54 protein-coding genes and 2 pseudogenes (2 of these 56 cut by a window edge) are annotated in these 54790 nt (G+C 65.9%); 31 read left to right on the top strand and 25 right to left on the bottom strand.

Annotated features, from left to right (window positions below; translation table 11 throughout):
• A protein-coding gene (locus ACIGHN_RS18540; RefSeq protein ID WP_396505499.1) for an ATP-binding protein crosses the window boundary here: on the top strand, positions 1-760 show its 3' portion. 434 nt of this gene lie to the left of the window's left edge; only the last 760 of its 1194 coding nucleotides appear in the window; the start codon falls outside the window, past its left edge; its stop codon occupies positions 758-760.
• Between the two features lie 15 nt (positions 761-775).
• On the opposite strand, the gene ACIGHN_RS18535 is transcribed toward ACIGHN_RS18540, so the two are convergent.
• Complete coding sequence (locus tag ACIGHN_RS18535; RefSeq protein ID WP_396505498.1) at positions 776-1237, bottom strand: nuclear transport factor 2 family protein; 462 nt, start codon at positions 1235-1237, stop codon at positions 776-778.
• Positions 1238-1349: 112 nt separating this feature from the next.
• Here ACIGHN_RS18535 and ACIGHN_RS18530 point away from each other — a divergent pair, with 112 nt between their 5' ends.
• The gene (locus ACIGHN_RS18530; RefSeq protein ID WP_396505497.1) at positions 1350-2171 is read left to right on the top strand and encodes a helix-turn-helix domain-containing protein; all 822 of its coding nucleotides are present in this window, start codon (positions 1350-1352) and stop codon (positions 2169-2171) included.
• Positions 2172-2422: 251 nt separating this feature from the next.
• On the opposite strand, the gene ACIGHN_RS18525 is transcribed toward ACIGHN_RS18530, so the two are convergent.
• Positions 2423-3025, bottom strand: a complete 603-nt coding sequence (locus tag ACIGHN_RS18525) for an isochorismatase family protein (RefSeq protein WP_396505496.1) — start codon at positions 3023-3025, stop codon at positions 2423-2425.
• A gap of 89 nt (positions 3026-3114) precedes the next feature.
• Positions 3115-4266 (bottom strand): PQQ-dependent sugar dehydrogenase, encoded by a 1152-nt coding sequence (locus ACIGHN_RS18520; protein WP_396505495.1) that lies wholly within the window; start codon positions 4264-4266, stop codon positions 3115-3117.
• Between the two features lie 227 nt (positions 4267-4493).
• On the opposite strand from ACIGHN_RS18520, the gene ACIGHN_RS18515 reads away from it, so the two are divergent.
• On the top strand, positions 4494-5063 hold the full coding sequence (locus ACIGHN_RS18515; protein WP_396505494.1) for a C40 family peptidase: 570 nt from the start codon (positions 4494-4496) through the stop codon (positions 5061-5063).
• Between the two features lie 56 nt (positions 5064-5119).
• Here the strand turns inward: ACIGHN_RS18515 and ACIGHN_RS18510 are convergent, their stop codons facing one another.
• Positions 5120-5509, bottom strand: a complete 390-nt coding sequence (locus ACIGHN_RS18510; protein WP_396505493.1) for a hypothetical protein — start codon at positions 5507-5509, stop codon at positions 5120-5122.
• A 104-nt stretch (positions 5510-5613) separates the two neighbouring features.
• On the opposite strand from ACIGHN_RS18510, the gene ACIGHN_RS18505 reads away from it, so the two are divergent.
• The 3 genes from ACIGHN_RS18505 to ACIGHN_RS18495 all read left to right on the top strand — a co-directional run bounded on the left by ACIGHN_RS18505 (position 5614) and on the right by ACIGHN_RS18495 (position 7297).
• A complete protein-coding gene (locus ACIGHN_RS18505) occupies positions 5614-6282 on the top strand; it encodes an adenylate/guanylate cyclase domain-containing protein (RefSeq protein WP_396505492.1) in 669 nt (222 codons plus the stop codon).
• A 152-nt stretch (positions 6283-6434) separates the two neighbouring features.
• Positions 6435-6686 (top strand): GlsB/YeaQ/YmgE family stress response membrane protein, encoded by a 252-nt coding sequence (locus ACIGHN_RS18500; RefSeq protein WP_396505491.1) that lies wholly within the window; start codon positions 6435-6437, stop codon positions 6684-6686.
• A 98-nt stretch (positions 6687-6784) separates the two neighbouring features.
• Positions 6785-7297 carry a hypothetical protein gene (locus ACIGHN_RS18495; RefSeq protein WP_056421344.1) on the top strand — a complete coding sequence of 171 codons (513 nt, stop codon included), beginning with the start codon at positions 6785-6787 and terminating at the stop codon, positions 7295-7297.
• 18 nt (positions 7298-7315) lie between these two features.
• Here ACIGHN_RS18495 and ACIGHN_RS18490 read toward each other — a convergent pair whose 3' ends face one another.
• The 3 genes from ACIGHN_RS18490 to ACIGHN_RS18480 all read right to left on the bottom strand — a co-directional run bounded on the left by ACIGHN_RS18490 (position 7316) and on the right by ACIGHN_RS18480 (position 10824).
• Positions 7316-9028, bottom strand: coding sequence for a DUF6351 family protein (locus ACIGHN_RS18490; protein WP_396505490.1), 1713 nt, complete (start codon positions 9026-9028; stop codon positions 7316-7318).
• 209 nt (positions 9029-9237) lie between these two features.
• Positions 9238-10260 carry a Bug family tripartite tricarboxylate transporter substrate binding protein gene (locus tag ACIGHN_RS18485; RefSeq protein WP_396505489.1) on the bottom strand — a complete coding sequence of 341 codons (1023 nt, stop codon included), beginning with the start codon at positions 10258-10260 and terminating at the stop codon, positions 9238-9240.
• Between the two features lie 87 nt (positions 10261-10347).
• Positions 10348-10824, bottom strand: coding sequence for a DUF3237 domain-containing protein (locus ACIGHN_RS18480; protein ID WP_056169004.1), 477 nt, complete (start codon positions 10822-10824; stop codon positions 10348-10350).
• A gap of 148 nt (positions 10825-10972) precedes the next feature.
• Between ACIGHN_RS18480 and ACIGHN_RS18475 the strand changes: the two genes are divergently transcribed.
• On the top strand, positions 10973-11911 hold the full coding sequence (locus ACIGHN_RS18475) for a helix-turn-helix transcriptional regulator (RefSeq protein WP_396505488.1): 939 nt from the start codon (positions 10973-10975) through the stop codon (positions 11909-11911).
• Between the two features lie 147 nt (positions 11912-12058).
• Positions 12059-14980 (top strand): DEAD/DEAH box helicase, encoded by a 2922-nt coding sequence (locus ACIGHN_RS18470; protein WP_396505487.1) that lies wholly within the window; start codon positions 12059-12061, stop codon positions 14978-14980.
• Positions 14981-15075: 95 nt separating this feature from the next.
• On the opposite strand, the gene ACIGHN_RS18465 is transcribed toward ACIGHN_RS18470, so the two are convergent.
• Positions 15076-15588: a DUF3592 domain-containing protein gene (locus ACIGHN_RS18465; RefSeq protein ID WP_396505486.1), complete on the bottom strand. Its 513-nt coding sequence runs from the start codon at positions 15586-15588 to the stop codon at positions 15076-15078.
• Between the two features lie 474 nt (positions 15589-16062).
• On the opposite strand from ACIGHN_RS18465, the gene ada reads away from it, so the two are divergent.
• The 6 genes from ada (at position 16063) to ACIGHN_RS18435 (ending at position 21609) form a co-directional block, all read left to right on the top strand.
• Entirely contained in the window at positions 16063-17199 is a 1137-nt protein-coding gene (gene ada / locus ACIGHN_RS18460; protein WP_396505507.1) for a bifunctional DNA-binding transcriptional regulator/O6-methylguanine-DNA methyltransferase Ada, read from the top strand.
• The gene (locus tag ACIGHN_RS18455; RefSeq protein ID WP_396505485.1) at positions 17196-17951 is read left to right on the top strand and encodes a 2OG-Fe(II) oxygenase; all 756 of its coding nucleotides are present in this window, start codon (positions 17196-17198) and stop codon (positions 17949-17951) included. The genes ada and ACIGHN_RS18455 overlap by 4 nt, the downstream gene beginning before the upstream one ends.
• A gap of 162 nt (positions 17952-18113) precedes the next feature.
• A complete protein-coding gene (gene alkB, locus ACIGHN_RS18450; protein ID WP_396505484.1) occupies positions 18114-18764 on the top strand; it encodes a DNA oxidative demethylase AlkB in 651 nt (216 codons plus the stop codon).
• 367 nt (positions 18765-19131) lie between these two features.
• Positions 19132-20028, top strand: a complete 897-nt coding sequence (locus tag ACIGHN_RS18445; RefSeq protein WP_396505483.1) for a hypothetical protein — start codon at positions 19132-19134, stop codon at positions 20026-20028.
• The gene (locus ACIGHN_RS18440; protein WP_396505482.1) at positions 20025-20819 is read left to right on the top strand and encodes an ankyrin repeat domain-containing protein; all 795 of its coding nucleotides are present in this window, start codon (positions 20025-20027) and stop codon (positions 20817-20819) included. The genes ACIGHN_RS18445 and ACIGHN_RS18440 overlap by 4 nt, the downstream gene beginning before the upstream one ends.
• Positions 20820-21111: 292 nt before the next feature.
• Positions 21112-21609, top strand: a complete 498-nt coding sequence (locus ACIGHN_RS18435; protein ID WP_396505481.1) for an EVE domain-containing protein — start codon at positions 21112-21114, stop codon at positions 21607-21609.
• Positions 21610-21718: 109 nt separating this feature from the next.
• Here ACIGHN_RS18435 and ACIGHN_RS18430 read toward each other — a convergent pair whose 3' ends face one another.
• Positions 21719-22144 carry a helix-turn-helix domain-containing protein gene (locus tag ACIGHN_RS18430; protein WP_396505480.1) on the bottom strand — a complete coding sequence of 142 codons (426 nt, stop codon included), beginning with the start codon at positions 22142-22144 and terminating at the stop codon, positions 21719-21721.
• Between the two features lie 86 nt (positions 22145-22230).
• Here ACIGHN_RS18430 and ACIGHN_RS18425 point away from each other — a divergent pair, with 86 nt between their 5' ends.
• Genes ACIGHN_RS18425 through ACIGHN_RS18415 form a run of 3 tightly spaced genes read left to right on the top strand, consistent with a single transcriptional unit; the run spans position 22231 to position 23611 of the window.
• Positions 22231-22731 carry a DUF2938 domain-containing protein gene (locus ACIGHN_RS18425; RefSeq protein WP_396505479.1) on the top strand — a complete coding sequence of 167 codons (501 nt, stop codon included), beginning with the start codon at positions 22231-22233 and terminating at the stop codon, positions 22729-22731.
• Between the two features lie 41 nt (positions 22732-22772).
• Positions 22773-23390, top strand: coding sequence for a flavodoxin family protein (locus ACIGHN_RS18420; protein ID WP_396505478.1), 618 nt, complete (start codon positions 22773-22775; stop codon positions 23388-23390).
• The gene (locus ACIGHN_RS18415; RefSeq protein WP_396505477.1) at positions 23387-23611 is read left to right on the top strand and encodes a DUF2798 domain-containing protein; all 225 of its coding nucleotides are present in this window, start codon (positions 23387-23389) and stop codon (positions 23609-23611) included. The genes ACIGHN_RS18420 and ACIGHN_RS18415 overlap by 4 nt, the downstream gene beginning before the upstream one ends.
• On the opposite strand, the gene ACIGHN_RS18410 is transcribed toward ACIGHN_RS18415, so the two are convergent.
• Entirely contained in the window at positions 23598-24584 is a 987-nt protein-coding gene (locus ACIGHN_RS18410) for a class I SAM-dependent methyltransferase (RefSeq protein ID WP_396505476.1), read from the bottom strand. The genes ACIGHN_RS18415 and ACIGHN_RS18410 overlap by 14 nt on opposite strands.
• Before the next feature lie 336 nt (positions 24585-24920).
• On the opposite strand from ACIGHN_RS18410, the gene ACIGHN_RS18405 reads away from it, so the two are divergent.
• Complete coding sequence (locus ACIGHN_RS18405) at positions 24921-25172, top strand: GlsB/YeaQ/YmgE family stress response membrane protein (RefSeq protein ID WP_396505475.1); 252 nt, start codon at positions 24921-24923, stop codon at positions 25170-25172.
• A gap of 100 nt (positions 25173-25272) precedes the next feature.
• On the opposite strand, the gene ACIGHN_RS18400 is transcribed toward ACIGHN_RS18405, so the two are convergent.
• Complete coding sequence (locus ACIGHN_RS18400) at positions 25273-25869, bottom strand: NUDIX domain-containing protein (protein WP_396505506.1); 597 nt, start codon at positions 25867-25869, stop codon at positions 25273-25275.
• A 194-nt stretch (positions 25870-26063) separates the two neighbouring features.
• Between ACIGHN_RS18400 and ACIGHN_RS18395 the strand changes: the two genes are divergently transcribed.
• Entirely contained in the window at positions 26064-26825 is a 762-nt protein-coding gene (locus ACIGHN_RS18395; protein WP_396505474.1) for a DeoR/GlpR family DNA-binding transcription regulator, read from the top strand.
• 45 nt (positions 26826-26870) lie between these two features.
• Here the strand turns inward: ACIGHN_RS18395 and ACIGHN_RS18390 are convergent, their stop codons facing one another.
• Positions 26871-27809 (bottom strand): LysR substrate-binding domain-containing protein, encoded by a 939-nt coding sequence (locus tag ACIGHN_RS18390; protein WP_396505473.1) that lies wholly within the window; start codon positions 27807-27809, stop codon positions 26871-26873.
• 154 nt (positions 27810-27963) lie between these two features.
• Here ACIGHN_RS18390 and ACIGHN_RS18385 point away from each other — a divergent pair, with 154 nt between their 5' ends.
• Positions 27964-28389, top strand: coding sequence for a RidA family protein (locus tag ACIGHN_RS18385; protein WP_396505472.1), 426 nt, complete (start codon positions 27964-27966; stop codon positions 28387-28389).
• 66 nt (positions 28390-28455) lie between these two features.
• On the opposite strand, the gene ACIGHN_RS18380 is transcribed toward ACIGHN_RS18385, so the two are convergent.
• A complete protein-coding gene (locus tag ACIGHN_RS18380) occupies positions 28456-29346 on the bottom strand; it encodes a LysR family transcriptional regulator (RefSeq protein ID WP_396505471.1) in 891 nt (296 codons plus the stop codon).
• Positions 29347-29522: 176 nt separating this feature from the next.
• Between ACIGHN_RS18380 and ACIGHN_RS18375 the strand changes: the two genes are divergently transcribed.
• Positions 29523-30506 (top strand): DMT family transporter, encoded by a 984-nt coding sequence (locus ACIGHN_RS18375; protein WP_396505470.1) that lies wholly within the window; start codon positions 29523-29525, stop codon positions 30504-30506.
• Positions 30507-30597: 91 nt separating this feature from the next.
• On the opposite strand, the gene ACIGHN_RS18370 is transcribed toward ACIGHN_RS18375, so the two are convergent.
• Positions 30598-32049, bottom strand: coding sequence for a sigma-54-dependent transcriptional regulator (locus tag ACIGHN_RS18370; protein WP_396505469.1), 1452 nt, complete (start codon positions 32047-32049; stop codon positions 30598-30600).
• Positions 32046-33929, bottom strand: coding sequence for a sensor histidine kinase (locus ACIGHN_RS18365; RefSeq protein ID WP_396505468.1), 1884 nt, complete (start codon positions 33927-33929; stop codon positions 32046-32048). Before ACIGHN_RS18365 ends, ACIGHN_RS18370 begins: the two co-directional genes overlap by 4 nt.
• Before the next feature lie 187 nt (positions 33930-34116).
• Here ACIGHN_RS18365 and ACIGHN_RS18360 point away from each other — a divergent pair, with 187 nt between their 5' ends.
• Complete coding sequence (locus ACIGHN_RS18360; RefSeq protein ID WP_396505467.1) at positions 34117-34851, top strand: DUF4166 domain-containing protein; 735 nt, start codon at positions 34117-34119, stop codon at positions 34849-34851.
• Positions 34852-34862: 11 nt separating this feature from the next.
• Complete coding sequence (locus ACIGHN_RS18355; protein WP_396505466.1) at positions 34863-36341, top strand: TIGR01777 family oxidoreductase; 1479 nt, start codon at positions 34863-34865, stop codon at positions 36339-36341.
• Between the two features lie 424 nt (positions 36342-36765).
• Here the strand turns inward: ACIGHN_RS18355 and ACIGHN_RS18350 are convergent, their stop codons facing one another.
• The 7 genes and pseudogenes from ACIGHN_RS18350 to ACIGHN_RS18320 all read right to left on the bottom strand — a co-directional run bounded on the left by ACIGHN_RS18350 (position 36766) and on the right by ACIGHN_RS18320 (position 43152).
• On the bottom strand, positions 36766-38367 hold the full coding sequence (locus ACIGHN_RS18350; protein ID WP_396505465.1) for a hypothetical protein: 1602 nt from the start codon (positions 38365-38367) through the stop codon (positions 36766-36768).
• 63 nt (positions 38368-38430) lie between these two features.
• Positions 38431-39576, bottom strand: coding sequence for an RDD family protein (locus ACIGHN_RS18345; protein WP_396505464.1), 1146 nt, complete (start codon positions 39574-39576; stop codon positions 38431-38433).
• Positions 39577-40232: 656 nt separating this feature from the next.
• Positions 40233-40778, bottom strand: coding sequence for a hypothetical protein (locus ACIGHN_RS18340; protein WP_396505463.1), 546 nt, complete (start codon positions 40776-40778; stop codon positions 40233-40235).
• A gap of 32 nt (positions 40779-40810) precedes the next feature.
• A complete protein-coding gene (locus ACIGHN_RS18335; RefSeq protein WP_396505462.1) occupies positions 40811-41542 on the bottom strand; it encodes a hypothetical protein in 732 nt (243 codons plus the stop codon).
• A 353-nt stretch (positions 41543-41895) separates the two neighbouring features.
• Positions 41896-42258 carry a hypothetical protein gene (locus ACIGHN_RS18330; protein WP_156370485.1) on the bottom strand — a complete coding sequence of 121 codons (363 nt, stop codon included), beginning with the start codon at positions 42256-42258 and terminating at the stop codon, positions 41896-41898.
• Between the two features lie 88 nt (positions 42259-42346).
• Positions 42347-42793: a hypothetical protein gene (locus tag ACIGHN_RS18325; protein ID WP_396505248.1), complete on the bottom strand. Its 447-nt coding sequence runs from the start codon at positions 42791-42793 to the stop codon at positions 42347-42349.
• A gap of 108 nt (positions 42794-42901) precedes the next feature.
• A pseudogene (locus tag ACIGHN_RS18320) lies at positions 42902-43152 on the bottom strand (DNA primase small subunit domain-containing protein).
• Between the two features lie 43 nt (positions 43153-43195).
• Here ACIGHN_RS18320 and ACIGHN_RS18315 point away from each other — a divergent pair.
• Positions 43196-43354: pseudogene (locus ACIGHN_RS18315) on the top strand (DTW domain-containing protein); the annotation flags it as partial.
• Positions 43355-43375: 21 nt separating this feature from the next.
• Here ACIGHN_RS18315 and ACIGHN_RS18310 read toward each other — a convergent pair.
• Positions 43376-44722 (bottom strand): ankyrin repeat domain-containing protein, encoded by a 1347-nt coding sequence (locus ACIGHN_RS18310; RefSeq protein ID WP_396505461.1) that lies wholly within the window; start codon positions 44720-44722, stop codon positions 43376-43378.
• Between the two features lie 526 nt (positions 44723-45248).
• Positions 45249-46316: a LacI family DNA-binding transcriptional regulator gene (locus ACIGHN_RS18305; RefSeq protein ID WP_396505460.1), complete on the bottom strand. Its 1068-nt coding sequence runs from the start codon at positions 46314-46316 to the stop codon at positions 45249-45251.
• Between the two features lie 278 nt (positions 46317-46594).
• On the opposite strand from ACIGHN_RS18305, the gene ACIGHN_RS18300 reads away from it, so the two are divergent.
• From ACIGHN_RS18300 to ACIGHN_RS18270, 7 genes are all read left to right on the top strand, one after another.
• Entirely contained in the window at positions 46595-47287 is a 693-nt protein-coding gene (locus ACIGHN_RS18300; RefSeq protein ID WP_056168940.1) for an amino acid ABC transporter permease, read from the top strand.
• Between the two features lie 205 nt (positions 47288-47492).
• Positions 47493-48179 (top strand): amino acid ABC transporter permease, encoded by a 687-nt coding sequence (locus ACIGHN_RS18295; RefSeq protein ID WP_396505459.1) that lies wholly within the window; start codon positions 47493-47495, stop codon positions 48177-48179.
• 14 nt (positions 48180-48193) lie between these two features.
• Complete coding sequence (locus tag ACIGHN_RS18290; protein ID WP_396505458.1) at positions 48194-49021, top strand: amino acid ABC transporter ATP-binding protein; 828 nt, start codon at positions 48194-48196, stop codon at positions 49019-49021.
• Positions 49022-49075: 54 nt separating this feature from the next.
• Entirely contained in the window at positions 49076-49870 is a 795-nt protein-coding gene (locus ACIGHN_RS18285; RefSeq protein WP_396505457.1) for a transporter substrate-binding domain-containing protein, read from the top strand.
• Between the two features lie 145 nt (positions 49871-50015).
• Complete coding sequence (locus ACIGHN_RS18280) at positions 50016-50558, top strand: VOC family protein (protein ID WP_396505456.1); 543 nt, start codon at positions 50016-50018, stop codon at positions 50556-50558.
• 248 nt (positions 50559-50806) lie between these two features.
• A complete protein-coding gene (locus ACIGHN_RS18275) occupies positions 50807-52084 on the top strand; it encodes a ribulose-bisphosphate carboxylase large subunit family protein (RefSeq protein ID WP_396505455.1) in 1278 nt (425 codons plus the stop codon).
• 3 nt (positions 52085-52087) lie between these two features.
• Positions 52088-53464 (top strand): four-carbon acid sugar kinase family protein, encoded by a 1377-nt coding sequence (locus ACIGHN_RS18270; protein ID WP_396505454.1) that lies wholly within the window; start codon positions 52088-52090, stop codon positions 53462-53464.
• A 331-nt stretch (positions 53465-53795) separates the two neighbouring features.
• On the opposite strand, the gene ACIGHN_RS18265 is transcribed toward ACIGHN_RS18270, so the two are convergent.
• Positions 53796-54790, bottom strand: partial view of an aspartate kinase gene (locus ACIGHN_RS18265; RefSeq protein ID WP_056421489.1) — the 3' portion only. 427 nt of this gene lie beyond the right edge of the window; the window shows 995 of its 1422 coding nt (coding positions 428-1422); its start codon lies beyond the right edge, outside the window — the gene reads right to left on this strand; it ends in the stop codon at positions 53796-53798.

Genomic DNA, 54790 nt, shown 5'->3' with positions numbered 1-54790 from the left:
CATGGCCGCGCTGATCGGGCGGCTGCTGGACGAGAGCTTCGCGCACGGCGCCACCTTGCAGGCACTGAACGAGGAAAAAGCCGCAGGCTTTTCGCGCGAGCAGTTTCTGGCGGTGGTGGCGCACGACCTTCGCAACCCCCTGGCGACCATGCACGTGGCCAGCGAGCTCCTGACGCGCAGCCCCGATGCCGCCATGGGCCGCATCGGAAGGCGCCTGCGCAGCAGTGCCGCCCGCATGACGGGGCTGGTCGACGACCTCGTGGACTTTGCGCGCGGGAGGGCGGGCTCAGCCATGCCCATCCGCATGTCGGCCTGCCAGGACCTCGACGCCATCCTCGAACATGCGGTGCAGGAGATCAGGGACATCCACCCCACCCGGGACATCCGCTCGGACCTTCAGATGGGCGGCCCGGTGTGGTGCGATCCGGCGCGGCTTCAGCAACTGGTGTCCAACCTGCTCGGGAACGCCGTGACCTACAGTGCTGCGGACTCGCAGATCGTGGTGCAGGGCACCGTACAGGACGGCGAAGCCACGGTGGCCGTGACCAACTGGGGCAACACCATCGCCCCGGACCGCATCGACTGCATTTTTGCCGCCTACACCCGCGACAGCGCCCTGTGCGAGGACACCAGCTTGGGCCTGGGGCTGCACATCTGCCAGCTGATCGCGTCGGCACATGGCGGCACGCTCAGCGCCAGCTCGGATGCATCTGCCGGAACCCGGTTTGCGATGCGCTGGCCGTCGAGCGCCGGCCGCTGACCGCTGACCTTCACGTCAAGCCGCCACGCTACCCGCAGGCGCACCGGCCTGGGCCATGCGCTGCTGCACCGCTTGCGCCAGCCAGGCCAGCGCGGGCAGCGGCCTGATGAAAACCTCCACGGCAATGACGCGGCCCTGCGCATCGAACTGCAGGCGGTCGATGCCCCTCACGGCATGCGGCCCCAGGTCGCCGTCGAAGCTCAAGGCGAGTTCCTGGCCGTTATCGCTCCACAACGCGTTGCCATAGGCAAAGCGGCCATACAGGCTGAACGCGAGCCCCAGCACCATGCCCACGGCGGCCGCGCCGCACAGCGGCTGGTCGTCCAGCGGCGACCGCAGCACCACGTCCGGGTGCAGCAGGCCGGGCATCGCAGCAAAGTCACCCGCAGCGAACAGGGCGCGCCACGCGGCCAGGGTACGGGCTGCGTCGGCGTGCGCGGGGGTGTCGCAGGACGGGGGAGAAGAAGGTTCTTGCATGGCGGGTCTTCATAAGTTGGAAAGAAGCCCGCATGCTCAGGTCGGCGCGTCATCGGCGCAATCACCTCAGAGGTCATAGAACCCCGGCCGACTTGTGCCACCATCCGTCGCCATGTCTTTTGCCGACCCCTCCCCCACCGGCCACCCGCCGCCCCGCATCGGCCCGCTGCTGCGGGCGCTTCGCATGCGCCGGGGGCACAGCCAATTGGCGCTGGCCCTGCACACGGGCGTGTCGCAGCGGCACCTGAGCTGCCTGGAAACCGGCAAGGCCCAGCCGAGCCAGGCCATGCTGCTGGCGCTGTTGGATGCGCTGGGGGTACCGCTTGCAGAACGCAACCAGGCCCTGATGGCCGCGGGCTTCGCCCCCCACTACCCGCGCAGCGACTGGGGCGCCCAGGCGCTGCTGCAGGTGCGAGATGCCCTGCGCCGCCTGCTGAAGGCCCACGAGCCAGCGCCCGCGATGCTGCTGGATGCCCAATGGAACCTGCTGGAGACCAACGCTGCCGTACCAGCGCTGATGCGGCTCATCGGCTTTGTGCCGGGCCCTGCGACACCGGGCGAGCCCCTGAATTTGCTCGACCTCTTGCTGCGGCCCGACGGCCTGCAGCGCTGGCTGATCGACGCACCGCGTGTGGCGCAGGCCGTGCGGCAACGCGCCGAAGCGGAAGCACCTTTCAATCCGGCCCTGGCCGCGCGTCTGCAGGCCATGCCTTCGGCCAGACACCGGGCAGCCGCCACCCTGGCGGTGGCGCCCCCGCCCCAATCGCCGGTGCTGCTGCTTCAACTGCAGTCTGGTGCGGGTGTACTCAGCTTCATGTCGGCCTACACCACGCTGGGCTCGCCGATGGACGTGACGCTGGATTCACTGCGCATCGACCACCTGCTGCCGGCGGACGCCAGCACCCGAGAGGCGCTGGAGCGCGAACTGGGTTAGCAGTCGGCCATTCGCAGTCTGTGGTTTGCAACTGCCATTTGCTATATTTTCAGTAGCTGGACGCGCCCGACCATCAAGCGCGAGGGCAGAAAACAACTCGACATGACAAAGCGGTGATGGTCCCTAGGGACAACATGGAAACGCAACTGCCAAATGTCACGAACAGGCAGTGCGCTTTGCACAGCCCTCGGCGCCGAGCACTGCCGCCCCTTGGCTTGGTGCGGCGCCCTCCCCCTCAACGACTGCGCGGACTACTTGATGAGCGCCAGCACGTCCTTGAAGGCCGGGTGTTCGCAGCTGCCCAGCCACTCGAAAGCCACCATCTCGGTCGTCACCAGTTCGGCACCGGCGCCTGCCAGCCGGTCGAAGGCCGCGTCGCGGTTGCGCTCGGTGCGGGAGCCGCAGGCATCGGTCACCACCCAGACGTCGAACTCGTCCTCGATGAGTTGCAACGCCGTCTGCAGCAGGCACACATGCGCTTCGCAGCCCGCGATGACAATGGTGCCGCGCTCGGGCGCCTGCTGGGCGGGCTTTTGCAGGTGCTTGGGCAGGCTGCGTGCGTTGCCGCCCTGGGGCCGGGCGGGCGGACGCAGCCACTCGCCCAGGCCTTCTTCGGTGGCACTGAAATTCATCTTGGCCAGCGTCTTCTGGCACAGGGCGCGCAGCGCGGGGTCGTTGGCGCCCAGGCGCGATGGGTTTTGCTCGGTGCCCCACACGGGAACGTCCAGCATCGCCGCGATCTGTGCCAGAAGGCGGGCGTTGGCCAGCACGGCGGGGCCCTCGGAAATGGCAGGCATCAGGCGTTCCTGGTAGTCGACCAGGACGAGTTGGGATTCTGTGGCGTCAAGCAGCATGGGTGTGGGCCATTCGGAGTGGCCGGTTCTCGGAAGATGGCCGCATTGTCGCAGCCCTGCCAGGCCGGGGGCGCCAACCGCCCCGGGGATCAGGATGGCTGCAGGCGCAACAGCCGGCCCTGCGGGCTGTCGGTCAGCAGGTAAAGCAGGCCGTCGGGTCCCTGGCGCACGTCGCGGATGCGCTCACCATTGCCTTGCAGCAGCTTTTCTTCGCGCTGCACCTTGCCCTGCGCCACCTCCAGCCGGTGCAGCGTGCCGAACTTGAGCGAGCCGACAAAGAGGCTGCCCTTCCAGGCGTCGCCATAGCGCGTGCTGGTCAGAAACGCCATGCCCGACGGCGCAATGGAAGGCACCCAGTAGTGCAGCGGCTGCTCCATGCCGGCCTTGGCCGTGCCCTCGCCCATCTTGCCGCCGCCGTAGTTCTCGCCGTAGGTGATGACCGGCCAGCCGTAGTTGCGGCCCGGTTGCGGCACGTTGATCTCATCACCCCCCTGGGGTCCGTGCTCGTGCATCCACAAGCTTCCATCGGGCGCCAGCGCGGCCCCTTGCGGGTTGCGATGCCCGTAGCTCCAGATCTCGGGCAAGGCCCCCTGGCGCTGGCGGAAAGGGTTGTCGGCCGGCACCGCGCCGTCGGGCGTGATGCGCACGATCTTGCCGTGGTGGTTGTCGAGCTTTTGCGCGTCGTCCTTGCGCTGGTAGCGCTCGCCCAGCGCCAGAAACAGGTTGCCGTCGGCCGCCTGCACGATGCGGCAGCCGAAGTGCAAAGCGCTGTCCACCTTGGGCCGCTGGCTGAAGATCACTTTCACGTCCTGCAGACTGCGCGCGTCGGCCGACAGCGTCGCACGCGCCAGCGCCGTGCTGTTGCCGGATGCGCCCGCGGCCGCCGGTTCCGAGAAGCAAAAGAAGATGCGGCGGTTGCGCGCAAAGTTCGCGTCGGTGACCACATCCAGCAACCCACCCTGCCCGCCGGCCGCAACCAGAGGCACACCCGCAAGCGCCGGACCGACCTGCCCTGTCGCCTGCACGACACGCATGCGGCCTGGCCGCTCCGTCACCAGAAATTGCCCGTCGGGCAAGAAGGCCACCGCCCAGGGATTGAACAGGCCGGTGGCTACCGGGGTGAGCGTCACGGCAGGGCCGCTGGCCTGCGCGCCCGCGCTTCCCACGCCACCCGCTATCAAAAAAATAGCTGCACACGCCTTTGCAGCGAGCGCTGCCAGCCCATGTCGATTGCGATCCATCCCGCGACGCTCCTTGAATGCTGTCAACTTCACCATGTGCCCATCATCGGGCAAATGTTACAAATAACCACAAATTTCAGTCGGACTTTAAGCCGGGCGTGCGCAGCCGAGCACCACGCGCGAATGCACGCTCCTACAGGGGAAAGTTTGATTTACATGAACCAAATCAACAGCTTGCAGGGTTGATTATTTCTCATCACTAAGCGTACGTGTTACCCTCCGTCCCCATGTCCAGATGGCTTTGCATCCTCCTGGTGGCCTGCGCCACCTCCGCCCAGGCGGCGCCCCAAGGGGCCAACTCTGACGAGATGGACCGCTTCATTGCGGACAAAGGCCTGCTCACGCGGCTTGAAGACGTCAGTCAGCGTGTCGCAGACAAGGCCCACACGGTGGCGGACAACGCCTCCAACCTGGCCATCCACGCCATGGGTTTCCTCGGTGTGCCCTACAAGCGTGGCGGCAACAGCGCTGAAACCGGTTTTGACTGCAGCGGCTTCGTGCGCGCCATGTACGAACAAACGGTAGGCCTTTTGCTGCCGCGCCGTGCCGACCAGCAGGCTGCGGCCACCCAGGTCATCGACAAAAAAGACCTGCAACCCGGCGACTTGGTGTTCTTCAACACCACGCGCCGCAATTTCAGCCACGTGGGCATTTACGTGGGCGACAACAAATTCATCCACTCACCCCGCAGCGGCAGCGAAGTCCGCGTCGAAGACATGGGTGTCACGTACTGGGCCCGCCGCTTCAATGGCGCGCGCCGCGTCGCCACCGACAAGGACGTCGCCTCGGCCAAATGAATCCGCGTGCAGCCGGGCATTTGTTCGTTACCGTGCACCACACTGGCTCCCACGCCCTACGGCTTGATCTGGTACGTCGTTTCCGTACTGCGGATCGGCCCGCCCACCACATTCACCGGTCCCGCTGACGGATCACCCCGCAAGATGGCTTTGGCCTTGGCCATGTCCGCCTGATAGCGGGCGCGTGCCTGGGACTCGCAGCTCTTGCGGTCCGCAGCGCCCATGCTGCGGCACTCTTCCAGGCTCACCTTCAAACCGCCGCCCGCTTCGCGGATAGCGGTTTGATAGTGCTGCTGCCGTGTGGTGTCCGGCACTGCGCCACGTGCCAACGAGGCATCGTCGCCGCTTTGTGCCAGCGCCGTGCTGGGCGCAATCACCGCGGCGCCCAGGGCCAGCGCGGCAACAAACACCAGAGGCAAAGATCGGGTCTTGAAGATGGTGGTCATGGCCTTCCTTTTGCTGTGCATGCCAGTCAATGTAGGCCGGGCAGGCAGCCATTGCCGCCAGCACCTGCCGCGCTACCATGTGGGACACCTCCCACAGCCCCGCCATGAACTCCCCAGCCCCCTTGCCCCTGGCCGCAGACATGCCGCATGACAAGAAATACCTGCACCGCCTGCTGTCGCAGCGCAACCAGCAACCCCAGGACGTGCGCGAGGTGGATGCCGCCATCCAGGCGGCCTTCGTGCGCGACGTGGCGATTCTGGTGCTGGACATGTGCGGCTTCTCGCGCATCACCGCCCGCCACGGAATCATCCATTTCCTGGCCATGATCCACCAGATGGAGCAGGCCGCACGGCCTGCCATCGAGGGTAACGGGGGCCAAGTGATCAAGCAGGAGGCCGACAACCTCTTCGCGGTGTTCTCCAGCGCCGAACACGCGCTGGAAGCGGCCCTGGACACGCTGCGCGCGCTCGAGGCGATGAATGCCGTCCTGCCGCCTGAGCGCGCCCTTGCGGTCAGCGCGGGCATCGGCTATGGGCCTACCCTGGTCATCGCCCATGAAGACCTCTTCGGCCCGGAGATGAACTGCGCCTGCAAGCTGGGTGAGGACATCGCCGGCCCGAGCGAGATCCTGCTGACCGAGGCGGCCCATGCGGCCTTGCCGGCGGAGCGCTACGCCTTTGCAGCCAGCCAGCACGAGATCTCTGGCGTGACCCTCTCATCCCGCCGCTTCGAGCGCTGCCTGTACGAGCGGCCTCTGGGCGGCGAGCAATGACGCACGGCTGAGCCAGCACGCTCTGCCCAGCGCCGGTTACGCCAGCCACCGTGACCCCGCGGGGACTGGCACAGGGCATCTTGTCCGACAGGTGCCGGGCCATGCTGTCCCTAAATTCCCAGACAACCGTTCATAACAAAAAGGGAATGATCATGATGGCTCTCATAGGCACTTTATTGGTCGGTCTGGTCGTCGGGTTGCTGGCACGCGCCTTCAAGCCCGGCAAGGACCATTTGGGGTGGATCATGACGGCACTGCTGGGCGTTGCCGGGGCCTTCCTGGCCACCTACCTGGGCCTGGCCATGGGGTGGTACCAGCATGGCGAAGCGGCCGGCTGGATCGCCTCGGTGATCGGCGCCATGGTGCTGCTGGCCCTGTTCGGGCTCGTCCGCAGCAAGCCCTGACAGCGCGCATGCCATTGCAATCGCTCAGCGCCCGGCTCCACTTAACATTTGACGGCGTCCGGCAGCATCTGCGCGGCGCCCAACACACGCACCACACCATGCCCACTTCCTTCCAGATGGCCGCCGGCAACCCGGCACTCCAGGCGGCGGTCCAGCGCAGCCGCAAGCTGCTCCACCGCCGCGCCCTGGTGGCGGCAGCGGCCAGTGCCATGCCGATTCCGGGGCTGGACTGGGCGGTGGACGCCGCCCTGCTCTCGCGCCTGCTGCCGCAGATCAACACCGAGTTCGGCCTTTCTGCCCAGCAGATCGACCAGCTGGACCCGCACAAACGTGAACAGGTCCAGAAGGCCGTGAGCCTGGTGGGGTCGGTGCTGATCGGCAAACTGGTCACGCGCGAGCTGGTGCTGCGCGCCACCCAGAGCGTGGGCGTGCGCCTGACGACCAAGCAGGCCGCCAAATACGTGCCGCTGGCAGGCCAGGCAGTGGCCGCGGGCATCGGCTACGCCACGCTGCGCTACCTAGGCGAGCAGCACCTGCGCGACTGCGTGCGGGTGGTGCAGGAGGCAGACCTGCAGTTGCCCGCCCCCGCGGCCACCCCCCGCCGCAAATAGCCCGCGCGGGCGCCAGCCTTACTCCGCCGCGCAGACGAAGCTGCTCGCATCCTCCACATTGCCCGACCCCTTGTACTTGGCGAATTGGGGGTAGGCACACAGCGGACGGATGCGGTTGGGCATGTCGGTGTTGGTGGGCAAGGCCTTGGCCGCGATGGTCTCCGGCGCCACGCCCTTCTCCACCCAGTCCACCATGGCCTGGATCGAATCGAAATTGTCCGTGGCGGGGCCACCGGAGCAATGGTTCATGCCCGGGACCAGGAAGGTGCGCGCAAAACCCTTTGTCGCTGCGATGCCGCCGTTGTTGGCCGCCAGGCGTTCGTAGTAGTCCATGGTGTCCTTCGCCGAGAAGATCGGGTCGGACATGCCGTGGATGAACAGCATCTTGCCGCCGCGCTGCTTGAAGGCCGCGAGCTTGTCGTCCCGGTAGGTGTCATAGATGGCCGAGTACGTCTCCATGCGGGCCGGGTCGGTGTCGAAGTTGAACGTCAGCGGGTTGAACGTGAGGTCCGGCGGGGTGAAGAACTCGTTGACCAGGGCGTCCACCATCAGCGTGATGTAGCGCGCATCCGGTGTGGCAGTGGTGGAGCTGCCCAGCGTCCAGGCGCGCCAGCCGGGGGCGGCCAGGCCCGGGTCCCACGGCTGGCCGGCATACAGCGCCTGGCCTGCCGAGTTGCGCGGGCCAGCGAACACGCTCTTGAGCGCACCTACCTGGGCGCTGCTCAGGCAGTCGGCACCCTTGGCGCCGCTGCACTGCAGCACGGCCGGGTCGAACTGGCAGGCCTTGACGTTGCTCACCAGTCCGTCGGCCACACCGTCCGCGGCGTCGCACGACGCTTTGACGCCGTTGGCCACCAGGTTCAGGTCTGCATTGCTGAATGCTTGCGACAGGATGCGCTTGCCTGCGCCGTCCTGCGGGGCGATGGCGTTGAACTGGATGGTGTTCCACATCGCTGCCACCGTCGCGCCGCTTGAGACCCGCATGGCCGGCGCGCCTGCGGTGATGGCGTCGAAATAGTCCGGGAACCGCTGCGAGAACATCATGCCCTGCCGCCCGCCGCCGGAGCAGCCCGAAAAGTACGAGTGGTCGGGCTTGCGTCCGTAGCGCGTGGCGATCAGCGACTTGGCGGCCACGGCCGTCTTGTCGTAGGAGTTGTAGGCATGGTCGATGCGGGCCTGCGGGTCGGCGCCGAAGCTGGCCGACGTGCCGCTGTGGCCCGCATCGGTGGACACCACCGCGAACCCCTGGCCCAGTGGCGACGGCGTGCCTACCGAAATGCTGGAGCTGAGCGAGGTGTCGCGCAGGATGCCGTCGTTGCCGCCACCGCCGATGAACAGGAAGCGCCCGTTCCAGTTGTCCGGCATGCTCAGCTGAAAACCGATGGCGTAGTTCTTGCCATCCACGCCCACGCGGGGGTTGATGGCGCCGGTGACCACGCAGTGGCCCGGCAAAAAGCTGCCGGTGCTGGCACCGCCGGGGCGCTTGGTGTCTGCGGCCACGTAGCTGGTGGTGAGCGAGGTGGCGGCCAAGCCGGCCTTGATGGGCAGCTCGGCGCAAGCAGCAGCCGGCGTGGCCTGCTGCGCCGACGCATCGCCGTTGCCGCCGCCGCAGGCGGCCATCAGCAAGGGCATGGCCAGCGCTGCCGGGACGACCTGGCGGCGCAGCCGGGATGAACGGCGCGCGGTGTTCGCAGCGGGTGGCTGGGCCCGAAAGACATGGACAAAAGGCATGGCGTGTGTCTCCTCAAGTTGTCGTGGTGGTGATGGTTTGGGTGCTGCGCCCAGGCTCCCGCCCGCCTGCGTTCGCACGCGCAGGTCTCTGGACGTGATGGAAGGTGGCGCTGAGCGCCACCCACCGGGCGGCAACTGAGCTGATGAGCTGATGAGCAGATGAGCTGCTCAGCTGCTCAGCCACTGAAAACGCGCCGTCAGCAGCGCATTCAGTCGGCCTTGAAGCCCGTGGCCGCCACAGCCTTGCCCCAGGTCACGGTGTCGGCCGCGATGGTGCGGGCAAAGTCCTGCTGGCTGGTGCCCGTCACACGAAAGCCGGCCTCTTCCATCTTGGCCTTGCCTTCGGGCGACTGCACCGCCTTGACGATGTCGGCATTGAGCTTGGCAATGATCTCCGGCGGCGTCTTGGCCGGCGCCACGATGCCGAACCACGACGAGAACTCCAGGTTGGCGTAGCCCTGCTCCTTGATGGTGGGTACGTCCGGCAGCGTGTTGGTGCGGGTGGCGCCCGTGGTGCCCAGCGCGGCCAGCTTGCCGGCCTTCACGTTGGGGGCGGCCAGGCCCACGCTGGCGAACACGCCCTGCACGTCGCCGCTGAAAAGGCCGCCCAATGCATCGGCCGTGTTCTTGTAGTGCACCGGCTCGGGCTTGAGCTTGACCGCATCGCCGAACATGAAGGCGCCAAAGTGCCCGGGCGTGCCCGCTCCGAAGGTGGCGAGGAACAGGCCCTTTTGCTGCTTGGTCCAGTCGACGAACTCCTTCACGTTGCGCGCCGGCACCTTTTGCGGGTTGACCAGCAGCACGAAGTCGGAGGTGACCACCTGGCTCACGGCCGTGAAGTCCTTGGCCGGGTCGTAGGGCAGCTTGTTGTAGCTGCTGGGGGCGATGCTGAGCTGGCCCGTTTCGCCCAGCATCAGCGTGTAGCCGTCGGGCGCGGCGCGCGCCGCTTCGCTGGCGGCGATCAGGCCGCCGGCGCCGGGCTTGTTGTCCACGATCACGCCGGCATTGCCCCAGCCTTCGGACAGCTTTTGCGCCAGCAGGCGCGCCACGATGTCCGGCCCGGTGCCGGCCGGAAAGCCCACGATGATGCGCACCGGCTTGTTCGGGTAGGTGGCGGCACCCTGCGCATGGGCGCCGGCCCAGGGCATGAGCCCGGCCAGCAGGGCGGCGGCCACGAGGGCGCGGCGGGGTGTGGTGGTCAGGGAGGAACGAGGCTGGGCGGTGGTCTTCATGGTTGTCTCCAGAAATTCTTGTGGGTCGGTCAGGGTCAAAAAACGCAAAGGCAAACGGTGGGCGGGTTGGACACGGACAGCCGCCGGCTACCGCAGCTCGAAAAAGCGCATCGCCACGGCGTCCGGGTAGCGCGCGCCGGTGCCGACGAACATGCGCTCGGCGATCCAGGCCAGCGCCGGGGACGCGGTCTCGAAGCTCGGGCTGCAGCGGAAATAGATCTGCGCCGGGTCCACCGGCTCGCCGCGCACCAGGCGGGCGATCAGCTCGGCCGGGCCGGAGCGCACCGCCCGGTTTTGCACATAGATGAGATCGCCGCCATCGGTCTCCAGCACATAGCGGGCGTCCAGCTCCGACAGCCGGTCGTTCACAATGAGCTGAAAATCCGCACCACCGGGCAGCACCCGGGCGCTCCAGCCGTCGCCGGTGGCACTGCCGCCCAGGATGGGGATCAGCCGGCGCAGCCCGTGCACGGTGTGGCCCACCTCCTGCGGGGTGCCGACCTCCACGCGCAGGTCGGCAAAAAATCGGAATTGCGGGTCGGGCAAGGGGATGAGGTCAGACATGGGCCCTAGCGTAAGTCCCGTTGCCAAGCATGCCTGTCATCCCAGAGGATGACGGGATAACCCGACTGTCCGGCGGCGGCTGGCCCGGCGGTTTTGACGCACACTTCCCGATTTCCGGCAGCATCACCTCCCCCATTCAGACTTTCCCATGCGGCAGTGGCTCCCCCCTTCCTCGCAGACAGCGCCCGGCCGGCAGGTGCTGCACAGTGCCGCGAGCCAGACGCTCGCCGGCATGGTGCACCGCCTGGGCGACAACGGCTTTGCACCGGGCCTGCTGCAGGACCTGGAGCCGGTGCTGCCTGCGGCGTCATGGTCGGTGTACCGCACGGGCCACCGCTGCAAGCCCACGCTCTTCATGTCGGCCAGCCGGGGCGTACCGGACACCACGCAGGACTGCTGGTGGGCGTACCTGTCGGGCCCGTACCGCAGCGACCGCACCTGGGGACGCTCGTTCGACGAGGCGCCGTTCGCCCAGCCCGAAACCCGCCTGTGCCATGTGACCGCCACCGAGGTCGAGGGCGAGCACCGCGCCCGTGTGTACGAGGCCCATGGCGTGGCCGAGCGCGTATCGGTGGTCGAATACGAAAGCGATGGCTCGGTGTTCGCCGTCAACTTCTACCGCCACCAGCACCAGCGCGCGTTCAGCGACCGCCAGATCGCCGCCTTCGAGTCCGTCGCACCGGTGCTGCTGGCGCTCACCCGCAAACACATCCTGCTGTCGCACGGCTGCGCGCCCTCCCCGCCCCTGCTGTGGCTGGAGGGGCCGGGCGGCAGCCCGCTGGCCCCTGGGCACGATCAGCCCGGCCCGCACGCCGCCCCGGCCCTGCTGGCGGCCGACGCGCCGCTCGGTCCGCTGGCTGCAGACGCGCTGCCAGCGCTGCGCATGCGCCTGATGCGGCTGCAGGCCGAGCTGACCGACCGCGAGCTCGATGTCTGCGCCCGGCTGCTGCAGGGCATGACGCACGAGGGCATCGCGAGCGACCTGGGCCTGAGCGTGCCCACCGTCAAGACCTACCGCAACCGCGCCTTCGCGCGCCTGGGCATCCACTTTCGCAACGAGCTGTTCGCGCGGGTGCTGGGCGGCTGAAGCGCCCCACCGGCGCGGTGGTCGCACGCCGATGGCCTGCACCTCTACGATGAACCGGCAGGACCAGAGACCCGCCCCCACGCCAGCAGGCATCACCGCGCGCCCGGCCTGAGGCCACACTGCACGGCACGGCACAATCGGCGGCCTATGCCCGCCGCAGGCCCAGACGCCGCCCACCCCGAACCGCCCCGCTCCAACCGCGACGCCCTGATCGCCGCCTGGGCCCGCGCGCTGCGCCAGCGCGCCGATGCCGCCACGCTGCAGGCACTGGCCCCGCTGACCGACGCCGATGCCGCCACGCTGCAGGCACTGGCCCCGCTGACCGACGCCGATGCCGCCACGCTGCAGGCACTGGCCCCGCTGACCGACGCCGAGGCCGCGCGCGTGATGGCACTGCTGCGCGAGGGGACCGTGGACGATGCCCCTCCATCCGCAACCGCGGCCACCGCCCCGTCCCCGCCCACCCCGCCATCATCGGGCCTGGTGCTGGGGCGCCTTCGTCCGCGCATCACCCTCATGACACTGGGCCGGGGCGACGGACTGCTGGGCATGGCGCCCCAGGGCAAACTGGGCCCGCGTGGCGAGAACGTGACCCTGGCGCAGATCGACTGGACCTACCGCACCGACAGCGGGGCCCGCTGGGAGACCGCCGCGCCCACCTCGGTGCTCAACGCCCGCCCCGCCCCCGTGCAGGACCTGTATGACACCGGCGGCCCCGTGGTGCGCATGCAGCGCAGCCTGGCGGCCGAGGCCGACGCCATGGACCGGGTGTGGGACCTGGGCTTGGTGCCCGTGGACCCCAAGCACCTGCAATGGCGCCACCGCGAAGCCGCCGCCACGCTGGGCCCCGTGTGGACCCTGCCGCAGGAGGCGCACTTCGGCGACTTCTGGGCCGACCAGATCCCGCAGCTGCGCGCCGACGGCTGGAGCGTGGTGGTGCGCCCCGGCTTCGCACACGAAAGCGTGCCCGTGCAGCGCTGGAAGCTCGTCATCGCGCCGGATACCGGCGAGCTGCTGGCCCGGGAAGTCGACGGCCCGCTGGGCCCACGCGAGCGCCCGGTGCAAAAGCTGCACCTGCCCGAACGCGAAGGCGCCTGGCTGCTGAGCCTGGGGATCGAGATCGACGGCGTCATGCTGGACCTGGCGCCCATGCTGGCCGACCTGCTGCGCCGCGATGTGCGCTGGCTCAACGCCCGCCAGATGGCGGCCATCGACGACATCGCCGTCATCTCGCTGCGAGCCCCGGGCGGGCGGCGCATCGACTCGCCCGCCGGCCCGCTCAAGGCCATCGTGGGCGCCATGGTGGACCTGCTCACCGACCCCACGCGCAAACAACTGCAGGACTGCGACCCGCTGCGCCTGGGCGCCTGGGAGACACGCCGCATCGAGGCGCTGCGCGCGGGGCTGGTGCAGGCGCACCGCGTGGGCATGGTCAACGGGTGGGACAACAGCTGGCAACTGCAGGGCGACCTGGGCCTGGCGCACCTGGCCCGGCGGCTGCGCCGCATCGGTGCGCCGCAGCCCGTGGACGCCCCCGCCGGGCTGCAGATACAGCTGCGCCCCTACCAGCTCGAAGGCCTGGCGTGGCTGCAGTACCTGCGGGCCCAGGGCCTGGGCGGCATCCTGGCGGACGACATGGGGCTGGGCAAGACGGCGCAAGCCCTGGCCCATGTGCTGGCCGAAAAAGATGCCGGCCGACTCGTCCGCCCCGCCCTGGTGGTGGTGCCCACGTCGCTGCTCTTCAACTGGCAGGCCGAAGCCGCGCGCATGGCGCCCAGCCTGCGCGTGCTGAGCCTGCACGGGCCTGACCGGCGCCGGCGGTTCCTGCAAATCGCGCAGCACGACCTGGTGCTGACCACCTATCCCTTGCTCTGGCGCGACGTCGATGCCCTCGCGGCCGAGCCGTTTCATCTGCTCATCCTGGACGAAGCCCAGATGGTCAAGAACGCCGGCAGCCGCAGCGCCCGGGCGCTGCGCAAGCTGCAGGCGCCGCACCTGCTGTGCCTGACGGGCACCCCGCTGGAAAACCACCTGGGCGAACTGTGGGCGCAGTTCGACTTTCTGATGCCCGGCTTTCTGGGCGATGTGCGCAGCTTCAACGCCCGCTGGCGCAAACCCATCGAGGAGAACGGCGAAACCCTGCGCGCCCAGTTGCTGGCCCAGCGCGTGCGGCCCTTCATCCTGCGCCGGCGCAAGCAGGACGTGGCCACCGAGCTGCCGCCGCGCACCGAGGTCATCCAGCGCGTGCAACTGCAGGGCAAACAGCGCGAGCTATACGAAGCCGTGCGCACCACGGCCGACAAGCAGGTGCGCCGCGCGCTGGAGCGCCAGAGCTTCGAAGGCTCGCAGATCACCATCCTGGATGCGCTGCTGAAGCTGCGCCAGGTGTGCTGCGACCCGCACCTGGTCAAAGGCGCCACCGTCCACCCCGGCACCGAACGCGCCAAGCTCGACCTGCTGGCCGACATGCTGCCCGCGCTGGTCGATGAAGGCCGCCGCGTGCTGGTGTTCTCCCAGTTCACCGAACTGCTGATGCTGGCCGCCGAACGTCTGGATGCGCTGGCCCTGCCCTACGCCACCCTCACCGGCCAGACGCCGCCCGGGCAGCGCGGCGCCGTGGTCCAGCGCTTTCAGGCCCAGGACGCGGCGAGTGCGCCCATCCTGCTGGTCAGCCTCAAGGCCGGCGGCACGGGCCTGAACCTCACCGCGGCAGACACCGTCATCCACTTCGACCCCTGGTGGAACCCTGCCGTGGAAGAACAGGCCACCGCCCGGGCCCACCGCATCGGGCAGGACCAGCCGGTGTTCGTCTACAAGCTGGTGGTGGAAGGCAGTATCGAAGAGCGCATGCTGGAGCTGCAGGCCCGCAAGGCGGCCCTGGCCGAAGGCGTGCTGGGGTATGACGAAGCCGGCGCGGTGAAATTCAGCCAGGCCGACCTGACGGCACTGCTGGCGCCGCTGGCCGAGCCGGCCAACAACCCGCTGGCCATTCCGGGTGAGGATGCGCGGCGGTGGGGCGGCACGGGCAAGCGCCGGCCCAGGCCGCTGCAGCCACCAGAAAACGAGTAAAAAGTGCCTCTGCCGTTTGATAGGAAAGCGCTGCCAGCTATCAAATAAATAGCATCACACTCCACAACGCACCGCAGCACGCCGCGCCAGTCGGTCTATGGCTTTAGCAACCTGCGCTCTCGCCGGATCGTGCTGACCGACAAGCGCAGCAACAGCAGCCCGCCGGCACCCGCGAACACCACCGTCACCAAATCCCACAGCAGCGAACCCACGCGCAGGCTGCGGTCCGCCACCGATTCCGCCGGTTTGTCAGGGTTGACCCACACCTGTATCGGCGCCCCCGTGCGCTGCGCGGCCTGCCACTGCGCCACCAGTTGCTCGTGAAAGCCGCGCCCGCCGTCGCCAGCGGTGTCGATCACCGCGCGCTGGCCGATGTAAGGCGTGCCATTCACCACATAGCGATGGCGCACCAGGGCCTGGTAGTAGGAGCCGCCACGCGCCGTGCCACCCTGGTGCAACCGCGCAGACTCCACCTGCGCAGGCACTGCTTGCCAGTGGCGCATGCGAGACCAGTCCACCACCGTGGGGCCCACGCCGAACAACAGCAAGCCCAGGCTGGTGGCCAGCAGCATCAGAGCGGCCACCGCCAGCGCAACCTGCGACCACACTCCTGAACCGACAGCGCGCACGTTGGCGCCACCGGGCGGTGTGTCACGTAGGCGCTGCCGTTTGCGCGTGCTGGACTTGCCCACTATGCGCCGACCCGAACAGCATCGCCGCGCACTGCGGCCAGCGGCGCAGCCGTCCAGGCGCTCGGGTCGGCACGACCCGGTGCTTCAGGCGGCGCGGTGGCAGTGGAAACAACAAGGGGGACAAACGCGCTACGAGGTGGCATGGGTGAGAACTGTTCCAGGGAAGTACGCGGTGATGTCGCACGCAGCGTGTGACAGGCTGTGGACGGTAGGAATGGAAAGACGGAAAGACGGCATGAAGTCTAGAACCATCCGCAGCAGTGGCGCAGAATTCAAAAGCAGACTTCGGAGTGCGCCCCGCACACCCCGTCCCTAGAGTGCATGGCATCGCAACCAATTTGTGAGCCATCCACCATGCAGATGAACACCCTAGCCACCCACCGCCCCGCCATGCCCCGCACCCCGACCTCTCGCCAGGCCGACCAGGCCGCACACGCAGCGGTCACCCAGGCCGACCCGCGCTGGGCAGCGGTGCTGGCGCGCGACGCCCAGGCCGACGGCAGTTTCTGGTACTCGGTGCAGACCACCGGCGTGTATTGCCGCCCCAGCTGTGCAGCGCGTACGCCCCGGCCCGAGAACGTGCGGTTCCATGCCAGCTGTGACGACGCTGAAAGCGCCGGGTTTCGCCCCTGCCAGCGCTGCAGGCCCCGGCAGCCTACGGCGCTGGCCCACCATGCGGCGCTCGTGACCGACGCCTGCCGCACCATCGACAACGCCGCAGCCGACGGTGCGCCCTCTGTGGATGCGCTGGCAGCCAGCGCGGGCCTGAGCCCATCGCACTTTCACCGCATCTTCAAGCAGGCCACGGGCCTCACGCCCAAGGCCTATGCCGCCGCCCGGCGCGAGCAGCGCGTGCGCAGCGCGCTGGAGCAACCGGCCGACTCGGTCACCGACGCCATCTACAGCGCGGGCTACCAGTCCAGCAGCCGCTTCTATGAAAAGTCGCACCAGGTGCTGGGCATGACACCCACGCACTATCGAGCGGGCGGAGCCACGCAGCGCATCCGCTTTGCGGTGGCGCAGTGCTCGCTGGGCGCAATCGTGGTGGCGCACAGCGGCCAGGGCCTGTGCGCCATCCTGCTCGGCGACGACCCCGACGCCTTGGTCCGCGACCTGCAGGACCGCTTCGCCCAGGCCCAGCTGGTGGGCGGCGATGCCGACTTCGAAGCGCTGGTCGCCCAGGTGGTGGCCTTTGTCGAGGCCCCCGGCGTGGGTCTGGCCTTGCCGCTGGACGTGCAGGGCACCGCCTTCCAGCAGCGGGTGTGGCAGGCGCTGCGCTCCATCCCGGCTGGGCAGACCGCCAGCTATGCCGAGATCGCCCAGCGCATCGGCGCCCCCACCGCCACGCGCGCCGTGGCGCAGGCCTGCGGCGCCAATGCGCTGGCCGTGGCCATTCCCTGCCACCGGGTGGTGCGGAGCGACGGCGCGCTGTCGGGCTACCGCTGGGGCGTGGAGCGCAAGCGCGCGCTGCTGGAACGCGAGGCCGAGGCCGCAGCCCCAGCAGCCACAAAGAAGGCAGCAGCATGAGCGCACTGCCCTACACCCCGACGACAAGCCCGAGCCAGGGCACCTGGCCTGGTCGCATCGCTGCCATCGACTGGGCCCAGGCCACCGACGACCTGCACACCCAGGGCCACGCGGTGCTGCAGCAACTGCTCGGCCCCGATGAGTGCATGGCGCTGGCCGGGCTGTACCGCCAGGCCGGCCCGCCCGTGTTCCGCAGCCGCGTCGTCATGCAGCGCCACGGTTTCGGCCTGGGCGAATACCAGTACTTCAGCTACCCGCTGCCGGACGTGGTGGCCGGGCTGCGCGATGCGCTGTACCCGCACCTGCAGCCCATCGCCAACCACTGGAACGCCGCCATGGGCATCGAGGTGCGTTACCCCGCGCGGCATGCCGACTTCATTGCGCGCTGCCATGCGGCCGGCCAGTTGCGCCCCACACCGCTGCTGCTGCAGTACGCGCCGGGCGACTACAACTGCCTGCACCAGGATCTGTACGGCGAGCATGTGTTTCCGCTGCAGGTCGCCATCCTGCTGTCCGAGCCCGGTCGGGACTTCACCGGGGGCGAGTTCGTGCTGACCGAACAGCGCCCCCGCATGCAGTCGCGCGCCGAGGTGGTGCCCCTGCGCCAGGGCGATGCCGTGGCTTTCGCGGTGCAACACCGCCCGGTGCAGGGCACGCGGGGCGTGTACCGGGTGAACCTGCGGCATGGGGTTAGCCGTGTGCGGTCAGGGCAGCGGCATACGGCGGGGATCATTTTTCATGATGGTGAATAAACTTTCTCCCCCTGAGTCGCCTGCGGCGCCTTCCCCCTCTCTCGCTGCGCGGGAGGGGGACGCACCCGGTGGCCTGGCAGAGCCAGTTCCACGGGTGCACTGGCCTTGGCCGCGCCAGTTGCTGCGACAGCGTGTTGGCGCAACGGCAGGGATTTGCACACGATGACACTGGATCTGTTCGAACATTTGCCAACACCCCACGAGCCCGAACTGCTGGAGCCGGGTGCCGTGGTGCTGCGCGGCTTTGCCTTGGAGCAGGCGGCCGAGCTGCTGCACGCCGTCGACGCCATTGCGGGCAGCGCGCCCTTCAGGCACCTCATCACGCCCGGCGGCAAGCGCATGTCGGTCGCCATGACCAACTGCGGACCGCTGGGCTGGATCAGCGACCGCAGCGGCTACCGCTATGACCCCATGGACCCCGACACCGGCAAGCGCTGGCCGCTAATGCCCGCGGCCTTCCAGCAACTTGCACGCGATGCCGCCCAGGCAGCGGGCTACCCCGGCTTTTCGCCGGACGCCTGCCTCATCAACCGCTACGAGCCCGGCACGCGGCTGTCGCTGCACCAGGACCGCGACGAGGGCAACTACGACCACCCCATCGTGTCCGTCTCGCTTGGCATTGCGGCGGTCTTTCTGTGGGGCGGCGCAGAGCGCGCCGACCAGGCCCGGCGCGTGGGCCTGTGGCATGGCGACGTGGTGGTGTGGGGCGGGCCGGCGCGGCTGCGGTTCCACGGCGTATTACCGCTGGCCGTGGGGGAGCATGCGATGACGGGGCCGGTGCGCATCAACCTCACCTTTCGCAAGGCCGGCTGACAGACCACAGATTGCGCTCGCCCCGCCGGTGCGGTCATCGCTCCATCCAAGCATCCCATAGACCAGCACAGCCAAACTCTGCGAGATCGATGTTTTGGGCGATGGTCTGGTGCTCACCCAGATCGTCAATCTTGCGTTTGTACAAGCGCACGGCGCCTCTAAACAGCATATTTCTGTGGTCAGCATCCCCTGCGAAGAATAAATGCATAGTTTTAATTTGAATTATGCACGAATCTATATCGTTTCTGTTCGTTGCAGCTGGTCAAGCTTACTCTCGCTATAGTTCCCAATCGTCTCTTGATGATAGCAATATCGAAGTCGAGATACCGCCTTTTCATCAACATGAAGTAGCTTGGGAAACTAATAAATGATGTACTTCTACAAAGATAAAAATGGGCATCCAGTCTATTCAGACCGAATGCCATCTCCAAGCGAAACAACTTCACCGGTGACCGTCACATTGAACGGTATCGTGGTAAAAACAGAGTCTGCACCCAAAAGCCCGCATGATGAAGCCAAGGGATACATTGCCGATGCACGCAAGCATATTCCAAAAACAATTGCCTACATTGACTACGTAGAGTACTTAAGAAAAAATAATCCCGTACGCTATCATCAATATATGACGGACATTAAAAAGAATGACCCAAAAACCTTTGTCAAGTTGACGCAAGCCCGTATTTTTCAGCCCCTTCAGCCACACCAACGGCTCTCCAATATGCTGGATGCTGGTACGTCAGTTTTGGGTGATCTGTTTGCAGGCCGCTCCAGCACAGGCACGGCTGCTACGTACGCCGAAAAAACCCTGACAGACTACATGAAGAAAGATGGCTTCATTCCTGGCAGCGTCTTGGGCAACAAGGCAACAACCTTGCCTGAAAAGATACCTACCTACAGCAATACGCGCCTGGGGCAATGGTCACAAAAAGAGAGTGAGAGACTCGCAAAGGCATCCAAGGCAGCGCAGACGGCTGTTTCTGGGCGGCCTGTGTTAACTTCTGCAGGTACGGCTGCCACACGAGTTGGGGGACCCGTATTGGACGCGATGATTGGTGCGCTGGAGCCCTCTGCATACGCCGGGTTCTCAGCGCTTCTCGGTACTGCAGCCATAGAAAAAGATCTTCAAAAAAAAGGGATAATTCTTTGGCCCGAGGAAAAGTATCATTTAACGCGACATTTGGCTGGCAAAGATTGGGAAGCCGCGAGAAATATTATCAAGGAAGCTGCAGTCCGCCGACAAAGCGAATTAACGGGACAAAAATGAAAAAGAGAAAACTAGTTTACTTATTCTTTTGCTTATTTTTTTCGTTGAATTTCTCATCTTATGCAAAAGAATTTTCACCAGAAATGAAGTCTTTGTGTAAGGCAGCGGAAACTACACCCTTTGTGCCGCTGCCCACATCAACAGCATCTCCCAATCCGCACCCCCTTTACCACGCCATTGAAATGGGCGCAGATGCTTCAACAATAGCGTCAATCCTGTCAGGCAATGATCCGGACAAGATCGTAGTTCCACCTGGCATCACGCCCCTCATCGCAGCCTCGGCTGTCGGCAATTGGCCTGCTGCAAAATTCTTGATAGATATCGGATCAAACATAAATATCAGAAGGGCAGATATTTCAATTACTCCACTGGAGGCAGCCCTCATCACCTCAAAGTACTCCATTGCATGCAAATTGATTCAAAATCATGCAAAGTTTCCCACCTCAAAAACAGATAGAAATAGAATATTCAGTACTGCTCAGCTATCTACATTCTCTCCACAGGAGGATGCGGCTATTTTCGTCGAATACATGATTGAAAATGGATTTGATGTAAACAGCATGGGCAATCCTTTGGCAACCCCTCTGATGGGGGCAGTGTCTCTTTCAAACATACCCGTCATTAAAGTGCTTTTAAAACACGGCGCACGTCTTGATATTTCAAAAAAAAATGGCTTGACAGTTTGGGATATGGCAAAAAAGAAAAACAATCCCGAAGTTATTGAACTATTGACGGCAGCGCAGGAAAAACAGAATTCCACAAAAGCAAGAAATGGGAAAACTCGGAAATAAAGAATTGCTTTGGGTTATTGATATTTCATACCATATCACTGCATTGATTTAAAGCGCTATCCACTCATCATGGCCGGAGCGGTTCTTCAAGAGTTTTTGCTGCTAATGCTCAGCGGGGCAATGAAGTCGTCACGTTCGCGCGCTGGCTCTTTATCTGGCTATTTTTGTGCTCTACCGCTGGATGGACAAGCGCCAGCAGCTATACATTCAATAGCACCCAGGCGTGCACGCCGCCTCGGGACCAGAAGCTCAATGGGCCCCCATGCAGCCCCGGCTTTGCCAAAATGCCGCCATGACCACGCCCACCGCCCCACTTGGCCGCACGCCGCACTACTGGCTCATGAAGTCCGAGCCCGAAGAATGCTCCATCGACGACGCCCTGGCCGCCCCGGCCGCCACCGTGCCGTGGACCGGCGTGCGCAACTACCAGGCCCGCAACTTCATGCGTGACGACATGCAGGTGGGCGACGGCGTACTGTTCTACCATTCGAGCTGCCCCGAACTCGGCATCGTCGGCATCGCGCGCGTGGCCTCGGGCACGCGGCCGGACCCGACCCAGTTCGACCCCGCATCGCCCTACCACGACCCCAAGTCACCGGCAGACAAGCCGCGCTGGCTGCTGCTGGACGTGCAGGCGGTGAAGAAGACGCGGCTGATGCCCCTGGCTGAAATGCGGGAGCACCCCGCCTTGACCGAGATGCGCGTGCTGCAAAAGGGAAGCCGCCTGTCCATCACGCCCGTCGCCCCGGCCGAGTGGGCGGCCATTGTCAGCGCCTTGCAGGCGGGCTGACGGGGCTCATCGCTTTCGCATTTCTGCCGCATCGCTGCGGTATCGCTCTCCAGGGCAGCCATAGCGCAGCGCCGGCCACCGCCGCACGGCCCGGTCGCGGCCCACGCACTCACCCTCGCCGCCGGGGCATGAGCTCTCGCGGCGCTATGTCGCCCGACGCTGCGGACTGCAGCAGCTTGCGAAACGACGGGCACTCCATGTGGCTCGGCGCCGGGCACACGGCGGCATGGCGCAGGCTGGCGCTCATGGCCTCCAGGCGCCGCACCATTTCATCGATCTGGTCCGCCTTGGCCGTCAGCATGCCGCGGTCGATGTCGGGCTGGCCGTCGCTTGCGAACATGGTGGCGATCTCGTCCAGCGAGAAGCCCGCCACGCGCCCCAGCGCGATCAACGCGAGCTGATCGAGCACCCGCGCGTCGAACAGCCGCCGCAGGCCGTGGCGGCCGGTGGAGGCTATCAAGCCTTTTTCCTCGTAGTACCGCAGGGTGGACGCGGCCACGCCCGAGCGCCTGGCGACTTCGCCGATGTCGATCACAAAAACCTCTTGACTTCAAGTTGACTTGAATTCGTACAGTACCCAGACACCGGTGCTCAGTCAACTGTGAAAGAAACGAGGAACCTATGAATGAATGGACCCACGAGGCGCTGCACGTGCTGTGGATCGGCGTCGGCGCCACGGCGGTGATGGACGTGTGGCTGGCTGCGCTGCGGCGGCTGGGCGTGCCCACGCAGCCGTTTGCGCTCATCGGGCGCTGGGCGGGGCACCTGCTGCGGGGACGGTGGTTTCACACCGCCATCGCCAAGTCCACGCCGGTGCGTGGCGAGCGCGTGGCGGGCTGGACCGTGCACTACGCCGTCGGCATCGGGTTTGGGGCCCTGGCGGTGCTGGTGAACGGCCGCGCCTGGGCTGCAGAGCCCACACCGCTGCCGGCGCTGGCCATCGGCATTGCCACCGTGGTGGCGCCCTGGTTCGTGATGCAGCCCTCCATGGGCAGCGGCATCGCGGCGTCCCGCACCGCCACGCCCTGGCGCAACCGGCTGCGCAGCCTGGCCAACCACGCGGTGTTCGGCCTGGGCCTGTACCTCGCCGCCTGGGCGTGGAGCCGCTGCGTTGCGGCCTGACCCATTTTTGCCTATCCCTGTTTTTGAATGGAGCTTTTGACATGACGACAAGCAAGAAGATCGCGGTGGTGTTCCACAGCGCCCACGGCCACACCGAGCACATCGCCCAGCACGTCGCGCACGGGGCGCGCAACGTGGGCGGCACACAGGTGCAATTGATCGAAGCCGCCAACCTGACCCCGGCGCCTGATGTGCTGCAAGAATTCGACGGCCTGGTGTGGGGGTCGCCCACCTACCTGGGCGGGGTGTCGGGCGTGTTCAAGACCTTCATGGACGCGACCGGCGGCCTGTGGCGCCGACAGCAACTGCAAGGGCGGCTGGCGGCGGGTTTCACCGTGTCGTCGCTGCCGGCGGGCGACAAGCAGTCCACGCTGCAGTCGATGTTCGTGTTCTCCATGCAGCACGGGATGGTCTGGGTGGGCAACCCCATCCTGCCCGAGCAGCACAGCGGCACGCCCTATGACGAGGCGGCCAACCGCCTGGGTTCGTGGTCGGGCCTGATGGCGCAGGCGGGGCATGCGTCTGCACCCGATGCGTTTGCGCCCGGCGACATCAGGACGGCCCACCTGTTCGGGCAAAACTTTGCGCGCAAGGTGCACGGCTTTGCGCCCCACACCGTGCAGGGCATGGTGGCAGACGCAGCCGAGGCCGCAGCATGATCCCGCAGCGCTTTGCGCCGGTGCTGTTCGGCTTCATCCTGTCGGGCCTGATGTCGCTGCTGGTGTCAGGCATCTCCACGCTGCACGCGCGCGGCTGGTCGGCCGAATTCGTCGGCGTGTGGGCTGGGGCCTGGCTCACGGCCTGGGCTTTTGCGTTCCCTTGCGTGCTGGTGGCGGCCCCGCTGGCGCGGCGCTGGGTGGCGGGGCTTACGTCGCCGTAGCGCTGGCGGTGTCCGGGGCCACCAGGTCAGGCGCGCGGTACACCAGCACCTTGAGCGCCCGGTCTGCATCGGCGTCGGCAAACACGGCCGGGTTGGCCACGCGCTCCACAAAGGCGAGCTCCGGCGCCAACTCGCGCATCTGGTCCTGCAGAAAAGCCGCGCCCAGTTCCGGCGCATTCAGGCACAGCAGCGCGTGGCCGCCCGGCGCCAGCAGATCGGGCAGGCGGCGCATCAGGCGCGCATAGTCCTTGGTGGCCACGAAGCTGCCCTTCTGGTAGCTGGGCGGGTCCACGATGACCAGGCCATAGGGCCCACCGCGCGTGATCTTGCCCCAGCTGCTGAAGATGTCGTGCGGCAAAAACGCGGCGCCGGTGGTGATGCCGTTGAGCTGGTGGTTCTGCTGCCCGATGCCGATGGCCCCATGGCTCATGTCCACGTTGACCACCTGCCGGGCGCCCGCCTGCAGCGCCACCACCGAAAACGCACAGGTGTACGCAAACAGGTTGAGCACCTTGAGGCCGTAGCGGTCTGCGCTGCGCGCGGCTGCGTAGTCGTGCACCCACCGGCGGCCTGCGGCCATGTCGAGGAACAGACCGTGGTTCTGCCCGCGCAGCACGTGCACGCGGTAGCGCGCGCCGGCTTCGGTCACCGTGTGCGGGTCGGGCACGGCGCCGGCCATCAGGCGGGTCTCGCTGCGGCCCTCCATGCGCAGGGCCTCGCCCCGGTGCTGGAACACCCAGTTGAGCGGCTCGGCGGCCGGGGCGATCTGCGCCCAGCGTGCCTGCAGGGCCGCGCCGATGGCAGCCAGCTCTTCTTCCGTCGCGGGCGCAAAGCTGGTCAGCACGAAGACCGGCGGGTAGGCATCCAGCGCCCATTGTTCGCAGCCGGGGTGCAGACCACCGCGGCCATGAAAGACGCGCCCGGCTTCGGTCGGCAGGGGCATGGAGGCAATGGCGTCGAGCAGGGCTTGCATGGGAGCGTTGAGGTGAAGAACAACCGTGGAGGTGATAAAAAACAGCCGCTACCGCTGGATGGATGAGCGCGGACAGCTACGGAATCAATAGCACGGGATTATCGCGCGCGGGGCGGTGGTGCAGGCGTGCACTCGGCGGTTTGCCTTCACTCGCGATTCAGCATCCACCTACAGCCACCTGCATCGACCAGTGCAAAGATGTGCGGCCGTGACCAAAGCGCAAACCAATGGGCTATCGATCGCCCACCCAAGGCCTGGCAGCAAATGCCATTACATTCGCTGCCAGTGCATGGCCACGGCCTCAACTTCAGCCAAAGACCTCAACCAAGGAACCTCATGTTTTCCATCATCGGAACCATCATCGTCGGCTTCATCGTGGGACTGATCGCGCGGGCCCTGAAGCCGGGCGACGACAAGCTGGGCTTGATCATGACCACGTTGCTGGGCATCGCAGGGGCGTTTGTCGCGCGCTATGTGGGTGTGGCCATGGGCTGGTATGCACCCGAAGCGCCCGTGGGCTGGATCGCATCGATCATCGGCGCCATCGTGCTGCTGGTGATCTACGGGCTGGTCAAGAAGAAGGCCTGACCCTCGGCAGGGCTGTGGGCCGCGATGGGTGGGCAGTGCCCTGAAAGCGGAGCACCGCGACCCCACCGCGAGTCTCCGCACCTGATTCCCTTGCTCGGCCCTACCCCGCCGCGCCCTGCAGCATCAACGCCACATGCTGCAGCAGCATCACCGTCTTGCCGTCCTCGATGGCGCCGCTGCCGATGCCCGCCAGGGCTTCGGCCAGCGGCATCTCGATGACCTCGATGTCCTCCCCTTCGTCGGCCAGCCCGCCCCCGCTGCGGATGCGGTCCGCTGGCTCGTATTCGGCCACGAAGAAGTGGAGCTTTTCAGTGACGGAGCCCGGGCTCATGTACGCCTCGAACACCTTGCGCGGCTGGCGCACGCGGTAGCCGGTTTCTTCCTCGGCTTCGCGGCGGATGCAGGTTTCAGGGTCGTCACCGTCGAGCAGGCCCGCGCAGGTCTCGACCAGCATGCCATCGGCGCTGCCGTTCAGAAACGCCGGCAGGCGGAACTGGCGTGTGAGCACCACCATCCGCCGGCGCGGGTCGAACAGCAGCAGCGCCGCGCCGTTGCCCCGGTCGTAGGCCTCGCGGCTCAAGGTCTGCCACTGGCCGTCGCGGCGGCGCAGGTCGAAGGTGACCTTGCGCAGCGTGTACCAGTGGTCGGAAAGCACATCCACCGCCAACAGCTGGACCTGGTCAGTGCTGGCCGGCACCGGCGCGGGCACGGGGCGGCTCACAGGCTTGTTCCTTCGGCCGGCACGGCGGGGGTGCGCTGGTGCAGCGGGAGGTCGTGGTCGATAGAGGTGGACATGGTTTTGCGCCATCGTGATTCGTGCAATATCATGCACAAACACGCAAATTCACGCAACCCGGGTACCGTACCGTTTGCCCACGCCACGTTTCTCCCATGCTGACCCGCCACCGCAAGCAACTTATCCTGGAACGCCTTCGGCAGCACGGCCAGGTCGTGGCCAAAGCCCTGAGCGAAGAACTCGGCATCTCCGAAGATACGGTGCGCCGCGACCTGCGCGAGCTGGCGGCCGACGGTCTGCTGCAGCGCGTGCACGGCGGCGCCCTGCCCGCCTCCGCCGCCGTGGGCAGCCTGCAGGTGCGCGAGCAACTGGCTCCCGAAGACAAGCGCGCCCTGGGCCGCGCCGGGGCGGCGCTGGTGCAGCCCGGCCAGGTGGTGATCCTGGACGGCGGCACCACGTCGCTGCAGGTGGTGCAGCACCTGCCGCTGCAGCTTCGCGCCACCATCGTCACGCACAGCCCCGCCGTGGCCGTCGCGCTGGCGGGGCATACGGAGTTGGAGGTGCTGGTGCTGGGGGGCCGCCTGTTCCGCCACTCGATGGTGAACGTGGGCGCCAGCGTGGTCGAAGCTGCGGCCCAGCTGCGCGCGGAGCTGTACCTCATGGGCGTGACCGGGGTGCATGCGGACGCGGGCCTGACCACGGGCGACTTCGAGGAGGCCGCCGTCAAACGCGCCCTGCTCCAGCGCGCGGCCGAGACGGTGGTGCTGGCCTCTGCCGACAAGCTGGGGGCCGCATCGGCCTTCACGGTGGCGCCGCTCAAGGCCCTGGCAGGCCTGGTGGTGCCTGCCGACACGCCCGCACGCGTGCGCAATGCGCTGAAGGCGGCCGGAGCGCCCGTGACCCTGGCACCCGCCTGATCCTGGGTGGACCTGGGGGGCCGGTGCAGACCCGCAGGCGCTGCCTCAGGGCCGGGGCAAGCCGCCGCCCGGCCCCACCAGCGGGGCATGCTGCGCCATCAGGGCGGCCACCCAGTCGATGAACACCCGCGCCTTGGCGCTCACGTGGCGGTTGGGTGGGTAGGCCACGTACAGCGGCATGGTGTCCAGCGCCCAGTCCTGGAACAAAGGCACCAGCTCGCCAGTGCCCAGGTGCGGCTGGGCGATGTAATGCGGCAACCACAGGATGCCCATGCCCGCCAGCCCCGCGGCCTGGTAGGCATTGCCGTCGTCCACCGCCAGCACATAGCGGCCCTGCACCTGCACGTCCTCTGCGCCGCGCCGCATCGCATACGGAAAGGTCTTGCCCGAGCGCGACCACAGGAATCCCACCACGCGGTGGTGCGTGTCCTCCAGGTCCTTCGGGTGCGCTGGCATCCCGGCGCGCTCCAGATAGCCGGGGGCCGCATACACCCCAAGCTGCAGGTCGCCGACCCGCCGCGCGATGAGCGACTGGTCCTGGATCTCGCCCCCGCGCACCACGCAATCCACGTTGTCGCCGATGAGGTCGACCATGCGGTCGCTCACGCCCATGTCGAGCTGGATGTCGGGGTACTGCGCATGGAACTGCGGCAGGGCCGGCACCAGGATCAGCCGGGCCAGCGGGCTGGGCACGTCCACCCGCAAACGCCCCCGGGGCGCGGCCGATGCGCTCGACAGGCTGGTTTCCGCATCGTCCATGTCGGCCAGCAGCCGCACCGCGCGCTCGTAGTACGCAGCGCCATCGGCGGTGACCTGCACCCGGCGCGTGGTGCGGTGCAGCAGCTTCACCCGCAGCCGCGCCTCCAGCTGCTGCACCAGCTGCGTGACCGTGGTCTTGCTGACGTGCAGGGTGTCCGCCGCCTTGGTGAAGCTGCCCGATTCAACCACACGCACGAAGGCCTGCATTGCATCGAACCGGTCCATAGCGCTCCTGTCTTGCCGAAGATTGGCCAACGATTGTTTGGAGTTTACAAACAGTGATGGACAGGCTGGCCTGTTTATCCCCGGCGGGCGCGCCGATAAATTGCAGGGCATCGACAACCCGGGCCGACACGGCCCACCGAAAAGGAATATTCCCATGCCCTCGACCATGCCCTCGACGTCTCCCCGCGACGTGGTCTTTCCGCCCGGGCGCCAGGCGCTCTACGAGAAGAACCGCTACTCGCCCGCCATCCGGTCCAACGGCTTTCTGTTCGTCTCCGGCCAGGTCGGCAGCCGCCCCGACGGCTCGCCCGAGCCCGACTACCAGGCCCAGGTGCGGCTGGCCTTCGAGAACCTGAACGCCATCCTGCAGGCCGCTGGCTGCACCTTCGACGACGTGATCGATGTGACGGTGTTCATGGTGGACCCGGAGACCCATTTCGAGGCCGCGTGGGAGGTGGTGGGCGAATACTGGGGCAACGCGCCGCACCCTACGCTCACAGGCATCGGGGTGACGTGGCTGTATGGCTTTCAGTTCGAGATCAAGGTGATCGCCAAGCTACCCGCAGCTGCGGACCGCTGAACGCTGAACGCTGAACGCCCGCTGCAGCAGGTTCTGTCGGTGTGATGCGGTCAGATCCAGGCCGAATCAGTGCGACCCGGCGCGCAGCGCATCCACGAGCGCCTGCGCAAAGCCCGACAGCACCACACCGCGGCGCACGCAGATCTGCAGGTCGCGCTGGGCCCAGGGCTCGTCCATCTCCACCACCACGGGCGGCTCGCTCAGGCCCGCGACCGGCACCGCACCGCGGGGCACCAGGCCAATGCCCACACCCGCCCCCACCATGCGGCACACCGCCTCGAAGCTGCGCACCTGAATGCGCACATCCAGGTGCCGGCCCAGGGCAGCCGCTGCATTCATGGTGAAAGTGTGAATGGCCGAGCCGGCGTGCAGCATGACGAAGGCGTGGTCCAGCACTTCGGCAAACCCCACCTTGGCGCGCGCAGCCAGTGCGTGGCCTGCGGGGACGATGAGCACGAGGCGGTCCTGCCGGTAGGGCGCCAGCTCAACCCCCGCGCCCGTGCCGCTGTCGGCCAGCACCCCCACCTCGATCTCGCCGCTGGCCACCGCGACCACGATCTCTGCGCTGGTGCGCTCCTCCAGGCTCACGCTGACCTGCGGGTGCCGCTTCAGGAACCCCGCCAGGTCGTCCGGCAGAAAAGTGTGGGTGGCGTGCGTGTTGGCCCACAGGCTCACATGGCCACGGATGCCGGTGGCAAAGGGCGACAGGTTGGCGTGCATCTGCTCGATGCTGGCCAGCACCTGCCGCGCATTGCGCAGCAGCGCCTCGCCCGCGCGGGTGAGCGCCAGGCCGCGCGTCTGCCGCTCGAACAGCGTGGTGTTCAGCGCCTCTTCCAGCCGCCGCAGCCGGTGGCTGGCGGACGACGGCGCCAGATAGGCGCGTGCGGCGCCGCGTGTGAGGTTGCGCTCCTCGGCCATGGCAACGAAGAGGCGCAGATCGGTGAGGTCGTAGTTCAAGGGCGGCCTGGCATCGTTCGTCTGCAACGAACTCAGGGTTGCGGGATGGGCAATTGTGCATGAGTGCTTGCCAGGGCACCATGCAACCCCTTATCACTCCATGCCGATGCAAAGCACACACAGCGTTCGAAGATTTCACACGATCTGAACGCACTGCCTTGCCGCACAAATCCCCCATGCCCTGGAAGAACTGGTCCGCCGAACGCCTTGGTCTTGCCCTCGCCATCCTGGCTGCACTGGGCTTTTCGTTCAAGGCCATCTTTGTGAAGCTGGCCTACGCCGTGCCGCAGGCGGTACCCGTGGATTCGGTCACCTTGCTGTGCCTGCGCATGGCGTTTTCCGTCCCGGTGTTCGCCTGGGTCGGCTGGCGTGCCAGCCGGCAGCTCGCGCCCCTGAGCGGCCGCGACTGGCTGGCCATCGTCGCGCTGGGGCTGCTGGGCTACTACGGCGCCAGCATCCTCGACTTCATCGGCCTGCAGTACATCACTGCCAGCCTGGAGCGGCTGATCCTGTTCACCTACCCCACGCTCACCATCGTGATCGGTGTGCTCTTCATGGGCAAGCGGGCATCCCGCCGCGAGATGGGGGCGCTGCTGCTGTCCTACGCCGGCATCGGCCTGGCCTTTGCGCACGACCTGCAGATCGCGGGCGACACCCGCGCCGTGTTCCTGGGCGCAGGCTTCGTGTTCGGCTCGGCGGTGTCGTACGCGTTCTACCAGGCCGGCAGCGAGCCCGCCATCCGCAGACTGGGCGCGGCGCGCTTCACCGCGCTGGCCATGCTGGTCTCCACCGGCGCGACGCTGCTGCACTTCATGGTGTCGCAACCGATGGGCGCCCTGGTGCAACCGGCACCGGTCTACCTGCACGCGCTGGGCATGGCTGTGTTTTCCACCGTGCTGCCGGTGTTCATGACATCCGCAGCCATCCGCCGCATCGGCGCAGCTCAAACCGCGCTGGTGGGCACGCTGGGCCCTATCCTCACGATCTTCTTCGGTTGCTGGCTGCTGGACGAGCCGCTGTCCTGGCCACAGATGGCGGGGGCTGCGCTGGTGCTGGCGGGGGTGCTGCTCATCAGCAAGCGCGGCAGCACGGCGGCGCCCCGCGCGCCGGACGGAGCGACGTCGCCCGCATCCGCCGAACCCGCCGCCAGGTCAACCTGACCCCGCGCGCGGTGGGCGCCCAAGGAGGGGCGTTAGCCTCCCGCCTGTCCGTGCCCAGGCCGCACCAGTGCCTGTGGCCAGGCTCGCGGGCTCACTTCAAACCCAGCCGCGTCAGCTTCTTGATCAAGCCCACCCGCGAAATCCCCAGCCGCCGCGCTGCTTCCGACTGATTGCCCGACACTGCCGCCATGGTGTCGCGCAGCATGCGCACTTCCAGCTCCATCAGCGCCGCGTCCAGCGGCCCGGTGCTGCCGTGCGGGGCCTGCGGGCTGGCGGGGAGGTTCGCTGCGGTGTCCGTCATGTCGGGGATATCGCCGCTGGCCAGTTGCAGCAGCGCTGCATCCACCTCGCGCTGCCCGGGCATCAGCAGTGCCCCGGCGGACTCCACCACCGCCTTGAGCTCGCGCACATTGCCCGGCCACTCGCGCGCCATCAGCCATGCCAGGGCGCTGGCCGACAGGCTGGCGCGGTGTGCCACGCGGTGCAGAAACCGCGTGGCCAGCAGCGGGATGTCGGCGGGCCGCTCCGCCAGCGACGGCGTGCGCAAGACCACCCCTTTGAGGCGGTAGAACAGGTCCTCGCGGAAGGACCCGTCGCGCACCATGGCCTCCAGATCGCGGTGGGTGGCGGCCACCACGCGGGTGTCGGCACGTTTTGGCACACGGCCGCCCACGGGCACGAAGGACCCCTCTTGCAAAAAGCGCAGCAGCTTGACCTGCATGGGCGGCGGCATCTCGCCCACCTCGTCCAGAAACAGCGTGCCGCCGTGCGCGGCCTCCACCAGGCCGGGCTGGTCGCGGTAGGCGCCGGTGAAGCTGCCCTTCATGTGGCCGAAAAGCTCACTCTCCAGCAGTTCTGCCGACAAGGCGCCGCAGTGGATGGCGACGAAGGGCTCGTTGCGGCGCGCGCTGCAGGCGTGCAAGGCACGGGCCACCAGCTCCTTGCCGGTGCCTGTGGGGCCCAGCACCAGCACGCTGACGTGGGTGGGCGCCACGCGGCGCACCAGGGCGCGCAATTGCGCTGTGGCGGCCGCCTGCCCCACCATGCCCAGATCGTCCAGCGACTGCCCTGCACGCAGCGCGGCCAGTTCGGCATCCAGCCTGGCCTTGCGCAGGCCGCGCGTCACCACGAACCGCAGCATGTCCGGGTCGATCGGCTTGGTCAGAAAGTCCCAGGCGCCCAGCTCGGTGGCGCGCAGGGCCAGTGCGTGGTCGCCGTGGCCGGTCAACACCACCACCGGCACGCGCGCAAAACGCGGGATCAGTTCCAGGCCGATCTCCGGGTCCATGTGCGGCGGCATGGCCAGGTCCAGCAGCACCAGCTCGGGCTGCTGTTTGGCAAACGCCGCCAGGGCCTGGTCGCCATCGCCCGCCAGCGTGACGGTGTGGCCCAGGTTGCGCAAGAAGGCGCCGCCCAGCCGCTGAAAAGCCGCTTCGTCGTCCACCAGAAGCACATGGCCGTTTTGCGGCTCGTCGGCCGGCGTGGCGCCTTGCTCCGCCTGCGGCTGGGCGTCGGCTGCGTTGTCTGTGGTGTGGGCTGTCATGGCAGGCGTTGCGTCGTCGTCAAGGGAAAGCGCAGCGTGAAGCAGGTGCTCCACGGAGGCCGCTCGGTCAGAGCCACCGAACCGCCGTGCGCAGCCATGATGCGCGCCACGATGGCCAGGCCCAGCCCGGTGCCACCGGGGCTGCGCGATGCAAAAGGCTCGAACAGCCGGCTGCGGATTTCGTCGGGCACGCCGGGGCCGGCGTCGCAGATGTGCAGCAGCACGGCGTTGTCGGTGGTTTCTGCGTCGATGTGCACGGGGCTGTGTGTTGCTGGCGCCGATTCAACGCCATCGGCCTCGGACTCCATCGCGATGCGCGCGTTCTCCAGCAAATTGGTCAGCACCTGGTCCACACGCCGGGGGTCCGCCTGCAACACCAGCGGCTGGGCCAGGCCCACGCCCAGGCTCACCTGGGGCAGACGCTGCGCTGCATTGCGCACGTGGGCGGCCAGGTCGAGCTCGCGGGGTGCCAGCTTCCAGGGCTTGGCAAAGTCCAGCAGGTCGTGCGTCAGGTTGGCAATGCGCGCCACCTGGTCGGCCACCTCGCGCCGGGTCTCGCCGGGCGCAGCAGCCACGGCCATGGAGATGATGTTGAGCGGGTTGCGGATGTCGTGCGCCACCGTGGCGGCCAGTGCGCCCAGCTCGGCCAGCCGCGCCTGCAACTGGCGCTCGCGTTCGCGGGCGGCAAACTGCTGCGCCTGCTCGACGCGCGCCGCCGCCTCGGCCACCACCGTGCCGAACAGCTCGGCCACATGGCGCGGCCCGGGGGGTGCCGCGTCCCAGCCCTGCAGCGTGGTCTGCCAGCCTTGCTCTGCGGGGCTGCACACCAGCTGCGGGGTGCTGCCGGGGGGCGTTGATGGTGCCGTTGACGCCGTTGGCGATGTGGAAGTGGGCGAAGTGCCAACCTGCACCTCCACCTGCGTGCCAATGCGCGTGCTCAGCAGCGTGGCCGCCTGCTGCGCCAGCGCCTGGGGCGTCTCGGCCGACAGCAGTGCGCTGCGCCAGGCGCCCAGGTCGGCCACCGACACCTCGCCCCCTGGGTAGACCAGCCGCTCGGCCACGCGGCGCACCGGGCCGTTGAGCGCCAGCACACTGGCCGCCACCGCCAGACCGCCCAGCCAGCGCGACTCGAACGGCAGCAGTGGCGTGAGCGCCAGCACCACCGCCCCCAGCGCCAACAGCAGCGCCCACACCAGCGCGCGCCGTGCCCAGGCGTTGGCCACAAACACACCGTAACGCAAGATGCCGTAGACCAGAATCAACGAGTACAGCGGCAGACCCAGCAGCGGAAACGGGTAGATCGGCCAATCCAGCACCGCAATGCCGTAGCCCGCCAGGCACAGCAGGCCCCACAGGCACGACGCGGTGACGGCGGCAATCTGCCGAAACTTCTGCCCGTCGCCCGACCGGCGCGCGCGCAGCAAGGCCAGCAGCAGCACCGCCACACCGCCCATGCCCAGAATGACCCAGGCCATGCTGGCGATGGTGCCCACCGGGTCGGCCACGGCAATGAAGCCGATGTCGCGGTGCTCGATCAGATGGCCCGGCACCAGGATGACGGAGACCACCGTGGCGCCACCACCCAGCGCATAGGCCGCCGCAACGCCCCAGCGCCCCAGGTCCACCCGGCAAAACACCGTGCAGAAATGAAAAAACAGCGCGGAGGTAAATGGCGCCGTGGCCAGCAAGCGCATCGCCACCGGTTCGGTCTCGGGCCCCAGCCAGTTGGGCAGCTCGTTGCCCACCATCCACAGCGAGATGCCGATCAAGAACGCCGCCAGCAACCGCGCTCCCGCCACACGGTCGGCCCAGGCCAGCAGCAAGGCGGCCAACACCAGCGTTTCAAGCACCGAGAACCCGAGGACGGCGTGGATCAGCATACGCGGACGATGGTGGGGATCATGGTGTGACCTGTTCCTGGCGTTAACGGTAGGGGCTGCGCGCACTGTAAACCAAGTATGCAGGTCGCACATCAAATTTCAATGAAATCAAGCACTTGCAGCGGCCGCCGAGGCTGGCCCGGGTTTCGCAATAGAGAGGGCAACCGCCACTCTTGCAAAGCCTGCCATGTTTGCCCTGTTCACCCCAGCGCCCCGCCACTGCGCCACCACCCCTGCCCACCCTGCCCCGGTGCTCGACCTGCAAGCCCTGGCCGGCGCTGCCGCCTGGGCACGCCTGCCCGCCGCCGTGCAACGCCGCTTTGGCACCGCCCACGCCGACGTGAGCTACCAGGGCCACCTGGACCTGCGCTGCTCGCTCATCGGCCACATCTACGCCGCGCTGACCCGGCCCTGGGGCGGCCCGCTGACCCACATCCACACCACCGCCCTGCCCGCCACCGTGCACGTCAGCCACAACGGGCGCGGCGGCGTGGTGTGGGAGCGGCGCTTTCACACCGGCACGGGCGCCACCAACGACAACGGCACACACACCAGCGCAGACCGCACCGTGCGGTCCACCAAGGAGCTGGGCGCCGACGGCACCCTGCTGGAGCGCACCGACGGCGGCCTGGCCATGTCGCTGGACGTGCTGGAAGAAGACGGCGCGCTGGTGTTCCGCAGCCGCCGCTTCTGGTGGGTGGTGGCGGGCCTGCGCATCCCCGTGCCGACCCTGCTCACGCCTGGCACATGCCGCGTGGCCCACACTGATCTGGGCGGGGGCCAGTTCCGCTTCACGCTGAGCATGGTGCACCCGCTGTGGGGCGAGACCTTCCACCAGTCCGGCGTATTCACCGACCCCGTGGTCGACACCACGACCGAGTACTCCAGCACACCCGTCGGCATCGATTCATCGTCACACTGAAGGCAAACACCATGACCGCCATGAACACCATCTTTTCGCTGCTCTCCATCCAGGCCGCGCTGGGGGCCTTCGACAACCTGTGGCACCACGAACTGCAGGCCCGGCTGCCGCAGCGCACCTCGGCACGGTATGAACTGGCGCTGCACGCCGCACGCGAGGCCATCTACGGCGTCGTCTTTGTCGGCCTGGCCTGGTTTGAATGGCGCGGCGCCTTTGCCGCCGTGCTGGCGGCCCTGCTGCTGGTCGAGCTGGGCATCACCCTGGCCGACTTTCTGGAAGAAGACCGCACCCGCCGCCTGCCGCCGTTCGAACGTGTGCTGCACACCGTGCTGACCATCAGCTACGGCCTCTTCCTGGGCCTGGTCGCCCCCGCGCTCTGGGCCTGGGTGCAGCAACCCACCGGCATGGTGCTGGCGCCGCACGGCTGGGTGTCGTGGCTGTTCACGGCGTATGCCATCGGCGTGTGGGCCTGGAGCGTGCGCAACGTGCTGGCGGCCATCAAGCTCTACCGCACAGCACCGCCAACACCACAGCCCAGTGCCGTACACCCCCATGGCATGCAATCCCAGCCAGCCACGCTGGTGACCGGTGCCACCGGATTCGTGGGCAGCGCCCTGGTGGCCGACCTGGTGCGCGACGGCCAGCGGGTGATCGTGTTGACCCGCGATGCCCTGCAAGCCCGCGCCAGCTTTGGCCCCGGCGTGTGGGTGGTGGACACCCTGGACGCCATCCCGTCAGAGACGACCATCGACGCAGTGGTCAACCTGGCAGGCGCCCGCGTTCTGGGCATGCCATGGACCCAGGCACGCAGACGCCAACTGCTGGCCAGCCGTGTCGACACCACCGTGGCCGTCGTTAGCCTGATGCGCCGCCTGCAGAAGGCCCCGCGCGTGCTGGTCAGCGCATCGGCCGTGGGCTTCTACGGCGCATCACCCAACGCGTCGATGGAGCCCTTGGACGAAACCGCCCCACCCCGGCCGGGCGAGTTCCAGTCCGACCTGTGCGCCGCCATCGAACACGAGGCGCGCCGCGCCGAAGCGCTGGGCGTGCGGGTGGTACGCATGAGGTTGGGGGTGGTGCTGGGGCATGGTGGTGGCGCGTATCCAATGCAAGCGCTGGCCGCACGCCTGGGCCTGGGCGCCGTGCTGGGGCATGGCCGCCAACCTGCGCCGTGGGTGCACCTGGCCGATGCGGTGGGGCTGGTGCGGTTTGCGATGGCGCACAACACCCTGCAAGGCCCCGTCAATGCTGTGGCGCCTGATGCGGTGACGCAAGCCACGTTTGCGCAGGCGCTGGCTGCATCGTTTGGGCGGCGTGCCTGGCTGCGCACGCCAGGGTTGCCGTTGCGGGTCTTGCTGGGGGAAATGTCCACCCTGTTGCTGGACGGGCAGAACGCCGTGCCGCGTGCCGCGCTGGCGCAGGGGTACCGGTTCCTGCACCCGTTGCTCGGTGGCGCCCTGGCTCACCTGGCGAAGGGTCAAAAGGCCTGACCGCTAGGGATCCTCTGCACGAATTGAGCTGCCAAGTGTGCGCTGCGGATCGGGATGGAGTGCAAGGCGCAAGACGCAGCAATAGCCGTAGCTATTGCGAGTATTTGCAACGCCGCAGGCCGCCCGAGACCGCAGATGCACACGGCGCGATGATTCGTGCAGAGGGTCCCTAGGGATCCTCTGCACGCATCGAGCTGCCAAGTGTGCGCTGCGGATCGGGATGGAGTTCAAGGCGCAAAACGCAGCAATAGCCATAGCAATAGCGATAGCGATAGCCATAGCCATAGCCATAGCCATAGCCATAGCCATAGCCATAGCCGTAACCGTAACCGTAGCCATAGCCGTAGCTATTGCGAGTATTTGCAACGCCGCAGGCCGCCCGAGACCGCAGATGCACACGGCGCGATGATTCGTGAGAGGGTCCCTAGGCGAACAGCTTTCCCGCCCAGTTCTTGATGCTGGCGCCCAGGCCGATGCGCTCGCGGGCCGACGCGTACATATCCGGGCTCAGCGCCTTCAGGCGTTGCAGCAACTGCTTGGCAGCGCCTCGGTCCTGCGGCGTGCCCCGACCGAACCACAGGCAACCAATCCAGTCGCGCATGGCATAGACGTTGTCTCCATCGGCCGCGATCTCCAGGTGGTAGGCGGCGCTTTCCAGGTCTTGCGCAATGCCGTCGCCGGTGAGCAGCGCCTTGCCCAGGCGCTCGTGGGATGACAGATGACCCAGCGCAGCCGACCGTGCCCAGTACTGCATGGCCAAAGCCTTGTTCAGGGGCTGACCTTCTTCGCCGTCGAAGTGCGCGATGCCCAGGTTGAACATGGCACCGCTGTGTCCCCATCGAGCGGCTTCGCGCCACCAGTCGTACGCGCGCAACTTGGCGGCGTCGTCGCCGCGCTGAAAGAACTCGATGGCACCCATCACGAACATGGTTCTGGGCGAAAACTGCTGCATGCCGTAGGAGGCCACCCGCCCCAGTTGCTCTTCGATCGCGGGGCGCTGGTCGGCGCGTGCGGTCTTGAGCTGGTCGCTCAGCCAATTCGCCACGGAGCCCGCCGCGCTGCCACTGCCCCACAGCATGGCCTCTTCAAAATACGCCATGGCGACGTCTTGTTGGCCCAGCGCTTCGTAATAGTCGCCCAGCCGGTCGAACCGGTCCGCCACCGGCGTGATGCGCACGGCGCGCAGCAGGTGGTCCACGGCCAGCTGCATCTGGTCCTGGTAACGGTATTGGCTGGCCAGTTGGGAATGCGCTGCGTCGAAGTCGGGCGCTTCGTGCAGGATGCCGTTGAGCAAGGCGATGGCGCGGTCCGAATCACCGTTGCACTCCTCGACGTCTGCCAGTTCTGACCGGTGGGTGGCATGCACACGTTTGCGCTCCTCGTCAGGCCACGATGCACTCCACTGCTGCGCGGAGCGGAACAACGCGTCGACCTCTGCCAGCGACCCGCCCCACTTGGGGTTCAGCGCCCACATCAAGCGGCCATACAGCGCCGGGCTGTGCGGCAAGTGGGGCTGGGCCAGCGCGATGTAGTCATGGTCAGGATCATCGCTGCCCGCACGCGCCATCGTGATCCCGACCGCGATGGCCAGCGTGGGCCGCGTGGCCGCCGCCAGGGCGCGGTGCAGGTACGGAAACGCCGCATCGAAATGCTGCTGCATCACCGCAAATTGCTTTTCGCTGGTGGCATCGACCGTGCAAGTACCGCGCGCTTGCCAAGCCACGGCGCAGTGCAATTGCGCCGCGAACAGCAGTGCCGCAAAGCTGTCGGGGTACGCCTGCACCCACGCCTGGGCGGGCTCGATCAGGTCGGCCCGCTGCAGGCCCATGTGGGACCACGCGCGCGACAGCCCCAGGTCAGACAACGCACCCGACTCAAAGGCCACCCAGCTGGGCGCCAGCAGCGCCTGGAGCGCGTCGAACTGCCGGGTCTTGAGCAGGTCCATCACCTTCAAGGCAAATTGCCGTTGGGGGTGGTGGAGAACGGCAGGGTCGAGAAGGTGTTGGTGCTGGGACAAAGCAGTCATCATCATCGTCAGTATTGTCTGGGTGCGATCGGTGCCGCGCTGAAGTGGCGGCCACCAACCAATCTAAGGGGTGGTGGGCGCCGTGCTCAGCGTGGCCTTGCAGCCGGTGGGTAGCTGGGACCGCTCGATGTCAGGGCTGCCGCAGGTCCATTTTTTGATGGCCTTGTTGCTGAAGTTGTACTCCGGCGTAAGCACGATGTGTTTGCCCGCCACCGGCCCGCTCTTGATCTGCAGCGTGACGGGCCCACGGGGCTGCGTATGAATGCTGGTGAACACGGTACCCATCTCAGCCTCCAGCGCTGCCAAGGCTGGGTCGCTCCAGTCGAGCTCCAGGCTTTGGCCTTGTTCAAATTGCTGGCTGAGCAGGTGCGTGAGCTTTTTGGTGGCGGCCTTGGCGTCTGACACGGCGGACATCGTGGGGTCCTGAGACTCCCGGTACAGAGACCACACCGCCGGTACAAACAGCCACAGCAACGCACCCGCAATGCACCACGCCAGCAGGTTCTTGAACGTATCGAACGCCCTGGACGCCCGCGTGACTTGCTGCCTGGCGTTCTTCACATCGGCCCGCAGCGGGGCCTGTGGCGCTGCGCCGGCCTGCACGCCCTGGGCCTGCGCGATCAACGCTTCATGAAACAGATCCGGCGCGGCGCGGGCCGCACGGGCACCGGCAGGCAAGCGCTCGATGACCGTGGTGCCTGCCCACACATCGTGAAGGTGCCGCCCGCCGGTCAGCCATGGCTCGATCAGCTTCCACACAATGGGCATGGCGATGTGCAGGACGTACTTGATGAAGTGCCGCCAGATGCTGATGGCGAGCGACGGCTTTTCACCACGTGTCGTCACCACCTGAATCTTCAGGCACCGCTTGCCCAGCGAACCAGGTCCTGCGTCGAGCAATGCTGGCAGAAAAAACAGCACCACGGCGCCCAGCAGCTTGGGCCAGATGGACCAGGACATGTCCCACACCACCACCAGCCACACCGCGACTGAGACAAGCATCTGGAGGCCATCGATCACCGTGGCGACGGTGCGGCTCAGGTCGGTGGCCAGGAGGACGGCGACCGGTGTGGCCGCTGCGGCGGGGGTTGGCTGCTGCGGGAAGGCTGTAGTGAAGTCAGGCTCACCGCCGCTGACCAGTGGGGCGCGGCACATCACGCATTGGGTTGCTTCGCCGGGGTTGTGCCACTGGCATGTTGGACATTTCATGGGGAGGGAAAGGCAGGGAAACGGGGGCGCAGAGAGATTGAGTGCCAACACTTCCCGGCTCTTGGGTTATCAGCACATCGCTTCTAGGCTGGAATGAGAGATTTTCCCATCATGCCGCCGTACGAAAAGGGGCGAGGATGGTTTTGTCTACGCATCAGCAGTACATCCGTAGTACCTAGAAATCGCTCAGCAGCGTCAGGAGGTCCAGAGCCCGCACATGTACTCCTACAGCCGGCGAGACAGCAGAATCCTTCATCTCGTCAGCCACCGCCGTATCCTTTGAGCCAGCTTGCTACCGGCCGGGCAGAACGCTGTGCCCAGTAGTGCGATCACTCGGAACTACCGCTTTTTGCGCCCGCGACTGGGTGGCGCGCTGGCTGAACTTGTAGGGACGCAAAGCTTCGCAAGGAGGCACGGTGAAAAAATAACAAAAACGCTCTAGCGCTGATCAATAAAGCGGCAATAGCTACAAATACAGTAGCAACTACGAAACGCTATTTCCGCTCTGGAGCTGCTGGAGTCATTCGCTCTTCCGCGTCGAACGCGTACTATCGGCCAAGAGCGGTTGCTGATGGAATCAATCAGCAGACATTCGACACCTCAGTTAAGCCGCGCCGCGACGCGGCGTCGGCTTGAACGATTTGTTAGGCCTCCAGCTACTTAGCCTGGATGACCCCGTTGCAGGCATAGAGACAGTTGCGAAGTGTGCTCTCGACCCTTTCAAAAAACGCATCATCTAGTGCCAGCTCTTGGTGGCCACCGCTGTAGTACTGCAGCACATATCCTGCGTTGTGCTCGTGCAGTACCTTGCCGTGAGCGAAAGCGTTGCGCCACTCCATGACCTTGTTAAGGCCGGCCTTTAGCTCTTTGATGCCACTCGAGTCGAGAGCCTCGGTGCTTTCGAGGAGTCTCGTGAACACTCGGCGCTTAAAGGCATAAGAGAAATCAGATGTTCCCATGATTTCCTCCGCAAAGAACTCTCGCGCTCTGCGGGTCTCGGCGGCATTGCCGAAAAGCAATTTGCTCACCGCTTCGATCATCCGGTCCTCGAGCATCACGGCGGCCATGATGAGTTCAGAGCCGTTCTTCTCGATCGTTGCCAGCTCATCGCCTCCAGCTTCGCCAGATGAGCTGCTTTTGGGGCTGCTGCCATCCAAATGAAATCGGACGGTCAGCTCTTTCGGGAAGCGAAGTTCTTTCACTGGAGACCTAACGTTTGAGTTCAGCGGCGCCGTCAGGCGTCCGCTGGAACGACGGGTTGGGCGTCCGCTTGCCATGACTTTCCAAGTGCGCTCGCGACCTGCCAAAAGAGGCGGTCCTTAGAGAATCGGTCCAGCGCTCTCGTTCCAGTAAGCATTCCAGAGAAAAAGACTGGAACTTGAGAATCCCGATCCTTGTGATAGCCGAGGTTTGAATCAAAGGCAGGCTGACGCATCTTGAGGTAGACCTGAGAAGCAAGAGCGTTGACGACCACTACAGCAGACGGCTTGGCGAGCGCCAAGAGTTCTTCAAATAGCTGGAACTGCTGCTTACCAAACTCCGTCAATTCGATTCCACCTCCATTGACTATAGCCAAGGTACGCATTTTCGCTTGCTCCGTTTCGCGATACGCAAAGATGTCGAAGTGCTCCCAAGTGGTATTCAGTGCCTTTGCCAGCGCACGGTGTGGCGCAAAGAATGGGTAATGCTCGTGAGCCAGAGCCTCAAGCTTGTGCGCAAGACCTACGTCAAAGTCATGTGAGCTTGGCCACTGAAAAAAGGCATGTGGATCAAGCTCTGGTGTAGTGGAGCGGCGGATAAGACTTTTCCACCCTTTGCTCGAAAAGGAAGGATTCAAGCCGACAAACACAAGCGAGCCGGCCTGCGGCTCCGCGTATTGCATTGGCGCATAGACCTTGCCCGATTCTGGAAAAGACTGCTTCCAGAGTGCCGCGAGATCTGCATTGACATTTTCAACGGTACGCATAGTCGAATCTTGCTGCTGACGCCCAACGCGATGTAGACCGCACCAAGCCGCAGGCCATATCTGGTGCCTCCGGTCTAAATCGGCACGCGAAAAGCGCCGCAAGGGGCTTGTAGGCTAGCTGCGCGGCACGTTTTCTGTATACAAATACAGTCCTAAATTTGACCATGAAACCCGCCGCCCCTCCAGCGTTGCGCGCCACACGTTTGCTGGATCAAGTCCGTGAGCGAATTCGTTACAAACACAATAGCCTGCGCACGGGGCTGGGCCACGCCATGGCGCTAGTCATCGTCAGATGACGGCTTTGTAGCGGTGAACTGGCCGACTGCTCCGGGCCCAAAGCGGTCCTTTGAAGGCTAGTCAGAGCGTAGAGCCAAGCCTGACACTTTGACCGCCACTGACCGGTTTCTGGGATTGACCCGAGCTGTGGCGAACACGACCGGTGGACACGATTCTGTCAACCCGAACAGTTGGAAAACATACTCGCCACCCTCAATCTGGACAGTCAAGTCCAGCGGTACCTCGGGCGCAATAGGTTGGTAATCCTCCAACGCTTTTCTAGTCGCAAGCCGAGCAATCTCGCGCATCTCAGCCACTTCTAAATCTCGCGCCTTCACTGCTTGCAGAAATTCTCGTGCCGGCAAATGCTCAAGGCCAGCCCACTCCGGATGGGACAGGAGCATCCCCCGTTCCGGTCCTTCTGTGTTGTCTGTTTTCATGCTTAACCGTCGCCTCCAAAGATGTCTGCTCCTGGCGGAATTCAGCCCCACAGCGAAGGACGCTAGCGGGCCCGAAGCCGACTTCGCCTCACGAAAATGGGAAGGCGCCTCCTGTGGAAAACGAGGGGCAAACTTCGGACTGACCTCTACAGAAGGCCAGCACCTGTTTCAGTTGCTCGGCAACTAGCACCGGGTCGGAAATCAAGGTCACCGGATACTGGTCGGCATCGACTTCGCACCAAATGTTCCGGCTTCGAGCTGCGTCGCAAATCGCAGATAGCGCATCGGCAAAATCACTCGCGGTCGGCCATGGATATGTGCGATGCGGGTCCAATCGGGGAACCAACGAAAGTTGCAACTTGCTTGCGTTGGATGGCGGCTCCACGAGGCCCAGCAACATGCCATCAAAGAAGCAAAGTTCCTCGTTCGATTCGCCCCATTCAGTTCGAAAGAAGCTTCGCAACAGTCCAGGCGTATCCACATCTACGGTCAAAACGAAGATGTCGGGGGTACGTATGAATGGAAACTCTTGCATTGCCGTATGCCTGCTTGTGGCCGGATTCTGCCTCACGCACCGGGGCGCCGAGCGCCCAAATTGTCTGTAAACCTCGCTCCAAAGCGGACAGTCGCCAGATTTGCGCTGTTATACGTCGCCGTCTGTCGTGAGCTTAGAAATCGCTGTCAGAGGTACCACCACATGCACCCCCTTGCCACCGCTGGTCTTAAGCCAGCTCGCAAGCCCCAGTTCTGTGAGCATTACGCGCGTGAGCTCCGCCGCCTCCTGCAGCATCTTCCACGACACGCCTTCCCCGGGTCCTGATCCAAGATGAAACGGTCTGGCTGGTTGACCTTGGTCGTATAGCCATTCTGGGCGTGGAACTCAATCACGTTCATTTGACCCGCAGAGATCAGCGGCTCAGCAGTATGGACCACCACGCTGCGCTTGGCCGTGATCGACGGCACCTGGCGCAAGAGCCGCAAGATGCTCTACGCCAACCCCGCGCTGCGGTCCCTGCCCGCCTCGCACTACCGCATCCGCAAGGCCCATGCAGGCCACCAGCTCTCCACGCTGGAAGCCATCTGCGCAGCCCTGGCACTGCCTGAGGCGTCAGCCGCCCTATGCTTCGTCTGCTGCCAGATCGGCAGGCGTTCTGCCGGCGGCATTGCGGGCGTTGTCATCGGCGCCATGCTGGCGCAGCAGTTCGACGACCTGCGCGTTCTCTTCACCCGCAAACCACATCGCGTCGGTGTCGCCTGCTATCCACGTTTGGCCGCTGCAGTAATGCAGGGCCGTGTTCCCATACACGTCCACCGCGTGCACATCGGCACCAGCCGACAACAGGTAGCCCATCACCGCCAGGTCGTCGGTCAGCGCTGCAGCCATCAGGGGGGTGCCCTGGCGGCGCACGCGGCCTTGCATCGACCACATCGACAGGTTCGTGCGGGCGTTCACATCACCGTGCAGATGCTCCACAAGGTACTTCACCATCTCCAACTTGTGGGGCCTGTCGCTAGAGGAGGTACAGGCGACCAAAACCAGGTTCGGCGCGGCAAGATGGGCATGGCGGTCGGCCAGAGTGCGTACCACATCGATGGCAAGGCCTTCGACCGCAGCCGCAAAGGTGCCTGCGTTGACCTGCGCGCCATGTGACAGCAGCAGATCGATGAACTCGGCGCTCCCTGACGCAGCCGCATAGCCCATGGCGTCGCTACCATCTCTGGCACGGGCGGCCACGTCCGGGTGACGGCGCAACACGGCTTGCAGGTTGAACATGTGCATCGCAAGCTCTTCTTCGGCCTCAGCCAAGTCTTGTGCCCGCTCCTGTGCGCGGTCTTCCGCGCTGCGTTCCCCATCCTCGTCATCTTCCTCGCTATCGTCTTCCTGGGTAGCGTAGAAATGGTTCTCGATCGCCCAGCGGTAGCTTTCGCACGCCGTGATGAGCGGAGTGCAGCCGTCCGAATCACGAAAATCCACGGTGCCTTCGCTTGCGATCAGGGCATCAAGCTCTTCTTCGTTCAGCCGCTCCCGCTTCATTTGCGACATGAAACGATCGAACTTGTACCGCTCTTCTTCGTCTTCTTGGTCTTCTTGGTCTTCTTGGTCTTCTTGGTCTTCTTGGTCTTCTTGGTCTTCTTGGTCTTCTTGGTCTTCTTGGTCTTCTTGGTCTTCCGCGCCGTGCGGTGCCGTACCCACCTCCTCGACGAACTCCTCGATCAGACTCCAGATGCCGTGCGTCTGGTCGCGCTCATCGTTCGACAGCGCCACGAACAACAGGTCTTCACCGTCTAGTTCACACTCCGTTCCCAGCAGCTCGAACGCCCGAGCCAGATAGTGCGTGCTAGCGAACTCCCCGGGGTTCTGGAGATAGCCAGATGTGATCAGGTGTCCGGGAATCCCGCGCTGCAATTGCTTCAGAGCGATGTCCTGATTGGACTGGCGGATACGGTAACGTGCGTTTGGCATGAGGTCCTTGTGTTGTAGGGGACAGGGGGCGAAGAAGCTGCGCCCGATGATAGGGGCGGCTGGGCTCCCCTCACTGGACAGTTTGTCGAGTGGCTCGCTTAGGGGAGTTCCCCATAGACCAGCGAGCGCCGTGCATCTGTTGCGCTACAGGGTGCGCACAGCCCTGCTGTCGGACGCATGACCCATGCACGCTCTCCGCACCGCGCGCCACACGCTGCAAAGCCGCCGCAGATCACTCTGCAGCGGCTTATGGTCTGGGGGGGCCTTTTGCTTTGCCGAGCGAGTGTCCTGCTCTGAGAACTCTTTCTGAGGGGGCGCCTGAACCGTGCGTATGACTGCTCACTAGCGAGTTCGCATCCGATTAGCGAGCGACTGCTTCTGGCCGATAGTACTCATTCGCCATCGGGCGCTGTAGGTCCGTAACCATCCTTGAGCGGTCAATGAGCCCGCTCAGCCTAGGTATCCCAATACAGAGCACGCATTCGCCCGCCTGTAGGCCTGCCTCCAACGCGGCGCAGCACCACCCCTACGGCAAGTTCTCCCGAAAAATCACCTGACTCCGCGTCGTCTCCACCCCACTCGTCGGCTCCCTTCCATCCCGCAGATTCGCAAAAATCCGCACGCAGTTCATCACCGCCCCCTGCGGGTTCTGCGTGATCACCGCGTCCATCGTCCCGTCGATCAGTAGCGCCCGCGTATCCGGCGTGAGGCCGTGGCCTATGAACACGATCTTGCGGTCCGCGCCCGCCTCTTTCAGCGCCCGGCCGATGCCTTCGGCCCCGCCGCCGATGTTGTAGATGCCCGCCAGGTCGTCGTGCTGCTCCAGCAGCGCGCGGGCCTGGCGGTAGTTGCGTTCGGCGTCGTCCTGGCCTTCGCGCACGCCCACCACCTGCACCAGGGGGAACTGCTCTTCAAACAGGTGCAAAAAACCCGCCTCGCGTTCCTCGTGGGCGCGGTAGCGCAGTGATCCCACAATCATCGCCACGTGCGCCTTGCGGCTGTGGGCCAGGGGGCCCATGAAGCGGGCGATCAGGTAGGCGGCGGTGCGGCCTGCGGCGCGGTTGTCCAGGCCCACGTAGGCCACGCGGCGCGAGTTGGACAAGTCCGATATCAGCGTGACCGTGGGCACGCCCTGCTCTGCCAGCTGGGCCACGGCCTCGCGCACCACGGGGTGCTCCAGCGCCATGAAGGCGATGCCGTCGCAGCCCTTGCCGTAGTGCAGCAGCGCTTTGGCCAGCGCGTCGGGGTTGAAGCTTTCGATGTACGCCGCCTGGCAGCGCACGTTGAACGGTGCCCAGTGGTCCTGCGCGTAGCCGATCACGTCGCCCAGCATTTGCAGAAAGCGGTTGCTGCCCTCGGGGATCAGCACCATCAAGCGCAGGGGCTGCGGCTGCAGTGCTGCGTGCAGCTCGGCCTGCGGCAGGTAGCCCAGGGTGGCAGCGGCCTGCAGCACCCGCTGCGCGGTGGCGTTGCGCACGCCCGAGCGCTGGTTCAGCACCCTGTCGACCGTGGCGGTGGAGACGCCGGACAGCTTTGCGATGTCGGGGATGCGCGGGCTGCGCTGGTTGATGGGGTTGGGCGGGGTTTGGGCCATGTGCGATTCAATCAAAAACCATCATCCAGCTTGCTGGTATTTGATGGATTCTGCGGATACTATCACTCGGCGTTCGATGCTCAAAGGCATCAGAAACCATCAGTACAAACCCTAGGTTGTGACGGCTGGCACGCGTGCCAGGCCGATCACGCAGGAGACAAAGACATGCCTGGTATTTCCGCTCACGCTCACGTTCGCCTGCGCCCACAGGGCAAGCCGCCAGCTTTTGGCCGCCGCGCCAGCACACTCGCTGACTGACGCGCACGGCTGCCCCGCTCATGACCTACGAGTTCGACTTTGCCAGCGTGCTGGCCAACTGGCCCCAGTTTCTGGAAGGGGCCTGGATGACCATCTTGCTGTCCTTCCCGGCCACCGTGATCGGTTTTGTGGGCGGCACGCTGCTGGCCGTGGGCCGGCGCAGCGACCAGCGCTGGCTGGTCAAGGCCTGCGGTGCCTATGTGGAGGTGCTGCGCAACACGCCGCTGCTGGTGCAGGTGTTTTTGGTGTTCTTTGGCCTGGCCAGCCTGGGCTTCAAGGTGTCGGCGTTTGCTGCGGCGCTGCTGACGCTGGTGATCAACGTGGCGGCCTATACCTGCGAAATCATGCGGGCGGGCATGGATTCGATCCACAAGGGCCAGATCGAGGCGGCCGAGTGCCTGGGCCTGACGCGCCGGCAGGTGTATTGGCACGTGGTGCTGCGCCCGGCGATGGAGAAGGTGTACCCCGCGCTCACCAGCCAGTTCGTGTTGCTGATGCTGGCCTCGTCCATCACCTCGCAGATCTCGGTGGAGGAACTCACCGCCGTCGCGGCGCGGGTGCAGTCCGAGACCTTTCGCCCGTTCGAGGCTTACATCCTGGTGGCGGTGGCGTACCTGGCGCTGTCGCTGCTGATGCGGCTGGGGCTGTGGGTGTTCGGGCAGATTGTGTTCACGCGCAAGCGCAGGCTCGGCGCCTCTGGGGGCATGCGATGAGCAGGCCACTGACGCCGGGTTCGTCCGGCCGTCATCCGTTCACGGTGGGCTTGCCCAGGCGCTGCGTGAGGCTTCGACAAGCTCAGCCTGAACGGGTGTTTGTGGTTCGAGCCTGTCCGCTCAGTTGCCAGCTCGGTAACGACGACGACAACAACGACAACGGCTACAGCCAAAACAAAAGCAACAACCCTATGGAGGTGCGCCTGTGATTGATGGCGGACTGAACTCTTATCACCTGCAGTACCTGCTGTGGGGCGCGCTGTGGACCGTCGGCCTGTCGCTGATTGCGTTTGTGGGCGGCGGCGTGGCCGGGGGCGTGATTGCGCTGTGCCGTGTCAGCCCGATCAAGGCGGTGCGCTGGGCGACCATTGCGTGGATTCAGATCATCCAGGGCACGCCGCTGCTGGTGGTGCTGTTCCTGTGCTACTTCGGCCTGTCCATTGCGGGCCTGGAGCTGCCCGCCATCGTGGCGGCCAGCATTGCGATGATTGTTTACGTCAGCGCGTATCTGGGCGAGATCTGGCGCGGGTGCATCGAGTCGGTGCCGCGCACGCAGTGGGAGGCGGCCGAGTGCCTGGCCCTGTCGCGCACCCAACGCATGCGGCTGGTGGTGCTGCCGCAGGCCGTGCGCATTGCCACGCCGCCCACGGTGGGCTTCATGGTGCAGATCGTGAAGAACACTTCGCTGGCGTCCATCGTGGGGTTCATCGAGCTGGTGCGTGCCGGGCAGCTCATCAACAACTCGATCTTTCAGCCCTTTACCGTGTACCTGTTGATCGCCATCGTCTACTTTGCGATGTGCTACCCGCTGTCGGTCTGGAGCCGCAAGCTGGAGCAGCGCCAGCAGTTTGGAAACCGTGGCCCAGCCACTGTGCCTGTGACCACCGCATGAAACGAGACGACACCATGAACCTGGCCCAAGACGCTGCCATGCAAGCTTCTGCGCAAGCTGCGCTGTCTGCACAACCACCGCTTCAACAACAGTCACAACCACAGTCACAGTCACAAAAGCCCGTGGTGGAACTGAAAGACGTCCACAAAAGTTTTGGCAGCAACCAGGTGCTCAAGGGCGTGTCGTTTGCCATTCCCCGGGGCCAGGTGGTGGCCATCATCGGCAAGAGCGGCTCGGGCAAGAGCACGGCGCTGCGCTGCATCGACCGGCTGGAGATCATCGACAGCGGCACGATCAACGTCTGCGGCCACGCGGTGCACGACCCGGCCATCGACCTGCGCCAGTTGCGCCAGGACGTGGGCATCGTGTTCCAGAGCTACAACCTGTTTCCGCACCTGACGGTGGAGCAGAACATCACGCTGGCCCCCAAGGCCGTGAAGAACATGCCCACGGCCAAGGCGCGCGCGATTGCCGCCCGCACGCTGCAGCAGGTGGGCCTGGCGGACAAGGCGCAGGCGTACCCCGAGCAGCTCTCGGGCGGGCAGCAGCAGCGCGTGGCCATTGCCCGGTCGCTGGCGATGGAGCCGCAGGTGATGCTGTTCGACGAGGTGACCTCTGCCCTCGACCCGCAACTCACCGGCGAGGTGCTGCGCGTGATCGAGGCCCTGGCCCAGGGCGGCATGACCATGGTGCTGGTCACCCACGAGATGGAGTTTGCCGCCCGCGTGGCCGACACCATCATCTACATGCACGAAGGCAAGGTGTGGGAGACCGGCCCGGGCGCGATGCTCAAGAACCCGCAGACCGCCGAGCTGCGCGATTTTCTGTCCCATGGGCTGTGACTGAGGCCCTGCCCTTTTCGATTTCCTATCCAAAAACCACCAGGAGACAACACCATGACCACTTCCCTCATCCTCCGCCGCACCCTGCTGGCCATCAGCGCCGCCGCCCTGTGCGTGCCCGCCATGGCCGAACTGGCCGACATCAAGTCCGCCGGCAAGCTGCGTGTGGGCATCGACTTTGGTGCGCCGTTCTATGGCTACGTGGACGACAAGATGAAGCCCGTGGGCTCGGACGTGGAAGCGGCCGAGCTGCTGGCCAAGGACCTGGGCCTGACGCTGGAGATCGTGAACACGACCAACTCGTCGCGCATCCCCAACCTGCTGTCCAACAAGGTGGACCTGATCATCTCGTCGCTGTCGATCACGCCCGAGCGCCAGAAGGCGGTGGACTTCTCCATTCCGTACGGCGCCATCCAGGCGGCCGTGGGCGCGCCCAAGGGCCTCAAGCTCACCAGCATCGAAGACCTGGCCGGCAAGACCGTGGCCGTGACGCGTGGTGGCCCGCAAGACAAGATCGTGACCGAGCGCGCACCGCAGGCCAAGGTGGTGCGGTTCGACGACGAGTCCGCCTCCATCACCGCAGCCGCCACCGGGCAGGCCGACATCGTGGCCATCACGCCGCCGATCATTGCGGCCATCGCCAAGAAGAACCCCTCGCGCGACTTCGAGACCAAGTTCATCCTGCAGTCGTACCAGCTGGGCGTGGCCATGCGCAAGGGCCAGCCCGAGCTGATGGCCGCCGTCAACGGCTGGATCAAGACCAACCTGGCCAACGGCAAGCTCAACGACATCCACCTGAAGTACGCGGGCGTGCCGATCCCCAAAGAAATCATCGACGGCGCGAAGTAAGCAAGCAAGCAGCCGACAAGACCAGCCAAGCCAAGCCTGCGACGGGGCGGCACGTAATGGGCGGTGGGTAAAGCCACCCCGCCCGGCAGCGCCCTGCCCCGACCTGGCTCGACCCGATCCGACCGTTACCACCAAAGGAAATTTTATGAGTCGTCATTTCGGCGCCATCCGCCAACTTGGCTATGTGGTCCACGACATCGAAGCCGCCATGGACTACTGGAGCAAGACCCTGGGCGTGGGCCCCTGGTTCTACAACCCCAAGGTTCCGATCAAGAACTACGTGTACCAGGGCGAGTCGTACGAGCCGCACAACTCGGTGGCGCTGGCCAACTCGGGCTACGTGCAGGTCGAGCTGATCCAGACGCGCAACGACGTGCCGTCGATGTACCGCGACTTTCTGCGGGCCGGGCGCACCGGGCTGCAGCACGTGGCGTACTGGACCAGCGACTACGACGCCGACCTGGCGCGCCTGACGGCCCAGGGCTTCAAGACGGTGATGAGTGGCGAGGTGGGCGAAAAAGGCCGCTTCGTCTACTTCGACACCGAGTACCACCCGGGCACCGTGATCGAGCTGTCAGAGGTGGCCGGCCCCAAGGGGCGCATGTTCGACCTGATCCGTGCGGAGTCGGAAACATGGGATGGCGTGACGGACCCGGTGCGGCCTTTTCCTGATCTGTCGAAGATTTGATTTTTAAGGGCCATCCATCTCTACCCCAACCGTTCGGGCTGAGCCTGTCGAAGCCTGTGCGCATGAGCCAAGTCCGCCTCACCGTTCAGGCTGAGCTTGTCGATGCTTCTGCGCGCACGGCAAGCCCTCCGTCAGGCTCACTGCGACCGGGAGTAACGCGTTGAGTGTGTGCGATTTTCAAGCCAAATAGGCCTCTACCGCTTGATCTGTAAGCGCTAGCAGCTATCAAAACAGTAGTAAACCGACTTATGTCCCCAGACCGCTTTGAAGCCACCTACCTGATCGAGACCCCGCTAGACCCCGCGCACGTGGCCGAAGTGCTGGCGGGCGAGCAGTCGTGCGGCACCTTCACCCGGGTGGAGGGCGAGACCGACGCGCTGCGCGAACGTGCGCGCGCCACGGTCGAGTCGGTCGAGCTGCTGGACGTGGCGCCCGCCCCTTCGCTGCCCAACGGCTGGATGCAGCGGCGTGGCATGTTCGACACGCCGCAGACCTGGCAGCGGGCCCGGCTGCGGGTGAGCTTTCCGTGCGACAACATCGGCCCCAACCTGCCGACGCTGGCCGCCACGGTGTCGGGCAATCTGTACGACCTGGGCGAGGTCACCGGGCTGCGCCTGGAGTCGATGAAGCTGCCCCGCGCCTACCGCGCCCAGTTCGACATGCCCCGCCACGGCATCGCCGGCACCCGCGCGCTGACCGGTGTGCAGGGCCGACCGCTGATCGGCACCATCATCAAACCCAACGTGGGCTTGTCGGCCGAAGAAACCGGCGACCTGGCCGGCCGTCTGTGCGCTGCGGGGGTGGACTTCATCAAGGACGACGAGGTCTGCGCCAACCCGGTTCACGCGCCGCTGGCCGACCGCGTCAAGGCTGTGATGCGCCGGGTTCGCGCCCACCAGGACAAGACCGGCAAGCTGGTGATGGTGGCCTTCAACATCACCGACGAGACCGACGCCATGCGCCGCCACGCCGACCTGATTGCGGCCGAGGGTGGCAGCTGTGTGATGGTGAGCCTGAACTGGTGTGGCTACTCGGCCGTGCAAACCCTGCGCCGCCACAGCCCGCTGGCGCTGCACGGCCACCGCAATGGCTACGGCGCGCTGTCGCGCCACCCGCTGCTGGGCTTTTCATTCAACGCTTGGCAGACGCTGTGGCGCCTGGCGGGCGTGGACCACATGCATGTGCACGGCCTGCAGGGCAAGTTCTCGCAGACCGACGAAGAAGTCATCGAGTCGGCCCACGACACGCTGGCACCGCTGTGCGAAGGCCTGGACGACCGCGTGCTGCCCGCGTTCTCCAACGGCCAGTGGGCCGGCACCGTGCCCGCCACGTGGGACAGCATCCAGTCCAACGACCTGCTGTTCATGTCCGGCGGCGGCATTCTGGCCCACCCGGACGGCCCCGCTGCGGGCGTGGCCAGCCTGCAGCAGGCCTGGGACGCAGTGCAAAAGGGCGAGACCCTGGCACAGCGCGCCACCCAGGCCTCCGAGCTGCGCCGTGCGATCGAATTCTTCGGCAAGAAATAAGCAATGACGACGAGTGCCCCCCTGTACGGCTGGTACGGAGACGATTTCACCGGCGCCACCGACACCCTGGCCGTGCTGGCCCAGGCCGGCCTGCGCTCGATGTTGTTCATGGGCGTGCCCACTGCAGAGGCCCTGGCCGCTGCCGGGCCGCTCGATGCGGTGGGCATCGCGGGCGCCGCGCGCGCCATGCCGCCAGAGGCGATGCGGGCCGAAATGTCGGCTGTCGGCCGCTTCTTCGACAAGCTGGCACCGCCGGTGCTGCACTACAAGGTGTGCTCCACCTTCGACAGCGCCCCGCATGTCGGCAACATCGCTTGCGGCATTCAGACCCTGCACCCGTTCGTGACCAACCGCTGGGTGCCCATCGTGGGCGGGCAACCCAGCCTGGGGCGCTACTGCGCGTTCAGCAACCTGTTCGCTGCGGCGGGCACCGGCGGCGCCGTGCACCGCATAGACCGGCACCCCACCATGCGCCAGCATCCGGTCACGCCCATGGGCGAGGCCGACCTCCGGCTCCATCTGGCGCGCCAGGGGCTGGATGGCATCACCGCCCTGCACTATCCGCTGTACGACACCACCAACGACAACGACAACGACAACGAAACCACCGCCACTTCCACTACCGACGGCCTGAACGCCGCCCTGCAGGCCCTGCTGGCACATGGCGCAGCGTCCCACGCCATGGCGCCCACCTTGCTGGACCTGACCACGCCTGGCCAGTTGGCCACCGTGGGCCGCCTGCTGTGGCAGCAGTCGCAACACGCCCGGTTGCTGGCCGTGGGCTCCAGCGCCGTGGCCCAGGCGCTGGTCGCCCACTGGGGCAAGCCGGCGTCCACGGCCGCTGCACCGCTGGCGCCCGCCGACGGGCCGGTGTTGGCCTGGGCGGGCAGCTTGTCCCCCCTGACCGCGGTGCAGGTGCAGGCCGCCACCACGTACCACCGCATCGCCGTGGACGCCCAGCGGCTGTGCGGCGACACGGCCTACGCGCAGGGCCTGCAGGACGCTATCTGCGCCGGGCTGCAGAGCGGACAGAACGTGCTGGCCTTCACCGGCCCCACGGACGGCGCGCCGCTGGCCGCTGCGGCGTCGTCCACCGACATCGCCCAGGCCAGCGCCCATCTGATCGCCCGCGTGGTGCAAGCCCGCGCAGAACACGGCGCGCCCCTGCGCCGCATCGGCATTGCTGGCGGTGACACGTCCAGCCACGCAGTGCAGGCGCTGCAGTTGTGGGGGCTGTCGTACAAGACCACGGTCTGCCCGGGCGTCACGCTGAGCAGCGCGCACAGCGCAGACCCGTCACGCCACGGGCTGGAGTTGATGCTCAAGGGCGGGCAGATGGGGGGAGCGGATCTGTTCGAAAGGCTGCTCGGCCATGGCTAACGCCAGCAACGCCCACGTACTCTCCAGACCAGCAAACCGTTCACGCTGAGCCTGTCGAAGCGCGGCACAACTCGTCGAACCACCTCCACTGAGCACATCGCAGGGCCCAGCCCAAACCGCCTGGGATCGGCTTGGCGTACCACGAGACTGAACGCAAACCCGTGGGGCGGACACCCTCAAATTTGCCCACACCCGTTCACGTCCACCCAGACGACAAAAAGCCCGCGCAAGGCGGGCTCTCGGTCATCCATCGCAGGCTTCCTGCATCGGCTCTCTGCATCTGCTTTTATGCACCGACATCACGGCAGGCGATACCCCTGCCGCCACGTTGTCACACGCGCGGCACCGGCGCGCCGGAGTTCACGCACAGCGCCAGGTTCAGCGCCTTGACCGCCGTCTTGTAGTCTTCGCGTTCGATCACGAACTGCATGTTCACCTGGCGCAGCGTCTGCGACACGCAGTTGACGTTGACCTCTGCATCGGCCAGCGCCTGCGCCGCCTTGGCCAGCACGCCGGGAATGCTGATGTTGGAGCCGATGGCGCACACGATGGCGCTGGGCTTGATCGTCACGATCTGGTAGTCCCGCTGCAGCTCGGCCACCATGGCGGGCGTGAGCTGGTTGTCCCACACCAGGTGGGCGATCGAGTTGGCGTTGGTTGCCTTCAGGATGTAGCTCACGCCGTGCTTGCAGAACACGTTCATCAGGCCGGCATCGAAGCCCACCGTGCCCACCATGCTGGGGTCGTGGATCTCGATCAGCGTGACCTTGTCGGTGCCGGTGACGATCTCCACGCGGGCGCGCTCGCCCACGAAGTCCTTGGTGATCAGCGTGCCGGGGTGGTCGGGCTCGAAGGTGTTCTTCAGGCGGATCGGAATGCCGGCCAGCTCCATGGGCTTGGCGGCCTTGGGGTGGATGGCCTCCATGCCCACGTCGGCCAGTTGGTCGGCCACGTCGTAGTTGGTGGCGCCGACCACGATGGCGTTTTCCAGGCCGACCAGGTTGGGGTCGGCAGACGAGAGGTGGAATTCCTTGTGGATCACCGCCTCGGCCGGGCGCACTTCCACCGCGATCTTGCTGAACGTGACCTCGGAATAGCCGCGGTCGAACTCGCGCATGATGCCTTCGGTGCCCTTGGTGTAGCCGGTGGCCACGACCACCTTGTCGCTCAGGTTGAGGCCCTTGAAGCTTTGCGCGATGCGCTCGTCGATGGTCCAGGCTTCGTTGTCTTCAAAGCCGGCCAGATCCATCAGGATGGCATTCACGCCGTTGGCCTTGAGGATCTCGACCGAGTTGAAGGCGCTGTGCGACTCGCCGATGGAGGCCA

This window comes from Acidovorax sp. NPDC077693 (genome assembly GCF_044542805.1).
Lineage (GTDB): Bacteria > Pseudomonadota > Gammaproteobacteria > Burkholderiales > Burkholderiaceae_C > Acidovorax.
This window is presented reverse-complemented; position numbering and strand designations above follow the sequence as displayed.

What these genes read in the sequence shown, in the direction of transcription:
- ACIGHN_RS18475 (WP_396505488.1), top strand. Translation starts at nt 10,973, where the DNA reads ATGCGGCAGTGGCTCCCCCCTTCCTCGCAGACAGCGCCCGGCCGGCAG.
- ACIGHN_RS18520 (WP_396505495.1), bottom strand. Translation starts at nt 4,266, where the DNA reads ATGGATCGCAATCGACATGGGCTGGCAGCGCTCGCTGCAAAGGCGTGT.
- ACIGHN_RS18440 (WP_396505482.1), top strand. Translation starts at nt 20,025, where the DNA reads ATGAAAAAGAGAAAACTAGTTTACTTATTCTTTTGCTTATTTTTTTCG.
- ACIGHN_RS18435 (WP_396505481.1), top strand. Translation starts at nt 21,112, where the DNA reads ATGACCACGCCCACCGCCCCACTTGGCCGCACGCCGCACTACTGGCTC.
- ACIGHN_RS18535 (WP_396505498.1), bottom strand. Translation starts at nt 1,237, where the DNA reads ATGCAAGAACCTTCTTCTCCCCCGTCCTGCGACACCCCCGCGCACGCC.
- ACIGHN_RS18500 (WP_396505491.1), top strand. Translation starts at nt 6,435, where the DNA reads ATGATGGCTCTCATAGGCACTTTATTGGTCGGTCTGGTCGTCGGGTTG.
- ACIGHN_RS18420 (WP_396505478.1), top strand. Translation starts at nt 22,773, where the DNA reads ATGACGACAAGCAAGAAGATCGCGGTGGTGTTCCACAGCGCCCACGGC.
- ACIGHN_RS18275 (WP_396505455.1), top strand. Translation starts at nt 50,807, where the DNA reads ATGTCCCCAGACCGCTTTGAAGCCACCTACCTGATCGAGACCCCGCTA.
- ACIGHN_RS18505 (WP_396505492.1), top strand. Translation starts at nt 5,614, where the DNA reads ATGAACTCCCCAGCCCCCTTGCCCCTGGCCGCAGACATGCCGCATGAC.
- ACIGHN_RS18330 (WP_156370485.1), bottom strand. Translation starts at nt 42,258, where the DNA reads ATGAAAACAGACAACACAGAAGGACCGGAACGGGGGATGCTCCTGTCC.
- ACIGHN_RS18280 (WP_396505456.1), top strand. Translation starts at nt 50,016, where the DNA reads ATGAGTCGTCATTTCGGCGCCATCCGCCAACTTGGCTATGTGGTCCAC.
- ACIGHN_RS18455 (WP_396505485.1), top strand. Translation starts at nt 17,196, where the DNA reads ATGAGCGCACTGCCCTACACCCCGACGACAAGCCCGAGCCAGGGCACC.
- ACIGHN_RS18335 (WP_396505462.1), bottom strand. Translation starts at nt 41,542, where the DNA reads ATGCGTACCGTTGAAAATGTCAATGCAGATCTCGCGGCACTCTGGAAG.
- ACIGHN_RS18395 (WP_396505474.1), top strand. Translation starts at nt 26,064, where the DNA reads ATGCTGACCCGCCACCGCAAGCAACTTATCCTGGAACGCCTTCGGCAG.
- ACIGHN_RS18425 (WP_396505479.1), top strand. Translation starts at nt 22,231, where the DNA reads ATGAATGAATGGACCCACGAGGCGCTGCACGTGCTGTGGATCGGCGTC.
- ACIGHN_RS18480 (WP_056169004.1), bottom strand. Translation starts at nt 10,824, where the DNA reads ATGTCTGACCTCATCCCCTTGCCCGACCCGCAATTCCGATTTTTTGCC.
- ACIGHN_RS18345 (WP_396505464.1), bottom strand. Translation starts at nt 39,576, where the DNA reads ATGAAATGTCCAACATGCCAGTGGCACAACCCCGGCGAAGCAACCCAA.
- ACIGHN_RS18360 (WP_396505467.1), top strand. Translation starts at nt 34,117, where the DNA reads ATGTTTGCCCTGTTCACCCCAGCGCCCCGCCACTGCGCCACCACCCCT.
- ACIGHN_RS18410 (WP_396505476.1), bottom strand. Translation starts at nt 24,584, where the DNA reads ATGCAAGCCCTGCTCGACGCCATTGCCTCCATGCCCCTGCCGACCGAA.
- ACIGHN_RS18305 (WP_396505460.1), bottom strand. Translation starts at nt 46,316, where the DNA reads ATGGCCCAAACCCCGCCCAACCCCATCAACCAGCGCAGCCCGCGCATC.
- ACIGHN_RS18385 (WP_396505472.1), top strand. Translation starts at nt 27,964, where the DNA reads ATGCCCTCGACCATGCCCTCGACGTCTCCCCGCGACGTGGTCTTTCCG.
- alkB (WP_396505484.1), top strand. Translation starts at nt 18,114, where the DNA reads ATGACACTGGATCTGTTCGAACATTTGCCAACACCCCACGAGCCCGAA.
- ACIGHN_RS18510 (WP_396505493.1), bottom strand. Translation starts at nt 5,509, where the DNA reads ATGACCACCATCTTCAAGACCCGATCTTTGCCTCTGGTGTTTGTTGCC.
- ACIGHN_RS18470 (WP_396505487.1), top strand. Translation starts at nt 12,059, where the DNA reads ATGCCCGCCGCAGGCCCAGACGCCGCCCACCCCGAACCGCCCCGCTCC.
- ACIGHN_RS18300 (WP_056168940.1), top strand. Translation starts at nt 46,595, where the DNA reads ATGACCTACGAGTTCGACTTTGCCAGCGTGCTGGCCAACTGGCCCCAG.
- ACIGHN_RS18390 (WP_396505473.1), bottom strand. Translation starts at nt 27,809, where the DNA reads ATGGACCGGTTCGATGCAATGCAGGCCTTCGTGCGTGTGGTTGAATCG.
- ACIGHN_RS18325 (WP_396505248.1), bottom strand. Translation starts at nt 42,793, where the DNA reads ATGCAAGAGTTTCCATTCATACGTACCCCCGACATCTTCGTTTTGACC.
- ada (WP_396505507.1), top strand. Translation starts at nt 16,063, where the DNA reads ATGCCCCGCACCCCGACCTCTCGCCAGGCCGACCAGGCCGCACACGCA.
- ACIGHN_RS18285 (WP_396505457.1), top strand. Translation starts at nt 49,076, where the DNA reads ATGACCACTTCCCTCATCCTCCGCCGCACCCTGCTGGCCATCAGCGCC.
- ACIGHN_RS18530 (WP_396505497.1), top strand. Translation starts at nt 1,350, where the DNA reads ATGTCTTTTGCCGACCCCTCCCCCACCGGCCACCCGCCGCCCCGCATC.
- ACIGHN_RS18445 (WP_396505483.1), top strand. Translation starts at nt 19,132, where the DNA reads ATGATGTACTTCTACAAAGATAAAAATGGGCATCCAGTCTATTCAGAC.
- ACIGHN_RS18495 (WP_056421344.1), top strand. Translation starts at nt 6,785, where the DNA reads ATGCCCACTTCCTTCCAGATGGCCGCCGGCAACCCGGCACTCCAGGCG.
- ACIGHN_RS18375 (WP_396505470.1), top strand. Translation starts at nt 29,523, where the DNA reads ATGCCCTGGAAGAACTGGTCCGCCGAACGCCTTGGTCTTGCCCTCGCC.
- ACIGHN_RS18290 (WP_396505458.1), top strand. Translation starts at nt 48,194, where the DNA reads ATGAACCTGGCCCAAGACGCTGCCATGCAAGCTTCTGCGCAAGCTGCG.
- ACIGHN_RS18355 (WP_396505466.1), top strand. Translation starts at nt 34,863, where the DNA reads ATGACCGCCATGAACACCATCTTTTCGCTGCTCTCCATCCAGGCCGCG.
- ACIGHN_RS18490 (WP_396505490.1), bottom strand. Translation starts at nt 9,028, where the DNA reads ATGCCTTTTGTCCATGTCTTTCGGGCCCAGCCACCCGCTGCGAACACC.
- ACIGHN_RS18525 (WP_396505496.1), bottom strand. Translation starts at nt 3,025, where the DNA reads ATGCTGCTTGACGCCACAGAATCCCAACTCGTCCTGGTCGACTACCAG.
- ACIGHN_RS18415 (WP_396505477.1), top strand. Translation starts at nt 23,387, where the DNA reads ATGATCCCGCAGCGCTTTGCGCCGGTGCTGTTCGGCTTCATCCTGTCG.
- ACIGHN_RS18270 (WP_396505454.1), top strand. Translation starts at nt 52,088, where the DNA reads ATGACGACGAGTGCCCCCCTGTACGGCTGGTACGGAGACGATTTCACC.
- ACIGHN_RS18350 (WP_396505465.1), bottom strand. Translation starts at nt 38,367, where the DNA reads ATGACTGCTTTGTCCCAGCACCAACACCTTCTCGACCCTGCCGTTCTC.
- ACIGHN_RS18485 (WP_396505489.1), bottom strand. Translation starts at nt 10,260, where the DNA reads ATGAAGACCACCGCCCAGCCTCGTTCCTCCCTGACCACCACACCCCGC.
- ACIGHN_RS18370 (WP_396505469.1), bottom strand. Translation starts at nt 32,049, where the DNA reads ATGACAGCCCACACCACAGACAACGCAGCCGACGCCCAGCCGCAGGCG.
- ACIGHN_RS18310 (WP_396505461.1), bottom strand. Translation starts at nt 44,722, where the DNA reads ATGCCAAACGCACGTTACCGTATCCGCCAGTCCAATCAGGACATCGCT.
- ACIGHN_RS18515 (WP_396505494.1), top strand. Translation starts at nt 4,494, where the DNA reads ATGTCCAGATGGCTTTGCATCCTCCTGGTGGCCTGCGCCACCTCCGCC.
- ACIGHN_RS18405 (WP_396505475.1), top strand. Translation starts at nt 24,921, where the DNA reads ATGTTTTCCATCATCGGAACCATCATCGTCGGCTTCATCGTGGGACTG.
- ACIGHN_RS18365 (WP_396505468.1), bottom strand. Translation starts at nt 33,929, where the DNA reads ATGCTGATCCACGCCGTCCTCGGGTTCTCGGTGCTTGAAACGCTGGTG.